The organism is Kitasatospora sp. NPDC058048 (genome assembly GCF_042885555.1).
Taxonomy (GTDB): Bacteria; Actinomycetota; Actinomycetes; order Streptomycetales; family Streptomycetaceae; genus Kitasatospora; species Kitasatospora lactacystinica.
The window spans coordinates 227,867-285,537 of the sequence record NZ_JBHVRT010000002.1; the positions used below are offsets into that span (position 1 = coordinate 227,867).

The 57,671-nt window shown below is 75.0% G+C and carries 46 protein-coding genes (2 of these 46 running past the window's edge); 24 read left to right on the plus strand and 22 right to left on the minus strand.

Annotated elements, in window-relative coordinates:
- Positions 1–131, minus strand: the 5' portion of a protein-coding gene (locus ACFVVA_RS03070; protein ID WP_387685112.1) for a lysoplasmalogenase. 625 nt of this gene lie to the left of the window's left edge; the window shows 131 of its 756 coding nt (coding positions 1–131); the start codon lies at positions 129–131; its stop codon lies off the left edge, out of view.
- Positions 132–614: 483 nt separating this feature from the next.
- On the opposite strand from ACFVVA_RS03070, the gene ACFVVA_RS03075 reads away from it, so the two are divergent.
- Positions 615–2,174 (plus strand): DUF2398 family protein, encoded by a 1,560-nt coding sequence (locus ACFVVA_RS03075; protein ID WP_387685114.1) that lies wholly within the window; start codon positions 615–617, stop codon positions 2,172–2,174.
- 165 nt (positions 2,175–2,339) lie between these two features.
- On the opposite strand, the gene ACFVVA_RS03080 is transcribed toward ACFVVA_RS03075, so the two are convergent.
- The 3 genes from ACFVVA_RS03080 to ACFVVA_RS03090 all read right to left on the minus strand — a co-directional run bounded on the left by ACFVVA_RS03080 (position 2,340) and on the right by ACFVVA_RS03090 (position 4,803).
- Positions 2,340–2,519, minus strand: coding sequence for a hypothetical protein (locus ACFVVA_RS03080; RefSeq protein ID WP_387685116.1), 180 nt, complete (start codon positions 2,517–2,519; stop codon positions 2,340–2,342).
- Positions 2,520–2,639: 120 nt separating this feature from the next.
- Positions 2,640–4,271: a BCCT family transporter gene (locus tag ACFVVA_RS03085; protein WP_387685118.1), complete on the minus strand. Its 1,632-nt coding sequence runs from the start codon at positions 4,269–4,271 to the stop codon at positions 2,640–2,642.
- 142 nt (positions 4,272–4,413) lie between these two features.
- Positions 4,414–4,803 (minus strand): MerR family transcriptional regulator, encoded by a 390-nt coding sequence (locus tag ACFVVA_RS03090; protein WP_387685120.1) that lies wholly within the window; start codon positions 4,801–4,803, stop codon positions 4,414–4,416.
- A gap of 488 nt (positions 4,804–5,291) precedes the next feature.
- Between ACFVVA_RS03090 and ACFVVA_RS03095 the strand changes: the two genes are divergently transcribed.
- Positions 5,292–6,527, plus strand: a complete 1,236-nt coding sequence (locus tag ACFVVA_RS03095; RefSeq protein ID WP_387685355.1) for a sulfite oxidase — start codon at positions 5,292–5,294, stop codon at positions 6,525–6,527.
- Positions 6,528–6,644: 117 nt separating this feature from the next.
- On the opposite strand, the gene ACFVVA_RS03100 is transcribed toward ACFVVA_RS03095, so the two are convergent.
- Positions 6,645–7,295, minus strand: coding sequence for a TetR/AcrR family transcriptional regulator (locus ACFVVA_RS03100; protein WP_359913286.1), 651 nt, complete (start codon positions 7,293–7,295; stop codon positions 6,645–6,647).
- A gap of 98 nt (positions 7,296–7,393) precedes the next feature.
- Positions 7,394–8,302, minus strand: coding sequence for an acyl-CoA thioesterase (locus tag ACFVVA_RS03105; protein WP_387685122.1), 909 nt, complete (start codon positions 8,300–8,302; stop codon positions 7,394–7,396).
- A gap of 137 nt (positions 8,303–8,439) precedes the next feature.
- On the opposite strand from ACFVVA_RS03105, the gene ACFVVA_RS03110 reads away from it, so the two are divergent.
- Both ACFVVA_RS03110 and ACFVVA_RS03115 read left to right on the plus strand, forming a co-directional pair.
- Positions 8,440–9,825, plus strand: a complete 1,386-nt coding sequence (locus ACFVVA_RS03110) for an SWIM zinc finger family protein (RefSeq protein WP_387685124.1) — start codon at positions 8,440–8,442, stop codon at positions 9,823–9,825.
- Entirely contained in the window at positions 9,822–12,542 is a 2,721-nt protein-coding gene (locus ACFVVA_RS03115) for a DUF6493 family protein (RefSeq protein ID WP_387685126.1), read from the plus strand. The genes ACFVVA_RS03110 and ACFVVA_RS03115 overlap by 4 nt, the downstream gene beginning before the upstream one ends.
- Before the next feature lie 88 nt (positions 12,543–12,630).
- Here the strand turns inward: ACFVVA_RS03115 and ACFVVA_RS03120 are convergent, their stop codons facing one another.
- The 3 genes from ACFVVA_RS03120 to ACFVVA_RS03130 form a co-directional block, all read right to left on the minus strand.
- A complete protein-coding gene (locus ACFVVA_RS03120; protein WP_387685357.1) occupies positions 12,631–13,833 on the minus strand; it encodes an MBL fold metallo-hydrolase in 1,203 nt (400 codons plus the stop codon).
- A 402-nt stretch (positions 13,834–14,235) separates the two neighbouring features.
- Positions 14,236–14,688 carry a MaoC family dehydratase gene (locus tag ACFVVA_RS03125; RefSeq protein WP_359913279.1) on the minus strand — a complete coding sequence of 151 codons (453 nt, stop codon included), beginning with the start codon at positions 14,686–14,688 and terminating at the stop codon, positions 14,236–14,238.
- A 74-nt stretch (positions 14,689–14,762) separates the two neighbouring features.
- Positions 14,763–15,263: a pyridoxamine 5'-phosphate oxidase family protein gene (locus ACFVVA_RS03130; protein WP_387685128.1), complete on the minus strand. Its 501-nt coding sequence runs from the start codon at positions 15,261–15,263 to the stop codon at positions 14,763–14,765.
- A 117-nt stretch (positions 15,264–15,380) separates the two neighbouring features.
- On the opposite strand from ACFVVA_RS03130, the gene ACFVVA_RS03135 reads away from it, so the two are divergent.
- The 13 genes from ACFVVA_RS03135 (at position 15,381) to ACFVVA_RS03195 (ending at position 29,867) form a co-directional block, all read left to right on the plus strand.
- The gene (locus ACFVVA_RS03135) at positions 15,381–16,271 is read left to right on the plus strand and encodes a hypothetical protein (RefSeq protein ID WP_387685130.1); all 891 of its coding nucleotides are present in this window, start codon (positions 15,381–15,383) and stop codon (positions 16,269–16,271) included.
- 137 nt (positions 16,272–16,408) lie between these two features.
- Entirely contained in the window at positions 16,409–17,032 is a 624-nt protein-coding gene (locus ACFVVA_RS03140; protein ID WP_387685132.1) for a hypothetical protein, read from the plus strand.
- Positions 17,026–17,973 (plus strand): hypothetical protein, encoded by a 948-nt coding sequence (locus ACFVVA_RS03145; protein ID WP_387685134.1) that lies wholly within the window; start codon positions 17,026–17,028, stop codon positions 17,971–17,973. The genes ACFVVA_RS03140 and ACFVVA_RS03145 overlap by 7 nt, the downstream gene beginning before the upstream one ends.
- Positions 17,974–18,130: 157 nt before the next feature.
- Positions 18,131–19,003 (plus strand): SAF domain-containing protein, encoded by an 873-nt coding sequence (locus ACFVVA_RS03150; protein ID WP_387685136.1) that lies wholly within the window; start codon positions 18,131–18,133, stop codon positions 19,001–19,003.
- The gene (locus tag ACFVVA_RS03155; protein WP_387685138.1) at positions 19,003–20,499 is read left to right on the plus strand and encodes a hypothetical protein; all 1,497 of its coding nucleotides are present in this window, start codon (positions 19,003–19,005) and stop codon (positions 20,497–20,499) included. The genes ACFVVA_RS03150 and ACFVVA_RS03155 overlap by 1 nt, the downstream gene beginning before the upstream one ends.
- A complete protein-coding gene (locus ACFVVA_RS03160) occupies positions 20,489–22,108 on the plus strand; it encodes a CpaF family protein (protein ID WP_387685140.1) in 1,620 nt (539 codons plus the stop codon). Before ACFVVA_RS03155 ends, ACFVVA_RS03160 begins: the two co-directional genes overlap by 11 nt.
- Positions 22,108–23,073, plus strand: coding sequence for a type II secretion system F family protein (locus ACFVVA_RS03165; RefSeq protein ID WP_387685142.1), 966 nt, complete (start codon positions 22,108–22,110; stop codon positions 23,071–23,073). The genes ACFVVA_RS03160 and ACFVVA_RS03165 overlap by 1 nt, the downstream gene beginning before the upstream one ends.
- Positions 23,070–23,948: a hypothetical protein gene (locus ACFVVA_RS03170; RefSeq protein WP_359913793.1), complete on the plus strand. Its 879-nt coding sequence runs from the start codon at positions 23,070–23,072 to the stop codon at positions 23,946–23,948. Before ACFVVA_RS03165 ends, ACFVVA_RS03170 begins: the two co-directional genes overlap by 4 nt.
- Positions 23,949–24,058: 110 nt before the next feature.
- Positions 24,059–24,349, plus strand: coding sequence for a hypothetical protein (locus ACFVVA_RS03175; RefSeq protein WP_359913790.1), 291 nt, complete (start codon positions 24,059–24,061; stop codon positions 24,347–24,349).
- Between the two features lie 38 nt (positions 24,350–24,387).
- A complete protein-coding gene (locus ACFVVA_RS03180) occupies positions 24,388–24,762 on the plus strand; it encodes a TadE/TadG family type IV pilus assembly protein (protein ID WP_387685144.1) in 375 nt (124 codons plus the stop codon).
- Between the two features lie 119 nt (positions 24,763–24,881).
- Positions 24,882–25,259 carry a pilus assembly protein gene (locus ACFVVA_RS03185; RefSeq protein WP_387685146.1) on the plus strand — a complete coding sequence of 126 codons (378 nt, stop codon included), beginning with the start codon at positions 24,882–24,884 and terminating at the stop codon, positions 25,257–25,259.
- 160 nt (positions 25,260–25,419) lie between these two features.
- Complete coding sequence (locus tag ACFVVA_RS03190) at positions 25,420–25,869, plus strand: hypothetical protein (protein ID WP_387685149.1); 450 nt, start codon at positions 25,420–25,422, stop codon at positions 25,867–25,869.
- Positions 25,869–29,867: a LysM peptidoglycan-binding domain-containing protein gene (locus tag ACFVVA_RS03195; protein WP_387685150.1), complete on the plus strand. Its 3,999-nt coding sequence runs from the start codon at positions 25,869–25,871 to the stop codon at positions 29,865–29,867. Before ACFVVA_RS03190 ends, ACFVVA_RS03195 begins: the two co-directional genes overlap by 1 nt.
- Positions 29,868–30,031: 164 nt before the next feature.
- Here ACFVVA_RS03195 and ACFVVA_RS03200 read toward each other — a convergent pair whose 3' ends face one another.
- Complete coding sequence (locus ACFVVA_RS03200) at positions 30,032–30,625, minus strand: hypothetical protein (RefSeq protein WP_387685152.1); 594 nt, start codon at positions 30,623–30,625, stop codon at positions 30,032–30,034.
- 406 nt (positions 30,626–31,031) lie between these two features.
- Here ACFVVA_RS03200 and ACFVVA_RS03205 point away from each other — a divergent pair, with 406 nt between their 5' ends.
- Entirely contained in the window at positions 31,032–33,335 is a 2,304-nt protein-coding gene (locus ACFVVA_RS03205) for a hypothetical protein (protein ID WP_387685155.1), read from the plus strand.
- 189 nt (positions 33,336–33,524) lie between these two features.
- Here the strand turns inward: ACFVVA_RS03205 and ACFVVA_RS03210 are convergent, their stop codons facing one another.
- The 4 genes from ACFVVA_RS03210 to ACFVVA_RS03225 all read right to left on the minus strand — a co-directional run bounded on the left by ACFVVA_RS03210 (position 33,525) and on the right by ACFVVA_RS03225 (position 38,346).
- Positions 33,525–34,895 (minus strand): S8 family serine peptidase, encoded by a 1,371-nt coding sequence (locus ACFVVA_RS03210; protein ID WP_387685157.1) that lies wholly within the window; start codon positions 34,893–34,895, stop codon positions 33,525–33,527.
- A gap of 209 nt (positions 34,896–35,104) precedes the next feature.
- Positions 35,105–35,863 carry a 3-oxoacyl-ACP reductase FabG gene (fabG, locus tag ACFVVA_RS03215; protein ID WP_387685159.1) on the minus strand — a complete coding sequence of 253 codons (759 nt, stop codon included), beginning with the start codon at positions 35,861–35,863 and terminating at the stop codon, positions 35,105–35,107.
- 69 nt (positions 35,864–35,932) lie between these two features.
- Positions 35,933–37,132 (minus strand): thiolase family protein, encoded by a 1,200-nt coding sequence (locus ACFVVA_RS03220; RefSeq protein ID WP_387685161.1) that lies wholly within the window; start codon positions 37,130–37,132, stop codon positions 35,933–35,935.
- A 50-nt stretch (positions 37,133–37,182) separates the two neighbouring features.
- Positions 37,183–38,346 (minus strand): acyl-CoA dehydrogenase family protein, encoded by a 1,164-nt coding sequence (locus ACFVVA_RS03225; protein ID WP_387685162.1) that lies wholly within the window; start codon positions 38,344–38,346, stop codon positions 37,183–37,185.
- Between the two features lie 173 nt (positions 38,347–38,519).
- Between ACFVVA_RS03225 and ACFVVA_RS03230 the strand changes: the two genes are divergently transcribed.
- Positions 38,520–39,212 (plus strand): TetR/AcrR family transcriptional regulator, encoded by a 693-nt coding sequence (locus ACFVVA_RS03230; RefSeq protein ID WP_387685164.1) that lies wholly within the window; start codon positions 38,520–38,522, stop codon positions 39,210–39,212.
- A gap of 165 nt (positions 39,213–39,377) precedes the next feature.
- Here ACFVVA_RS03230 and ACFVVA_RS03235 read toward each other — a convergent pair whose 3' ends face one another.
- The 7 genes from ACFVVA_RS03235 to ACFVVA_RS03265 all read right to left on the minus strand — a co-directional run bounded on the left by ACFVVA_RS03235 (position 39,378) and on the right by ACFVVA_RS03265 (position 47,486).
- Positions 39,378–40,802 carry a sugar porter family MFS transporter gene (locus ACFVVA_RS03235; RefSeq protein WP_387685166.1) on the minus strand — a complete coding sequence of 475 codons (1,425 nt, stop codon included), beginning with the start codon at positions 40,800–40,802 and terminating at the stop codon, positions 39,378–39,380.
- A 143-nt stretch (positions 40,803–40,945) separates the two neighbouring features.
- Entirely contained in the window at positions 40,946–41,917 is a 972-nt protein-coding gene (egtD, locus tag ACFVVA_RS03240) for an L-histidine N(alpha)-methyltransferase (RefSeq protein WP_387685167.1), read from the minus strand.
- Positions 41,918–41,961: 44 nt separating this feature from the next.
- Positions 41,962–42,711 carry an ergothioneine biosynthesis protein EgtC gene (egtC, locus tag ACFVVA_RS03245; protein WP_387685170.1) on the minus strand — a complete coding sequence of 250 codons (750 nt, stop codon included), beginning with the start codon at positions 42,709–42,711 and terminating at the stop codon, positions 41,962–41,964.
- Positions 42,711–44,153: an ergothioneine biosynthesis protein EgtB gene (gene egtB, locus ACFVVA_RS03250; RefSeq protein WP_387685172.1), complete on the minus strand. Its 1,443-nt coding sequence runs from the start codon at positions 44,151–44,153 to the stop codon at positions 42,711–42,713. The genes egtC and egtB overlap by 1 nt, the downstream gene beginning before the upstream one ends.
- The gene (gene egtA / locus ACFVVA_RS03255; protein ID WP_380348743.1) at positions 44,150–45,532 is read right to left on the minus strand and encodes an ergothioneine biosynthesis glutamate--cysteine ligase EgtA; all 1,383 of its coding nucleotides are present in this window, start codon (positions 45,530–45,532) and stop codon (positions 44,150–44,152) included. Before egtA ends, egtB begins: the two co-directional genes overlap by 4 nt.
- Positions 45,533–45,720: 188 nt before the next feature.
- Complete coding sequence (locus ACFVVA_RS03260) at positions 45,721–46,761, minus strand: aminotransferase class I/II-fold pyridoxal phosphate-dependent enzyme (protein ID WP_387685175.1); 1,041 nt, start codon at positions 46,759–46,761, stop codon at positions 45,721–45,723.
- Positions 46,762–46,964: 203 nt separating this feature from the next.
- Positions 46,965–47,486, minus strand: coding sequence for an SRPBCC family protein (locus tag ACFVVA_RS03265; protein ID WP_387685177.1), 522 nt, complete (start codon positions 47,484–47,486; stop codon positions 46,965–46,967).
- A gap of 249 nt (positions 47,487–47,735) precedes the next feature.
- On the opposite strand from ACFVVA_RS03265, the gene ACFVVA_RS03270 reads away from it, so the two are divergent.
- From ACFVVA_RS03270 to ACFVVA_RS03280, 3 genes are all read left to right on the plus strand, one after another.
- Positions 47,736–48,542, plus strand: coding sequence for an SAM-dependent methyltransferase (locus ACFVVA_RS03270; protein ID WP_387685179.1), 807 nt, complete (start codon positions 47,736–47,738; stop codon positions 48,540–48,542).
- Between the two features lie 169 nt (positions 48,543–48,711).
- The gene (locus tag ACFVVA_RS03275) at positions 48,712–50,829 is read left to right on the plus strand and encodes a putative bifunctional diguanylate cyclase/phosphodiesterase (protein ID WP_387685181.1); all 2,118 of its coding nucleotides are present in this window, start codon (positions 48,712–48,714) and stop codon (positions 50,827–50,829) included.
- A gap of 425 nt (positions 50,830–51,254) precedes the next feature.
- Positions 51,255–54,635 (plus strand): hypothetical protein, encoded by a 3,381-nt coding sequence (locus tag ACFVVA_RS03280; RefSeq protein ID WP_387685183.1) that lies wholly within the window; start codon positions 51,255–51,257, stop codon positions 54,633–54,635.
- 142 nt (positions 54,636–54,777) lie between these two features.
- On the opposite strand, the gene ribA is transcribed toward ACFVVA_RS03280, so the two are convergent.
- Positions 54,778–55,407, minus strand: a complete 630-nt coding sequence (ribA, locus tag ACFVVA_RS03285) for a GTP cyclohydrolase II (RefSeq protein WP_387685185.1) — start codon at positions 55,405–55,407, stop codon at positions 54,778–54,780.
- Positions 55,408–55,750: 343 nt separating this feature from the next.
- On the opposite strand from ribA, the gene gdhA reads away from it, so the two are divergent.
- Both gdhA and ACFVVA_RS03295 read left to right on the plus strand, forming a co-directional pair.
- Entirely contained in the window at positions 55,751–57,145 is a 1,395-nt protein-coding gene (gene gdhA / locus ACFVVA_RS03290; RefSeq protein WP_380635281.1) for an NADP-specific glutamate dehydrogenase, read from the plus strand.
- Between the two features lie 201 nt (positions 57,146–57,346).
- Positions 57,347–57,671, plus strand: partial view of a GyrI-like domain-containing protein gene (locus tag ACFVVA_RS03295; protein WP_387685188.1) — the 5' portion only. 551 nt of this gene lie beyond the right edge of the window; only the first 325 of its 876 coding nucleotides appear in the window; the start codon lies at positions 57,347–57,349; its stop codon lies beyond the right edge, outside the window.

Genomic DNA, 57,671 nt, shown 5'->3' on the forward strand with positions numbered 1-57,671 from the left:
TGGAGCACCGAGGCACCGGAGACGATCGCGCCCAGGTGCGCCGCCGAGGTGGCCGCGAAGCCGCCCAGCAGGCCGGTGGCCGAGCGCAGGCGTGCCCCGAGGCCGGCGCGGTCGGTGGTACGGACAGTCATGCGTGCGCCTCTCGGTGATCCGCTGCTTCGGACCGACCCTAGAGGAGCCGGACCGGCGGCGGAAGGGCGGGTTACCGGCGCGTAACCCCGGTGGGCGGAGCCGGATGACGGGGCGGCCGGCAGGCGGAGCGCGGGCGACCGCTTCGAGGGCTCCTGCGGAGAGTTCCTCAGGAGGGCGGTTGCTGCCGACGGGTGGCCCGGGCACCGTCTAGTCTGGACCCCGACATGGATCAGCAGGACTACGCGGTCGGCGCCACCCGGGTGGCCGGCAGGCCGGACGGACGCGCGGGCGGGGCAGGACGGGGAACCGCCCACGCCGTCCTCGCCGTACGCGAAGCCGGTCCTGACGGCGGTCCCGCTGCCGGCTCCGCCACCGGTGCCGCCGGCGGCCCTGGAACCGGCCCCACTGACAGGGGAGCTGGAACCGGCCCCACTGGCAGGGGACCTGGGACGGGCGCGGCGAGCGGTACCGACGACGTGCGGGTGACCGACCCCCCGGCCGCCGACGTGACGCTCTCGCCCGATCCGGGGCTGCTGCGCCTGGCCCACTGGTTCGCCGCCGCCGCCCCCGGCACCGCCGACGACCTCTGCGCGGCCTCCTTCGGCCTCTACCCCGCCCGCCACCTCGGCGCCGCCGCCGAGCCCGCCGCCGATCCCGGCGTCAGCTGGTGGCACGGCCCCACCGCGCACTCCGCCACGCCGGCGCGCCTCCGGGAGGACCGCACCGAGGGCGGCCTGCGCCGCGCCCGGCGCGACGACGCCGCGCTGCCCGTCGTCCGGTCAGGTGCCAAGCCGGGCAGGCCGGGCCGGCACCGCAGGCCCGAGCCCACGCGGGTGACGCCGCCCACCGTCGTGGCCCAGGACCGCTCCGGCGAGGAGCTCCCCTCGGCCGAACGCCGGATCGCCGCCCGGCTGTTGCTCGCCCATCCGCTGGTCACCGCCTCCGGCCCGCACGCCGACGGCTTCCCGCTGATCCGCCGTCACCGGGACTGGCTGGCCGAGCGCTTCGACACCCTGCTCGGCTACCGCCTCGTCGTCGGCCCCTGGCACGCCCGGCTCTGCAAGGCCGGCCTCGGCCCCGACGCCGCCCGCCGCCTCGAACACCCCGTCACCGGGGCGCCGTTCACCCCGGCCGGGTACGCCCAACTCGCCCTCGCGCTGGCCCTGTTGGTCGACGCCCCGGAGGAGCTGGACTACCGGCGGCTGCTCGACGCGATGGGCGCCGCCGCCCCCGAACTCACCGCCGAACCGACCGACCTCGCCATGGCGCTGGCCGCGCTGGCCGGCTGGCAGGTGCTCGGCGAGCTGCCGCCCGACCCGGCCGACGGCTCCTTCGTGCTGACCGTGGACCGCGAACTCGCCCGTGCCGTCCCGGCCGGCCCGCCCGCCCTCGCCGACGACGCCGCCGACCTGATCCGCCGCGCCGCCGACGCCGAGCCCGCCACCGCCGTCCGCCGGCTGCTCGCCGAGACACCCGCCGTCCTGGCCGCCGACCTCCCGGAGGACCACCGGGCCTGGCTGCAGGACCACCGGCTCAGCGGCCCGGCGGCGCTCGCCGAGTTCCTCGGCCTGGAGGCCGAGCTGCGGGCCGAGGGCGTGGCCCTGCTCGACCCGGCCGCCGAACTCACCGATCTCGCCCTCCCGGGTGCCGACACCGTCGCCCAGGCCGCCCTGCTGCTGGTCGAGCGCCTGGTCGAGGAGGTCCGCCCGCTGCCCGGCGAGGCGGTGGCCGGAGACGTCCCGATCCCGGACGCGCTGATAGACGGCGTCCTCGGCGACATCGCCGACGAGTACGGGCTGCCCGCCCGGTACCTCGCCGACCGCACCGCCCTGCGGCGTGACGCCCTCGACCTGCTCCACCGCCTCGCCCTGATGGCCCCCACCCCCCACCCGACCCGGCCCCCGGCCTGGCGCCTGCGCCCCCCGGCCGCCCGCTACGCCCCGGCGCCCGACCTCCACCCCACCCCCGGCACCGGCCGCCACTCGCGCCCCGGCCCGCTGGTCCCGCCCCCGGCCGGCCCCCGCGCCGAGCAGCGGGCGTAGCGGGGGCGCCGCTCTCCGGCGGCGGGGCCCGGCTCGGGCGGACGACGCGACGGGCTCGGGCCGGGAAGCATGGCGGCTCCGGGCCGGGGAACGTGGTGGTTCCGGACCGGGAGAGCAAGAAGCACCGGGTCCGGGGCGGGACCGCGGTGCCGGGCGGGGCGGTTGCTACTTGCTGGCGGAGGCGCTGGCCAAGGGGCCGTGTTCGACGGTTTCCACGGTGGCGCCGACGCCCAGGGTGCCGAGGGCGATGGAGACGAGGACGGCGGTGGCGGCGAGCAGCCGGCGGTGCCGTTGGGGCAGGGGGAAGCGCGGTTCCTGTTGGGGCGCCTGAGGGTTGGCGTTCATGACAGGGAGGTTTCCAGGGCGGCGTGAACGGTCGGTACGCGCGGGTGAAGTCCCGACGGGGGTTGGGCGTCGGTTGGCCGCACACGCCCCAACCGTCGCCGGCCGGGACGTATGCACAGGTCAGCGGCGTGTGCCGGACTCGCCGACGGCCTCCCGGACGGCGTCCCGCAGGCCGTGCGGCGGGCGGAAGCGGGAGGGTGCGGCGGCCGGGTCCTCGCGGAGCTCCTTCACCAGCGAGACGCACAGCAGCAGCATCACCACCACGAACGGCAGCGCGACCAGGATCGTCGCGTTCTGCAGCGCGGTCAGCCCGCCGGCCAGCAGCAGGGCCGCCGCGACCCCGCCCATCAGCACGCCCCAGACCACCACCAGCCAGGTCCGCGGATGCAGCGAGCCCCGGCTGGAGAGCGAGCCGAGCACCAGCGAGGCCGAGTCGGCGCTGGTGATGAAGAAGGTCATCACCAGCAGTACCGCGACCACGCTGGTCACCGAGCCGAGCGGCAGCGAGCGCAGCATCTCGAACAGGGAGGCCTCCGGGCCCTGCGGGATGGTCGCGACCAGGTCGGCCGCACCGGTGGTGACCAGCCGGATCGCGGTGCCGCCCATCACGCAGAACCAGATGACCGTCGCCCCGCTGGGCACCAGCAGCACGCCGAGCAGGAACTGCCGGACGGTGCGGCCGCGCGAGATCCGGGCGATGAAGGTGCCGACGAAGGGCGCCCAGGAGAGCCACCAGGCCCAGTAGAAGATCGTCCAGGAGCCGAGCCAGCCCTCGTCGGTGAAGGCGCCGGTCTGGGTGGACATGGCGAGCAGGTCGGAGAGGTAGCCGCCGACCGAGGACGGAATCGCGTCCAGCACGAACACGGTCGGACCGACCACGAAGACGAAGACCATGATCAGCGAGGCGAGCACGACGTTCGCGGTGGAGAGCCACTTCACGCCCTTGTGCACCCCGGAGAACGCGGAGACCACGAACGCGGCGCTCAGCGAGGCGATGATGATCAGCTGGGCGTTCTGGGTGTTGCGGACGGACGAGATGTAGCCGAGCCCGTCGGCGACCTGGAGCGCGCCGAGACCGAGGCTGGTCGCGGAGCCGAAGACGGTGGCGAACACGGCCAGCAGGTCGATCGTCCGCCCGGCCCAGCCGTCCGCGCCGCGCTGTCCGATCAGCGGGACGAAGGCCGCGGAGATCCGGTTGCCCCGACCCTTGCGGAAGGTGGTGTAGGCGAGGGCCAGGCCGCCGACCGCGTAGATCGCCCACGGGTGCAGGGTCCAGTGGAAGAGCGAGAACTCCAGGGCCTGCTGGGCGGCGGCCGAGCTCTGCGGCTCCAGGCCGGAGCCGGGCTGCGGGGTGGCGAAGAGCTGGAGCGGCTCGCCGACGCCGTAGAACATCAGGCCGATGCCCATGCCGGCGCTGAACATCATGGCGATCCAGGCGACGGTGGAGAACTCGGGCTCGTCGTCGTCGCGGCCGAGCCGGATCCGGCCGAAGCGGCTGAACGCGAGCAGCAGGGCGACGACGAGGAAGACGTCGGCGGCCACCACGAACAGCCAGCCGAAGTTGTGCAGCACCCAGTCGAGCGCCGTGCCGGAGGTGCGGCCGAGCGAGTCCTCGGCGAAGACGCCCCACGCGACCACCGCCAGGACCAGGACGGCGCCGATGCCGAACACCGCCCGGTCGACCGGAAGGGTCGCGGCGGGTTCGTCGGGCTCCTCCACGGGCTGGTCGGGCTGGGGCGGCTGGCTGCTCATCGGATGGACCTCTCGACATACTCGGCGCGCCCGGAACGCTCGGAACGCTCGGGATCAAGCTGTATGTCGCACTATGTCCAGTTCGCTCCGCCGGTGGCGGGACGCCGCGCCGGGGGAGCGCCGGGTCGGGACCTACGTCCCGTCAGGCCGCCCGCCCCTCGCCGTAGTCGTGCCCGTGCCCGGAGTCGCGCGCGGTGGCGAGGTAGTGGGAGAGCGCCCGGCGGCTGCGGGAGAGGTCCTCGATCCGCGCGTCCAGGCCGGCGAGCTCGTCGCGCAGGGTGGCCAGCAGCTCCGGGCAGGCCTCCAGGACCGGGACGGGACCGGTGGCGCAGGGCAGCAGCTCGGCGATGATCCGGGTGCTCAGACCGGCCGCGAGCAGACTGCGGATCTGCCACACCCGGACGGTGTCCTGCTCGCCGTACTCGCGATGGCCGGCCGCCGTCCGGTCCGGCTTGAGCAGGCCCTGCTCCTCGTAGTAGCGGAGCAGGCGGGTGGACACCCCGGTCAGGCGGGCGAGTTCTCCGATGCGCATGACCCGGCGAACGACGCCGCTCGCCGGGGTGTTCCCCGGGGGGCGGCCAGCCCATGAGGAACTCCAGTGCCACGTCGCGCAGTTCGCCCGTCGGCGTGGGCGGCCGGCCAGGGGATCCGGGTGAGCGGGGTGGCTGACATCGGGTGCTCCTTCGCGGGCCGGGGTTTCGCCGACAGCGGGAACGGTAGGTGTTCACACCAGTGAGAAGGTCAAGCCGGAGAGCGGGAGCCCGCCCGGGACAGCCTTCGGGTCCCGGCTCTGGTCGCGCGCACCGGCGAACCGTCCACGCCGACACGGAAGGAACGCCGTTCATGGACGACGAGGTCCGTACCCCGGACGAAGCAGCCCCGACGCAGGACGCCGGGACCGCGGCCACCCCGACGCGGGACGCCCCGGAGCAGGACGCCCCGGAGCAGGCCGGCCCGGAGCCGGTCGGCCCGGCGCAGCCCGTCCGCGACGACGGGGTGGACCGCCGGACGGTGCTGCGGATGGTCTCCGCCGCCGGGGCGCTCGTCGCGCCCGTCCCGGCCGTCCCGCTGCTCGCCGCGGGCCGGGCGGCCGCCGAGGAGGTGCCCGCGTCCGGTCCCCTGCCCGGTCCCCTGCCCGGGCCCGTGCCCGGGATCGTCAAACCGCTGCCCGCCGAGTGGTTCGTGCCGCGCGGCACCAACGCCGAGACGCGCTGGGACGCCTTCCGCGACGCCGACGGCCGTGCCGTCGTCCACCGGCACGTGCCGGTGGAGCGGTTCTTCGTCCGCAACCACACCAGCACCCCGCTGATCGACCCCGGCACCTGGCGCCTCAGGCTCTTCGGCAGCGGCCTGCGCGGTGCCCCGACGTCCGGGCGCCCGGTCGAGTTCGGCCTGGACGACCTGCGGGAGCTGCCGTCCACCCGGATCAGCGCGCTGATCGAGTGCGCCGGCAACGCCCGCAGCTACTACTCCGGCCAGCAGAACCAGCCAGTCCCGGGTACGCCGTGGACCCTCGGCGGCGTCGGCTCGGCGAGCTGGCGCGGCGTCCGGCTGGCCGAGGTGCTGCGGGCCGCGGGGCTGACCGGGGCGGCGGTGGACGTGCTGCCCACCGGCCTGGACCCGGACTTCGTCGTCGGCGGCACCAACTACGGACCGGTGCGCCGCCCGCTGCCGATCGCCAAGGCGCTGGACGACGTGCTGCTCGCGTACGAGATGAACGGCGAGCCGCTGGCCCCGGACCACGGCGCCCCGGTCCGGCTGGTGGTGCCCGGCTGGGTGGGCATCGCCTCGATCAAGTGGGTGGGCAGCGTGGAGGTCGCCGACCACCGGCTGTACTCGCCGTGGAACACCGACTTCTACCGGATGTTCGGCCCGGAGTACCCGCCGGGCGGCGGCGACCCGCTCACCGAGCAGGTGGTCAAGAGCGCCTTCGAGCTGGCCGCCGGTGCGCGGCTGGCGGCGGGGCGCGAGCACCGGCTGCACGGGCGTTCGTGGTCCGGGGCGGCGGCGGTGCGCCGGGTCGAGGTGAGCGCCGACGGCGGCCGGACCTGGCGGCGCGCCGAACTGCGCGACGAGCCACGGGCCGACGGCTGGACGCGCTGGAGCGTCGACTGGCGCCCCGAGCGGCCCGGTCCGTACGAGCTGCGCGCCCGTGCGACGGACCGCCGGGGCAACACCCAGCCCGAGCGGGCGGTGTTCAACCGGGAGGGCTACCTGTTCGGTGCGGTGGTGGCCCACCCGGTGACGGTGGTCTGAGCCGCGGCAGTGGTCCGCGCCGCGGCGGCGGTCCGAGCCGCGGCAGTGGTCCGCGCCGTGCCGGTGGTCCGCGTCCGTCGGCCCACCGGTCGGCGGGCGCGGACCACCGGCGGGCGCTCAGCCGGTGGACTGGACCTCGTACGGGGCCGGGTACCGCGTCTCGTACGGGGTCAGCACCAGCCGCACCACGTCCTCCAGGCGCCGCCGGGCGTCCCCGAGGGTGGTGCGGCCGGTCACCCAGGCGGTCAGCTCGCCCTGCCAGGCGTGGGCGACGATGTGCCGCACCAGATCGCTCGCGGCGGCCGGCACCTCGGTCGTCACGGCTTGCAGGGCGGTGCTGTCGGCCCGGGCCATGCCCTGCAGGGCCTCGCTGGCGAACGGATCGGTGGAGGCGGCCACGGCCACCCTCAGCCGGGCGAGTTCGGGCTGCCGCTGGTAGGCCCGCATCCCGCCCCGGACGAACCGGACCGCCCGGTCGGTGGCCCCCGGCCCGGCTCTCGGCCCGCGCAGCTCGGCCACCAGGTCGGCCAGCAGGAGGCGATGCCACTCGGCGATCGCCGCCGCCAGGAGGTGGTCCTTGGAGGAGAAGTAGCGGTACGCCGTCCCCAGGGCGACTCCGGACCGCTCGCAGACCTGCTTCATCTGCATCCGCTCGACGCCGATCTCGTTCACCAGGGCGAGCGCGGCCGCGATCAGGCTTTCGCGGCGTTCGAGCTGACGCGGAGACATCGCCTCCACCGGCCGTGGTGACAGGTCAACCTTGGTCACCCGCACCATGATACGGGCCGGGGCCGCTCAGGAGTATGACGCCGTCCGGCCGCCTTCCGTTCGTCCTGGGGTCACCGGGGTACCGGGAGTGCCGGGTGTCACGAGGGGTCGCGGATCAGCGCCTCCTGGACGGCGGAGGCGACCAGTCGGCCGTCCAGGTCGTAGAACTCGCCGAGCGCCAGGCCCCGGCCGTCCGAGGAGGACGGGCTGCGCTGGGCGAACAGCAGCCACTGGTCGGCCCGGAACGGGCGGTGGAACCACATCGCGTGGTCCAGCGAGGCCATCAGCAGCCGGGGCGGTTCGGTGCGCTGGAAGAAGTTCGGCTGCATGTTCAGCCCGGCGGTGGAGGCCAGGGTGAGGTCGGACAGGTAGGTCAGCGCGCCGGCGTGCAGCAGCGGGTCCCCGTCCGGCAGCGGTGAGGCGGTGCGCATCCAGACGAACTGCTGCAGCAGTCCGGGGACGGCCGCCGGCAGCCCCGGGGCGTCCGCCGGGACGAAGCGCACGTCGAGGTCGCGGAAGCCGCCGTCCGCGGCGAGCGCCCGGCGGACCTGCTCGGACAGCCCGGCGACGGAGTTCGGCAGCGACTCCGGGTGGGGCAGCGTCGGGATCTCGCGCTGGCGGTCGGCGGCCGGCTCAGGGTGCTTGAAGGAGACCGAGAGGGTGAAGAGCTCGTGCTCCTGCTGGAGCGCCGTCACCCGGCGGGTGGTGTAGGACGTGCCCTCGCGGACCCGCTCGACCAGGTAGTCGATCGGCCGGGCGGGGGAGCCCGGCCGCAGGAAGTAGCCGTGCAGCGAGTGCACCGGGCGCCGGTCCGCGCAGGTGCGGCCGGCGGCGACGAGCGCCTGCGCGGCGACGTGGCCGCCGAAGGCGCGCATCGGGGCGCCGGCGTGGCAGCGGCCCCGGAACGTGTTCTCGTTCAGCTGCTCGATCTCCAGCAGCCCGGCGAACGAGGTGGCCGGGTTGGGCCCCTGTTCGGCCGGGATGCGCTGTTCAGTCAGGTCTGTCACGGGCCAATAGTGGCAGAAGCCAACCGTGCGGCGATGTGACCCGGGTAACGTCCGGGTGCTCGGAAATCGGATAGAACACGTTTCACTTCAGCCAGTGGCCCACAGATCTGTCAGTGCCCTCACCTAGCGTGCTCGGCATGACGCAATCCGCACACGCGTACGCCTATCTGCGTCCTTCGGCCGTCCTGGACGGTGCCGGTGGACGCAGCCTCGACCTGGCCACCTCCGGCGGCGCCACCCCGCTCGGATCCGCCGCCAACCCGCGCTTCTTCGCGGGCTTCCTGGCCGATCCGGCGCCGGCCGCCGCCGCGCTGCTCGCGGTCGCGGACGTCGCCGCCGCGCGCTACTACCAGCCGCAGCTGCGCGCCTCGCTCGACCCGGTGGTCACCGCCAACGGGGACCGGCTGCGCTTCGAGTCCTTCTCGGGCTGCTGCGGCGTCTACGCCCGGCTCGACGTGCTCCGGGCCGGGCTCGACGGGGACGAGATCGGCCACGGCACCACCAACGTGGACGTCAACAACCCGCTGCGGGAGGCGCTGACCAGGATCGGCCCCGCCGACCCGCTGCACCTCGCGGTCGGGCCGGACGCGCTGGAGGTCACCAGCTTCGACGGGCCGCTGGTCGAGAAGAAGGTCCCGCTGCCGGAGCGCTGGCTGCGCGGCTTCGCCGAGACCCAGGTCGTCGCCGCCGGCTTCGAGCCGCGCGCCGAGCTGCCCGCCGCCGAGGCGGTCCGGTTCCTGCGCTCGCTGCCGCGCGCCGGTCGCGGCGGACGGGCCGGCGCCGGCTGGGTCGTCCCGGCCGGAACGACGCTGCGGCCGACCACCCGGCCGGTGCCCGGCGCGGTCTGCCTGCCCGGGCCCGAGCGGCTGGTGGCGCTCCAGCGGGTGCTGCGGCACGCGCTCGCCCTGCGGGTGTACGGGCCGGTCGCGGCCGGGGAGCCGACCGCCTCCGCCTGGGAGGCGGTGCTGCCCGGCATGCGGCTGACCCTGACGCTCTCGCCCGACGCCTCCCGGGGCTTCTCCGGCGAGGGCGGGGTGCTCGACTCGCTCGCCACCGGGACGGCCGAGCGGGACGCCGAACTGATCGCGGTGCTGCTCGCCTGGGAGCCCCGGATCGAGGTCGGGGACCTCGCGGCCCAGTCCGGGCTGAGCCCCGAGCGGGTCCGCGCCGCGCTCACCCGGCTGGGCACCGCCGGGCAGATCGGCTACGACACCGCCGAGGCCGCCTACTTCCACCGGCAGCTCCCGTACGCCGCCGGGCGGGCCGAGGCGGCCAACCCCCGGCTGCGGGCCGCCCGGGCCCTGGTCGAGGCGGGCGCCGTCCGGCTGGAGGAGGGCGGGGCGACGGCCGTCGTCACGGTGGACGACCACATCCAGCGGGTGCGGACGGACCCGTCGGGGCGGCTCAGTTGCACCTGCCTGTGGTGGGGCAAGTACCGGGGCGGACGCGGGCCGTGCAAGCACGCACTGGCGGTCGGGATGGTGCGGGAGTCGGCCGCGGGGGCGAAGGGGGCCGGAGCGTGAGCACGACGGCGGATGCCGGCCGGCAGGGGCCGGTCGACGAACTGCTGACGGCCGTCCGGTCCGGACGGCTCGCGCGGATACCGGAGCTGCTGGCCGCCCTGGATCCGGCCCAGCGGCGGTCCGGCCTGGCCGCCCTCAAGGAACTGCGCAAGGAGCTGCGGCAGGACTGGTCGCGGGAGGCGGCCGAGGCCAGGGGACGACTGCTGGTGGCCGGGGTCGGCTGCCACGCCGGCCCGGCCGGCGCCGCCGTCTGGCTGGCCGGCAGCGACTTCGCCGACCGCCCGTGGGCCCGCAACTCCGTGCTGCACCAGGTCATCGAGGCGCAGCCTGTGGAGTGGCAGGTCGAGGTGGTCACCCGGCTCGCCGCCCGGCCGGCGCGCAACCAGGGCTGGTCGATGTACCCGGTGATGGAGGCCGTGGTCCGGCGCACCGGCTGCGAGGTGCCGCGCGGCGAGACCTTCGTCCGGGGCTGGATGGACCGCACCGGCGACCTGGGCGGCGCGCGTCCGACGCTGGCCGAGAAGCTGCGCGAGGACGCCTTCACCCCGGTGCTGCTGCCCGAGCTGTTCGAACTCGCGGACGTCGGTTGGCCGCTGACGCTCCGGCTCGGCCCGCGCCCCGGCGACGTCTGGACGGAGGCGATCGGCGAACTGGCCGCGGCCGGCGTGGTGGACCGGGCCGAGGTGCTCGACCGCTGCCTGGCCCGGCTGCTGCGCGGCGGCAGGACGACCGACCAGCGGGCCTTCCTGGAGGTGCTGCGGGAGCTCGAACCGACGCCGGGGGAGTACGCGGCCCGGGTGCGCGACCTGGTGGCGCTGCTGGACGGCCCGTCGGTGCTCGCCGGGCACGCCCAGGAGGTGCTCGCCGGGCTGGACGAGGCCGGGCTGATCGAGCCCGAGGTGCTCACCGAGGCCTCGGCGGTGGTGCTCTTCCGGACCGAGAAGAAGCTGGTCCGAGCCCAGCTGGCCTGGCTGGACAAGGCGGCCCGGCGCGCGCCCGACCGCTCCGGCCCGGTGGTGCTGGCCGCGGCCGAGGCCTTCGGGCACCCCGACGTGGCCCTCCAGGAACGGGCGCTGAACGTGGTGGCCCGGCACCTGAAGGCGGCGGGGGAGGCGGTGGTGGCGGAGCTGCGGACCGCCGCCGAGGCCCTGAACCCGGCCCACCACCGGCGCGCGGGCGACCTGCTCGGCGCACCGGTCGGCGACGGCGACGGTGACGGCGACCCGGAAACCGGGTGGAACGACGTCCTCCCGCCGGTCCCCGAGCCGCGCCGGCTCGGCGCTCCGATCGGTTCGGTGGGCGAACTCGCGGAGGAGCTGTCCGCCCTGCTCGCCGGGCGCGAGCCCGGTGTGGCGGACTTCGAGCGGGTGCTGGACGGGCTGGTCCGGCTGAGCCGCCTGGACCGCAAGGCGCTGGCCGAGGCGGTGGAGCCGGTCCGCCGGGTGCACCGGTGGAACGGCACCGGCAGCTGGGGGGACTGCACGCCCGGGGAGATCCTCCACGTGGTGGCCGCGGTGGCCGGCGAGACGGCGCCGCGAACGTTCTGGGACCACTTCCGCGGCAAGGGCCGCTCCCCGCTGCGCGGCGCGCGCACCACCGTGCACGGCGCCGTCCTGGCCTCCCGGCTGGAGGAGGCCGCCTGGCAGGTCGTCCAGGCCCGGGTGCCGTACCTGCTCGCCACCCCGACCGACGCCACCGGCGCCCTGGACGCGGCCGTGCTGGTCGAGCGGATCGCCGGTTACGAGGCGGCGGGCGTCACGCCGGGAAAGGCCGACCTGTCCCAGGCCCTGCTGCGGGTCGACGTGCGGGTGGAGGAGGCGGTGCTGAAGGCCGCCGAGGCGCTCGGCTCCCCGGCCGGGCGGTGGCTGGCGCACTGGCTGCGCACCGGCGGCCTGCCCGGGCAGTCCTCCGAGCGGGTGCTGTTCGCGCCCGGCAAGGGGGTGCGGCGCGCCAACGCGTACGGGGACCGCTGGTGGGAGGAGATCGAGCGGATCGCCGTCGCCCAGCCGGGCATCGGCGCCGGGCCGAAGGGGCCGGGCGGCGAGCGGCTCACGGCCGAGCTGCGGGCGCTGCTGGACGGCACCGAGCCCAGCGTGGCCCGGGCCCGCAAGGTGTACGACTGGAGCTGGCGGGCCATCGACCACTGGTTCGCGATGCTCCCCCGGCACCGGGAGGAGCTGGCCGCGCGCTGGCTCGACCCCTTCGCCGAGTGCGCCGACCGGGACGAGCGCGGTGCCGCCCGCTACCTCCCGCTGCTCGCGGAGGCCGGCGGTCCGGCCGGGCTCGCGCTGCACCTGGCGCTGGCGTACGGCCTGGGCGCCCGGCACGCCGAGGACCGGACGGCGGCGGTGGACGCCCTGCTGGTGCTCGCCGCGCGTGGCGACCTGGACGGCACGCTGCTGGGCCGCGAGCTGGGTGCCCTGGTGGCCTGCGGCACGGTGCTGGCCGGCCGGCTGGGGGCGGCGCTCGCGCTGGCGGCGGAGACCGGGGCCCGGGCGACGGTCTGGTCGGTGCTCGGGGCGGCGCTGCCGGGCCTGCTGGGGGAGGCCGACCCGTCGACGCGCGGGCTGGGCGACCTGATCGCGCTGGCCGCCGACTGCGCCCGGCGCACCGGGGCCCGCGGGCCGGTCGCCGAGGTGACGGCGGCGGCCGAGCGCGGGGGGTCGGGCCGGGTGGTCAAGGAGGCCCGGGCGCTGCGGGACGTGCTCGCGGGCTGAGGGGGTGGATTCCGGCCGGCGGCGGACGGGTGTCGGTCGGCGGCGGACAGATGCCGGGTGATGGTGGACAGATGTCGACTGACAACTTTCAGCGAACAGATTTTGAAATTTGTTCGCTGAAAGTTGTCGTCTGTTCGCGCGCCTCGGCCGCCCCCGTGGCCGCCTCGTCCTGCGGCCGCTCGCCGGCCAGGGGCGGGATGGCGCGCGGGGCGGCGACGGCCCGCCACCACAGGCGCAGGGCGGGCGGGGCGGCGGGCTCGAAGGGCTTGCCGGGACGGGGCACCGCGAGCCGGGCGCCGAGCGTCTGGGCCGCGGTGACCACCCGCTCGGCCGGCTCGTCCCAGGGGTGCAGCGCGAGGTTGAAGGTGCACCAGTGGATCGGCAGCAGCAGTTCGCCGCCCACGTCCAGGTGCGCCCGCACGCCCTCCTCGGGGGTCATGTGCACCTCGGGCCAGAACTCGCTGTACGCGCCGACCTGCATCATCGTCGCGTCGAACGGGCCGAGCCGGCGGCCGATCTCGGCGAAGCCGGGGAAGTAGCCGGTGTCCCCGCTGTGGAAGATCCGCCGCCCGCCACCGGCGACCACCCAGGACGCCCACAGGAACAGCGTGCTGGTGCGCGGTCCCCGGCTGCAGTAGTGCCGGGCCGGCGTGGCGGTCAGCGTCAGCCCGGCGACCTCGGCCGACTCCCACCAGTCCAGTTCGACGATCCGCGCGGCCGGTACGCCCCAGTGCTCCAGGTGGGCCCCGACCCCGAGCGGGACGGCGAACACCGCGCCCGTCCCGATCAGCGCCCGGACGGTGCCCATGTCGAGGTGGTCGTAGTGGTCGTGGGAGACCACCACCACGTCCACCGGCCCGAGTTCGGACAGCGGCAGCGGAACCGGGTGCAGCCGCTTGGGGCCGGTCCAGGAGAAGGGGGAGCAGCGCTCGCCCCAGACCGGGTCGAGCAGGACCCGCCGTCCGCCGATCTCGGCCAGGACCGTGGCGTGCCCCAGCCAGGTCAGCCGCAGCCCGGACTCCGGCGGCGCGGCGAGGTCGCCCGGGAGCAGCCGGTGCACCGGCACGGCGGCGGTCGGCGCGCGGCGGGTCTTGTCCCCGGCCAGCTGGGCGCGGGTGATCTCCAGCGGGCTGCGCTCGTACACCAGGCGGCGGGTGGGCACCGGGTTGCGGAAGGCGCCGTCGGCGAACTGCGGGGAGCGGCGGATGCGGGCCAGCCGCTCGCCCCGGGGCTCGGCGCCGAAGGCGTCGGTCCGGATCCGGTGCCAGGCGGCCCGGGGCAGTCCGGCCAGCCCGGGTACGGCGCGCTCGGCGGTGGGATCGGCGGAGGGCGGGGCGAACAGCGCGGACAGACCGGCGAGGCGGGAGAACCACGGGGCGGGGCGGGGCACGGCTCCTCCAGGGACGGTCACGGCTACCGGGCGTGCCCGGGGCGCGCAGCGCAGTGGCGAAATGGGGCTGCTGCGATACGACAACCATCTCGTCGGAGATTACTCGCCATGGGCCGTCCGGACCTGGTGGAGAGCCCGGCGCGGTCCAATCGGCGTACCCGGGAAGGCGACGCCGGCCGGTGCCCGGGCGCCGCCCCGCTCTGTCCCCCCGGGGGGACTTCCCCGGCCCCGGCCCCGGCCCCGGCCCCGGCCCCGGCCCCGGCCCCGGCCCCGGCCCCGGCTCGGGCCCTGGACCCGGCCCGGTCAGGCGTAGAAGCGGGTGATCGTCTCCGCGACGCAGTGCGGCTTGGCGCTCCGCTCGCTGGTCACGGTGAACCGCACCACCGCCTGGATCCCGCCCGGCACCTCGGTGGCCGAGAGCAGCTCGGCGGTGGCCCGGATCGCCGTGCCCACCGGCACCGGCGCCGGGAACCGCACCTTGTCGGAGCCGTAGTTCAGCGCCATCCGCACGCCCTCGACGGCGTAGCACTCCTTCGCCAGCACCGGGATCATCGACTGGGTCAGGTAGCCGTGCGCGATGGTCGAGCCGAACTGGCTCTCCTTGGCCCGCTCCGGGTCCACGTGGATCCACTGGTGGTCACCGGTCGCCTCGGCGAACAGGTCGATCCGCCGCTGCTCGATGGTGTGCCACTGACTGGTGCCCAGCTCGGTGCCGACGGCGGCGGTCAGCTCGGCGAGGGAGGCGAAGGTCGTCACGGTGCGCTCCTGGTGGGGACGGGCCCGGGGAGGGGTCAGGACGCCGGAAGCGTATGCCTACCCACCGGTATCTGTCAGGAGCCGAACGGAAAACCGGTGTTCACGGGCCCGGCGCTCACCGGCCCGGTGCTCGGCTGCCGGCGCGTCCGGCGGCCCGGGACGCCCGGCCCGGTCGGGAACAGCCGGCGGCCGCTGACCAGCTCCGGGACCAGCGCGACGAACAGCGGCTCCGGATCGCCCACCCACGGCCGCAGACCGGACCGCAGCACCCGTCTGACCTGCTCAGGATCGCTCACCACGTCGGCCCGCCCGTGCACCAGGACGCTCCACCCGGTGCGGGTGACCGGGTCCAGCAGATCCGCCTGGAAGGCCACCACCGTGCCGTCAAGCCCGCGCGCGGTGGCACTTCCCCGGCGTACGGCGAGCACCAGCCGCCCGTCCAGGACCTCGAAGGAGACCGGCAGGACGGCCGGCAGCGCGTGCTCGGTGTACACCACGCGCCCGACGGGCACGGTGCTGAGCAGCCGCAGGCACTCGGCCTCGCTCAGGGTCTCCACACGGTCCTCACGCTCCATGCGTCCGATCGTCCTCGGTCGGTGCGCGCACCGATAGGGCCCATGGTCCCTGAGCGGACGGGCCGGGAGCCCCGTCGGCGACCGTTCGGGGCGGTAGCCTGCCCGGCGGGTGGAGAAATGGTGCAGGAGGGGGACGGCCGGATGGCGGGCGGGGTCGATCTGGTGGTGATCGGGGCGGACGGCGGGCCCGACCGGGCCTTCGGGGGTGCGGCGCTCGCGGCGGACGGCGCCCGGCTGCTCGCCGACGTGCTGCCCGGGATGTGCTTCGACACCGGCGCGGCCGGCTGCCGGGTCACCACGGTGGCGCCGGACGCGGACGCCAACGCGATGCTCACCGCCGTCCGGGACGCCGCCCAGCACCCCGGCCGCTGGCTGCTGGTCTGCCTGGTCGGCCAGCTGGTGGTCGATCCGCGCGGGCGCCGGCTGGCCCTGGTCACCGCCGGCAGCACCGCCGACAACGCCTACCGCCGGGGCCTGGCCTGGGACTGGGTGGTCAGTGCGATGGTGCACGGGGACCAGGAGGAGGCGCTGCTGCTGGTCGACGCGGTGGTCGACCGCGACGCCTGGGCGGCGCTGGAGCGCGGCGAGGACGGCGCGGGCGAACTGCTGAGCTACTCAAGGGTTCCGCTGTGGGGCCGGATCGGTCGCCACTCCCCGGGCAGCCGCTACGCCCCGGGCAGACGCGGCCGGGACGCCGTCCTGCCGGGCGGGGAGGGCTCGTTCAGCCGGGCCCTGACCACCGTCCTGCGCCAGGGCGTCCCGGGTGCCCCCGCGGCCGTCGCCCCGCTCGATCTCCAGCCGGCCGTGGCCGCGCTGACGGACGGTGGGGAAGCGTCCGGTAGTTCGGGTGCGCCTGGCGCGCGCCTGCTCGTTCCGCCGCACGCCGGGCGGCTCCTGATGCGCAATCGGGCCGCGGTTCGGGGCGCATTGGCCGGATTGTCGCTTTCCGAGGAACTGTTGGCCGTTCTGTGGCGGGAAAGCGCCCCGACAGAACCTCCTTCCGCGTAAGGTCAGGGGGCCTGAGGTGTTGCCGTGATGGGGTGGGTTGGCGAAGAATCGATCCCCAGCGGAAACACCGGCGGGACGGCGGAATTCTCCTGGCGGCCGTGGATCACGGATCAGGTCGGTCGCAACGAGGTGGGGCCATGCGGCAGCGCGGAAATGTGTTGCGCCCTGGGGCGGTTGGAGTCGGTGGGGCGGTTCTGGTGTTGCTGCTCGGTGCTTGTGCGAGCAGTGGTGCGGGCGGTTCCGTCGATCGCATCGGGTCGGCCGCGCCCACTGTCGCGGGAGTGGACCCGCTAACTCCTTCGGGTGGTTCGGTAAACGGCTCGATCGCGCCGACCAGCGGTCCGGAAGGGGCCATGGGACGGCTGGCCCTGAAGGCCTATCAGGACTGGTGGCAGGTCCAGGCCCAGGTCTTCGGACGTTCGGATTCGGACGGTTACGCACTTGAGCAGTACTCTTCCGGGCGCGCCCTGTCCGACAGCCTGGTCGGCCTCCGGCAACTGCGCGACGCCAAAGTGGTGATGACCGGGACGCCGCGCAATTCCGCGGTGGTCAAGGCCATTGATCTGAAAGCCGATCCGCAGACCGCCGTGATCGAGGACTGCGTCGACCTGTCCGGCTGGCACCGCGTCGACGCCGTCACCGGGGCCGCCAAGGATCCCGGAGCACGTCTGAACCGGTACGTCGGAACCGCTTCCCTGCGCTGGTTCCAGGCACATTGGTTGATCTACGACTTCAAACGGGAGGTGGACCGGACATGCTGAACGCGCGGAAACCGGCCCGGCGAATCGCGATCGCCGCGTCGATGTCGGCCGGGTTGCTGCTGACCTCGGCGGTCAACGCGACCGCGGACGAACCGCCGAGCGGCGGCGCCGAGCAGTGCTACCCGAACGTCATCTGCATAGACGTCAATTCCGGCGGATCGACCACGTCGCCCGGCGGACCGAAGCCCGGGGGTGGCGGCGGTTCGGACACCGGCCCGCAGCTGTGCAGCTACCACGAGGTCGCGTGGGCCTGCCACGACCCCCAGCTGGGCTGGTTCAACAGCGACAAGGGGTGCTACTTCCGCGCCCTGGACAACCCGCCGCCCGCGGGCGATCCGGCCTGGGACGGCCACGACCCGAAGGACGGCTCGCTCTACACCAAGGTCTGTCCGCAGACCGACGGCGGGCAGGGCGGCGCCGAGATCGTCTTCGAGGCCACCGCGCCGGGCGGGCAGAACGTCAACGCGGAGGCCATGGCCATCCAGCGGGCCTACGACCAGGTCCGCTTCCGGCCGCCGGTGGGCCGCGCCGCTCCGCAGACCACGGCGGTGGTCAACGCCCCGGTCTGGCTCTGGGCGGACGACGCCGCGCTGCCCGCACCGGGCAGCGCGGCGGTCGGGGGCATCTCGGTCACCGTCACGCCCCGGCTGCTGAAGGCGGACTGGAGCTTCGGTGCGCACCTCCAGACCTCCTGCACCACGACCGGAACGCCGTACGACCCCAAGTACGGCGACGCGAAGTCCCCGGACTGCGGCTACGAGTTCAGGACCAGCTCGGCCGGTGAGAAGAACAGCGTCTTCAGCGCCACGGTGACGATGCACTGGGAGGCCGCCGTGGTGGTCACCGGAGGGCCGAACCCGCGGAAGTTCACGATCCCGGGCATCAACCAGAGCAGCAAGCCCTTCGAGCTCAGGGTCGCCGAGATGCAGGTGCTCAACTGAGCGCGGTCCGGTGACCGAGCTCCGGTGATCACCCACAGGTGATCGCCCGCAAGTGATCGCCGGCAAGTGACCGCACACAAGTGACCGTGCCGGTACGGCGATTCGCACACCGACCAGCCGTACGAGCCAGAGACGAACGAGGGAAGGGCGGAACCCGGTGGAGAACCGTACGTTCGCGACGCCGGGATCCGGCACCTCCGCGGGCGCGGCGGCGTCCGTGGCGCTCCCGGAGCAGCCGGAGCAGGCAGGTTCGGGCAAGGGCCGGGGCCGGGCGGCGCCGCACGCGCCCGGGCGGACCATGGGGGCGCGCCGGCGGCGCCCGGCGGTGCTGGCGATGGCGGTCGCGCTGATCGCGGCCGGCGGGCTGGGCGGGGCCGTGCTCTACAACAGCACCGGCCAGCGGGTCGCGGTGCTGGCGCTGGCCCGGGACGTGCCGTGGGGGCAGGTGATCACCGAGGACGACCTGGTGGTCGCCCGGATCGCGGGGGACCCGGCGCTGCGCCCGGTGTCGGCCCAGGACCGCGCGAAGGCAGTCGGCATGCGGGCCGCGACCGACCTCAAGCGCGGTGCGATGCTCACCGGTTCCGACCTCGCGCAGGGCCTGTCGGTGCAGCCCGGGCAGATCGTGGTCGGGGTGTCGGCCAAGCGCACCCAGCTGCCCGCCAGCCGGCTCCAGCCCGGTGTGCAGTTGGTTGTCGTCTTCACTCCCGACAACGGCCGGGCCGACTCGCTGCCGGCCACGGTGATCACCGTCGGCCGGGTGGACACCGACGGCAGCCAGGTGATCGACGTGGCGGTCGGTACCGCGGACGGGCCCCGGCTGGCGCAGTGGGTGGCGAGCGGGCGGATCCAGGTGCTGCTCGCGCCGCGGGGTGCGGCGGGCGCCCCCGGCGGCGGCACCGCGCCGGTCCCGGCACCGAGCGGTGCGCCCTCGGCCGCCGCCACCGCACCCGGGGGCGCGGCGCCCGGGGCCACCACGCCGGGCCCCGGCGCCGCCTCCGGGGCCCCGGCCGCGACGGGCGGCGCCTGATGGCCGTGATCGCGGTGGTCGGCGGCCCGGGCGCACCGGGAGCGACCACCACCGCCCTGGCACTGCTGCTGTCGTGGCCGCTGTCGCCCGGCCGGCGGATCCTGCTGGTCGAGGCCGACCCGGACGGCGGCGCGGTGCTCGCCGGCGCCCTGGAGGGCCGGGTCGAGGCGGTGTACGGGCTGCGCAACCTGGCCGTCGCCGACCGGCGCGGACTGCTCACGCAGACCATCTGGGAGCAGCTGATCGACCTCTCGCCCGAGGGCAACGCCGAACGGCTGCTGCTGCCCGGGCTGACCGACCCCACCCAGGCGCCCGGCCTCGCCTACACCTGGGAACCGCTCGCCGAACTGCTGCACGGCGTGGAACGGCAGGGCTACGACGTCATCGTGGACCTCGGCCGCTCCGGGGCCACCGGCCACAGCGCGGTGCTCGCCCGCCGAGCCGACGCGGTGGTGGCGACGGTGCGCACCACGCTGCGCGGGCTGAGCTCGGTCCGGCCCCGGCTCGCCGCCCTGACCGAGGACCTGGCCACCGCCGGTACCGGGGCGGACGCGCTCGGGCTGCTGCTGGTCGCCGAGGGGCCGTACACGAGGGCGGAGGTGACCCGCGAGCTCGGGCTTCCGGTGCTCGGGGTGCTGCCGCACGCCACCCGGACGGCGAAGGTGCTCTCCGACGGCGGGGACACCGGCGACCGGCGGTTCATCCGCTCGGAGCTGATGCGCACGGCGCGGTCGGCGGCGGACGAGGTGCAGCTGCTGATCCGCCGTCGGCGCCAGCGGCTCGCGCCGGGCGCGGCGCAGGACGCGGCGCCGGCCCGGCTGACGGCGGGCGGCCCGGCGGCGGCCCCGGTCGCGGCGGCGGTGCCGATGCCGCCGGTCCCGGCGGCTCCGGTGCCGGCCCCGCCGATACCGACCCCGCCCGTGCCGATGGCGCCGCAGCCGTCGATGCCCGCGCCCGTTCCCGGGGCCGGGCCCGTGCCGTCGTCCGGGACGGGGCCGGTTCCTCCGCCCGCGTCCGCGCCGGGCCCGTACGGGCAGTCGGCGTACGGGCAGCCGGCGTACGGGACGGGCGGCCAGTCCGACCACGGGCAGCCGGGGTACGCCCAGCCGGGGTACGCCCAGCCGGGATACGCCCAGCCGGGATACGGGACGGGCGGCCACGGCCCGTCGCCGTACCCGCCGGGAGGGTACGGCACCGCGGCCCACGGCCGGTCCGTGCACGGCCGGTCCGGCTACGGGACGGCGGAGGGCGAGCAGCCCTCGTACGCCCCGCCGCAGCCCGTCCCGCCGGTGATCACCACCGGCCCGGTGGCGCCGCTGGCCGGGCTGGCCCCGCAGCCGGCCGCGCCGGCACCGTTCCCGGCGCACGTCCAGTCCGCCCCTTACGGCGACCCGGAAGACCAGTACCCGCTCCAGCAGCCTGCGGTGACGAACCGTCAGGACGACACGGGCGGGCCGTACCCGAACAACCCCGGGGAGGTGCTCCGTGCGCGGTAGCCCCCTGCACCAGCGTCCCGCCTCCGATCCGGCCGCGCTGCCCTGGGCCGCGCCGCCGCCCGGACCGGTCGTCCCGCCGCACGGGTACCGGCCGGGGCCGGTCGCGCCCCAGCCCGCCCCGGCGCAGCCCGTCGTGCCCCAGCCCGTTCCGCCCGGCGCGGCCGGGCCCGCCGCCGTGCCCTCCCAGCTGCCCTCGCTGGACCTGCGCGGCTCCGCCACCCGGCCCGCCGTCGACCCGCAGGTCGCCCGGGAGCTCAAGCGCCAGGTCGCGGCCGAACTGCACCAGCAGATCACCCGGTTGACCGCCGCCTCCGGTTCCGATCCGGACCGCGCCACCCGCCGCCAGCGCGGCCGGGCGCTGATCGAGGAGGCCGTCGCCCGGTGGTCCGACGCCTATGCGCAGACCCACGGCATCCCGCCCACCCGCGAGCAGGACCGCGCCCTCGCCGAGGCCGTCTTCGACCTGCTGTTCCGGGCCGGCCGGCTCCAGCCGTACCTGGACGACCCGGAGATCGAGAACATCCTGATCAACGGCTGCGACGACGTCTGGATCTCCAAGGTGCACCAACCCCTGCGCCAGGTACCGCCGGTGGCCGAGAACGACGCCGAACTCATCGAACTGCTCCAGGACCTGGCCCGCCAGCACGGCGGCGGCGAGCGCAGCCTCTCCACCGCCAGCCCGACCCTCGCGCTGCGCCTGGAGGGCGGCATGCGCCTCCAGGCGCTCACCGAGGTGACGCCCCGCCCGTACATCGCGATCCGGCGCCACCGGGTGGCCTCGGCGACGCTGCCCGAGATGGTCGAACTCGGCACCCTGGACGCCACCCTGGCCGCCTTCCTGGCCTCCGCGATCCGGGCCCGGAAGAACGTGATGATCACCGGTACCCAGGGCGTCGGCAAGACCAGCCTGCTGCGCGCGATGGCCGCCGAGATCCCGCCGGACGAGCGGATCGGCACCCTGGAGTCGGAGTTCGAACTCTGGCTGCACACCCTCGGCCACCTGCGCCAGGTCGTCCCGATGGAGGCCCGCGAGGGCAACGGCGAGCGCGTCGAGGGGCGCCTGGCCGGGGAGTTGACCATCGGCGACCTCATTCCGGCCGCGCTGCGCATGACGCTCTCCCGGATCATCGTCGGGGAGGTCCGCTCCGGCGAGGTCGTCCCGATGCTGCGGGTGATGACCAACGGCGAGGGCGGTTCGATGTGCACCCTGCACGCCCGCGGCCCGCACATGGTCGTCGACCGCATCGCCGAACTCTGCCTGGAGTACGGCTCGCACATGACCGACTCGCTCGCCTACCGGCTCACCGCCAACGCCCTGGACCTCATCGTGCACGTCACCATGGTCGACGAGACCGCCGTCGGCGGCCGCCGGCACCGCTTCGTCTCCCACGTCCTGGAGGTCACCGGCCTCGGGGAGAGCGGCCGGCCCGCACTGAACACCGTCTTCGGCCCCCGGCCGGACCTCGGCGAGCCGCGGGCCGTCCCGCACACCCCGCCGCAGTGCCTGGACGACCTGCGCCGGGCCGGCTTCGACGCCTCGCTGCTCGGCTCCCGGTACGGGAGCTGGGCCACCCCGCTCCAGCTGCGGATCGGCGGTGGCGCGCGGTGATGCTGCTCTTCGCCCTCTGCGGGCTGGCGGTCGCGGGCGGCCTGGTCGCCCTGGTGGCCTGGGCCCGCGGCAGCGAGCCCGGCGCCGAGGACGGGGCCGAGCGGGAGCCCAACCCGCTGGCCGGCCGGATCCACGTGTTCTGGTACGGCGCCCCCGGGACGGCCGCGCACCGGATGGTGCGGCTGCGCCGCGTCCAGTTGCCGCTCGCGCTCGCCGGCGCGCCGCTGGCCTGGCTGTTCACCGGCATCCCGCTGACCGCGCTGCTGGTGCCGCTGGCCGTCTTCGGCCTGCCCTGGCTGTTCGACACCACCCGCCCGGACACCCACCGGATCGAGCGGCTGGAGGCGCTCTCCGAGTGGACCCAGCGGATCGCCGACGTGCTGCTGCTCGGCGTCGGCCTCAACCAGGCCATCGTCACCAGCCGCCGCACCGCCCCGGCCGCCCTGGAGGACGAGATCGGCGAGCTGGCCGCCCGGCTGCAGGCCCGCTGGCGGCCCGAGGAGGCGCTGCGCGCCTTCGCCGACAGCCTCGCCGACGCCACCGCCGACAAGGTGCTCGCCGCGCTCGTGCTGCGGGCCGGGGACAGCGGCCCCGGCCTGGCCCGCACGCTCTCCGACATGGCCGACTCGGTGCGCGAGGAGGTCCGCCAGCGCCGCGCCATCGAGGCGGACCGGGCCAAGCACCGGACCACCATCCGCTGGCTGGTCGGCATCATCGTGCTGGTCGTCACCGTCGGCTCCTTCAACACCGAGTACACCCGGCCGTACGGGAGCTTCCTCGGTCAGGTGGTGCTCGCCGTGGTCGCCGCCCTGTTCGTGGCGATCATCGCCTGGATGCGGGCGCTGGCCTCCCACCCGCCGGTGCCCCGGCTGCTGACGCCGGACCGGCGCAGCAGGAGCGGGCGCCGGTCCGCCGCACCGGCGGTCGCGCCGGAGCCGGCCGAGCAGCTCGGGGAGGTCCGGTGATCTCGCCCTGGTCCGTGCTGGCCGGCGCCTTCGCGGCCGGCGGCCTCGCCCTGCTGGTCGCCGAACTGCGGCCGGCGCCGCCGGACCTGCGCCAGGCGCTGGACCGGCTGCACGCCACCCCCGCCGACCGCGAGCAGGACCCGGACGAGCGGCCCCGCTGGTACGACCGGATCGGCGAGCGATCCGTCCACCTGCGCGGGGTCTCCGTACCGCGCCGTGAACTCGCCCTGATCGGCCGCACCCCGGCCCGGTTCATGGTGCACAAGCTGCTGTTCGCCGCGCTCGGCCTGCTGCTGCCCGCCTACCTGGGGGCGATGGCCGTGCTGATGGACACCGGCCTGCCGTTCGCGCTGCCGCTGGTCGCCGGGCCGCTGCTGGCCGGGCTGCTCTGGTTCGTCCCGGACGCCGTGGTGCGTGGCGAGGCCAAGGAGGCGCGCACCGAGTACCTGCACGGCATCGCCGCCTACCTGGAACTCGTCGCGATGGAGCGGGCCGCCGACTGCGGCCCCGCCGAGGCGCTGCGCCGGGCCGCCGCGGTCGGGCAGGGCACGGTGTTCCGGCGGATCCGCGACGCCCTGGAGCGCGCGGCCACCGACCGGCTCCCGCCGTGGGCCGGACTCGACGCGCTGGCCGAGGAACTGGGACTCAGCCCGCTCCAGGACGTGGCCGACATCATGCGGCTGTCCGGCACCGACGGCGCCGCCGTCTACGACACCCTGCGGGCCCGCGCCAAGGGCCTGCGCGGGGAACTGCTCGCCGAGGACCTCGCCCGGGCGAACGCCGACAGCGAACGGATGGTCGCGCCCGGGGCCGCGCTGACCCTGCTGATGACCGTCCTGATCGTCTTCCCCGCCCTGCACCAGATGCTCAACTGACCCTGCTCCAGGGCCGCGTACCGTCCCCGACCAGACCTCGCCAGCCCCACCCGCCAGTTCAGAGCAGCCGGCACCACCACACCACACCGCCACATCCCCGGGAGAACCCGATGACCGCACGACTCGCCCACCTGGCAGACCGGGTGCTGCGACCCGCCCTGCTACCGGTCCAGTTCGCACTGATGCTGTTCACCCTGCGGCTCGGCCGGCTGCGGGCCGCCCGGGCGCGCGGCGACCGCGGTGCGATCAGCATCGAACTCGCCCTCGCCATCATCGCGTTGGTCTTCGTCGCCGGTGCCGTGGCGACGGCGCTCTACCTGCTGAAGGACAAGGTCGTCAAGAAGGTCGAGCAGGACCCGAACATGCCGGGCGGCGCGGGCGCGGGCGGCGCCACCCAGTGATGCGTCCTGCTCTCCGCCGCAGGGGCGACCGGGGGTCGATGAGCGTGAGCCTCGCCATCGTCTTCCCGGTCGTCCTGCTGCTCCTGCTGCTCGTCGTCCAGGCCGCGCTGCTCTGGTACGACCGGCAGGTCGCGCTCACCGCGGCCCGCGAGGGTGTGGACGCCGGACGGGTGCAGAGCAGCGCGACGGACGGCGAGAAGAACGAGGCGGCCCAGCGGCAGGCCCGCGACTTCCTCGACCGGCAGGGCGTGCGCGGGTACGTGGTGCGGACCGACGGCAGCACGGCCCAGACCGTCCGGGTCACCGTGGAGCTGACCCCGCCGCTGCTGATACCCGGGCTCAGGGCGCCCACCGTCACCCAGTTCGCCGAGGCGCCGCGCGAGCGATTCGTGGCGCCGGTGGTGAAGCCGTGAGGAGTGGACTGCGGGCACCTGGCGGGTGGCGGCGGCCGTCGCGGCCGCCGCGGCGGCGGTTCTGGTCGCGGCCGCGCAGGCGGGACCGCGGCGGGATCGCGATCGAGGCGGCGATCGTCGTGCCGGGGGTCGTCGGACTGGTCCTGGTGGCCATCGCCGCCGGTCGGGTGCAGACCACGGCCGGCACCGTGGAGGCCGCCGCCCGGGCCGGGGCCCGGACCGCCTCCCTGCAGCGCAGCGTGGACGGGATGGACCAGCCGGCCAGGGAGTCCGCCCTCGCGACCCTGCGCCAGCAGGGCGTGTCCTGCCGCAACGGGGACGTGCGGGTCGGCAAGGGGGAGTTGAACCTGCCGGGCGGACCGGCCACGACCGTCACCGTCACGGTGATCTGCGACGTGGAACTGGCCGACCTGCTCGGCGGACCGCCCGGGGTACCCGTGACGAAGCACCTCGTCGGCGAGTTCACCTCGGTGGTGGACCGTTACCGGGGCACATGACGGCGCGCGGCGCCGCCTCCGGGAAGACGGGGGATTGGAGACGGCCCGTGCGGGGGAGACGCAAGCGGAGAGCGCCCGGGGGATGACACAGCGGTACCGAGTGGCGCCCGGTGGGGGCCGGTGGGGAGAGCAGCGTGCGAAGTGGGGGGAGGGGACGGGAGTGGTGAGCCGTCTGCGGCGACGGCTGTCGGCGCGCCGGTCCGACCGGGGCGCGGTGGCCCTCTTCGTGGCGATCTGCGCGGCCTACGTCGTGCTCGTCATCGCCCTGGTGATCGACGCCGGCGGCCGGCTGCGGGTCGCCGAGCGGACCGACGCCTACGCCCTGGAGGCCGCGCGGGTCGGCGGCCAGCAGCTCGACCGGGCGGCCGTCCTGCAGGGCAAGGGCTTCAAGGTGCAGGAGAATTACGTCCGGGACGCCGCCGACGCCTATCTGCGCCTGTACGGCCTGCACGCGGGCGACATCGAGTTCTCCGGTGACGGCAAGGTCGTCACCGTCACCGTGCAGGCCGACTACCACCCGGTCCTGCTGGGCGCCCTCGGGCAACGGAAGGTAACGGGCAAGGGCAGTGCGACCCTCGTCCACGGAGTCGAGAAAGCGGAGACCGACTGATGGCCGCGCCACGTGCCAAGGACCAGGCCCGTACCGCCCAGGCCCGCAACGGCCGGGCCGGGACGTCCCATCGCGCCGGCGGCGCCCGAAGGCCCGCCGCCCCGGCGCCCCGACCACCCCGCGGGCGCGGCCGTGCCGTGATCACCGCGCTCGGCGCGCTGGTCACCCTGCTCGCCCTGCTGCTGGGCGTTCCCGCACTGCTGCTGTACGGCACCCAGGCGGTCGCCGGGATGGGAGAGGTCGCCTCGGGCGGGGTGGGCGAGGCGCTCACCAGCCCGGACGACGGAAGCCTGTTCCTGTGGGCGCTGGTGGTGGTCGGCTGGCTCGGCTGGGCGTGCTTCGCGCTCTCCGTCCTGCTGGAGATCCCCGCCCAGCTGCGCGGCCGGATCGCCCGCCGCATCCCGGCCTTCGGCTGGAGCCAGCGGATCGCGGCCGGACTGGTCGGCTCGGTGCTCGCCCTGCTGCCGGTGGCCGGCTCGGCCTTCGCGGCCGTCCCCGACGCCGCCCACGGCCCGGTCGTCCAGGCGCAGTTGACGCCGGGCGTGCAGCGCGCCGCACTGCCCGCCGCGCAGGCCGCACCGGCCCCGACCCCGGCCGCCGAACAGCAGAGCACCTACACGGTGCGCGACGCCCGGCCGGCCGACAGCCTGTGGTCCATCGCCGAGCGCCAACTGGGCTCGGGCGAGCGGTGGATGGAGATCGCCAAGCTCAACGAGGGCCGGGTGATGGGCGATTCGGGCGTCCGCTTCGACGCCGAACGGCCGATCCAGCCCGGCTGGGAACTGCTGATGCCGGCGGACGCCAAGCCGGACGAGGCGAGGACACCGGCTCCGGCCCCCGCGCCGGCTCCCGTCGACCAGGCCCCGGCGCAGGGTGCCCCGCAGAACGTTCCGCAGTCCGGGACGGAGACCGGGGGGCCCGGTGGCGCCGGTGGCGCGGGCGGATCCGGCGGGCAGCGGACCGTCACCGTCCAGGCCGGGGACAGCCTGTCGGCCATCGCCCAGCGGGAGCTGGGGGACGGGGAGCAGTGGCCGAAGCTGTTCGAGGCGAACAAGGGGGCGCAGGCCCCGGACGGGGCGCAGCTGACGGACCCGGACGTGGTCGTGCCGGGAATGGTGCTCACGGTGCCGGGGGCGGGCGGAGCCGCACCGGTGCCGGCGCCCGCACCGGCTCCTGCCGACCAGGCCCCGGCACCCGCTCCGGCACAGGGCGCTCCCTCGCAGGGTGCTCCGGCGCAGGGCACGCCGCAGTCGGCCCCCGCGCCCGCGCCCACGCACGCACCGGCCCACGCGCCCGCCCCCGCCGCGCACGCCGACCCGGCCCCCAGCGACGACTACACCGTCGCGCTCTCGGCCTCCACCGTCGGCGTCCTGCTCGCCGCCATCATGGTCGGCGCTGTCGCCCACAAGCGCGGCGGCCAGCAGCGCGCCCGCCGCCCCCGGCACCGCATCGCGATGCCCGACGCCGAGGCCGCCGCCTTCGAGAACGAGCTGATGGCCCGGCAGGACCAGGCCGGACTGGAACTGCTGGACCGCGCCCTGCGCACCATGGCCCGCAACACCGTGCGCGGCGGCAAGCGGCTGCCCGCCATCGTCGCCGCCCGGATCACCCAGGGCCAGACCATCGAGCTGCACCTGTCCGGCCCGGCCACCCCGATCGCGCCGTTCCGCGCCGCGCACGCCGCCAACGTGTGGTGGTGCAGCGCCGACTCGGGCGACCTGCTCAGCCCCGGCCAGGCCCGGCGGACCGCCGCGCCGTACCCCGCGCTGGTCACCCTCGGCACCTCGCCGGACGGCTCGGTGGTCCTCGCCGACCTGGAGGCCGTCCGGCTGCTCCACCTGTCCGGCCACCCGGACGACGCCCGGGACGTGCTGCGCACCCTCGCCGTCGAACTGGCCCACAGCCCGCTGGCCGACCGGCTCCACCTGCACCTGGTGGACCTCGCCGAGGAGCTGCCGATCAGCGGACCGGCCGCCGAACGGGTGCACCGCCACCCCACCCTGGAGGCCGCGCTCGCCGCCCTCGGCCCGCGCACCGCCAAGGCCCGGGCCACCCTGGTCGCCGCCGAGGCCACCAGCCCGCGCGAGGCCCGCAGCCGGGGCCAGGCCGACGAGTCCTGGACGCCCGAGATCGTGCTCTGCGCCCACCAGCCCGGCGGGGACGTCCCGGCCGAGCTCGGACGCCTGCTCGACGCCCGCCCGCGCACCTGCGTCGCTGTCATCACCCGCGCCCCCGAGCGCGGCACCGGCCCGGTCGCCCGCTGGACCCTGCCGACCTCCGGGCAGGCCGCGATCCCGGGCCTGCACCTCACGGTCGAGCTCCAGCGGCTCAGCGGCCACCAGTACGACCAGGTCGCCGAGCTGCTCCGGGCCGCCGACGACACCACCCAGCACCCGGCCCCGGCCTGGACCCTGGACGGGCCGGAGGAGGACCCCGACACCGCCGAACTGCCGGCCGCCGTACCGGTGCTGGCCGCCGTCGGGGCCTCGGCCGGCGGGGCTTCGGCCGGTGGGTTGCCGGCCGTCGGGGCCTCGGTCGGTGGGGCTTCGGCCGGCGGGGCGGAGGAGGGCGCGGACGCGGCCGCCGGTCCGCGGCTGCTCGCCCGGGTCATCGGCACCGGGGCCAGCCCGTTCGCGGGCACCGATCCGGTGACGCCCGCTCCGGGGCCCGCCGCCCTGCCGCCCGCGGCTTCGGCCGCGGTCCCGGCTCCGGCCCCAGCGCCGGTTCCGGCCGGTCCGGCGCGGTTCGTCGTCAACGGGCAGGGGAGGCAGGCGGCCACCGACGAGACCACCCGGGACCTGCGGCGCCCGGGCCTGCCGGAGGGCGAGGGGGCGGACGAGCCGGGGGACACCTCCTCGGAGTCCACGGCGACGGTCGTGCTCGCCGTCCAGCCGGTCGTCCCGAAGCCCGTCGTTCCGCAGTCCGTCGTTCCGCAGTCCGTGGTGTCGCCTCCCGTGGTGGCGGAGCCGGGGACGGCGGAGCCGACCGCGCCGAAGGGGGCCGAGGAGTCGGCGCCGTCGGCCGCGTCCGCCGCGGTGCCCGCCGTCGGCGCCGGGACCGGTCCGGCCGGGACCGCCGAGACGGTCGGGACCGCGGACCCCGCCGGTACGGGGGAGTTCGAGCCCGCCGTCGAACCGGGCCCCGCCGCCGTCGCCCCGGTCGCCCGGACCACCCCCGGGCGCAGCGACAGCGACGACCTGCTCGCCATCCTCCGCTCCCCGGAGGCGCACGCCGCCCGCAACGCCCCCAGGATCCGGCTGCTCGGCCCGGTGGACGTCGCGGGGGTCCTCGGCACCGCCGTCCCCGGCGCGCTGCCCCGGCTCACCGAGCTGGCCGTCTACCTGGCGCTGCGTCCGGGGTCGGACCGCCACGCGCTCGACCACGATCTGCACCCCGGCGCGGAGCACCTCGACCCGCACCCCACCGCGGGCGACGCCAAGAGCCCGGTGGTGGCCAAACTCGGCGACCTGGCCGCCTGGTTCGGCACCTCGCCGGAGGGCCGCGCCTTCCTGCCCACCGAGGGCACCGAGGGGTACTCCTTCGCCCCGGCGGTCACCTGCGACTGGGACGAGTTCCGCGGTCTCTACCGGCGCGGCATGCGCAGCACCAGCGCCACCGCCGACGCGGCCCTCGCCCACGCCCTGGCCCTGGTCCGCGGGGCGCCGTTCGCCGAGGCCCCGCCGGCCTCGTACGGCTGGGCCGAGGCCGAGCGGCAGGACATGATCGCGGCGATCGTCGACACGGCCCACGAACTGGCCGCCCGGCGTCTGCAGTACGGCGACCACCGCAGCGCCGAGGCCGCCGTCTTCCGCGGCCTCGCCGTCGCCCCGGACGTCGAACTGCTGCACCGGGACCTCTTCTACGCCTACGCCTCGGCCGGCGCCCGCGACCAACTCCTGCGCGCCGTCAACCGGTTGGACGCGCTCAGCCGCCGGACCGGCCGGGACCTGGACGCCGACACCGTCGCCCTGCTGCGGGACCTGCTCGCGGGTTCCTGAGGTGGATCGCCGACTGCCCGGCCACTCCCACGGGGGTGGCCGGGCAGTCGTGTTGACGGGCCGACGGCGGATGTGGCGGTCGTGTGGACATTCGGTACGGGTGCGGTCGGCGGATCAATCGGCGGGCCGATCGGTGGAGCGGCGGCCCGGCGGGCCGTGGCCGGTCAGACCGCCCGCAGCCAGGCGTCCAGGGCGGTGAAGTCCGCCTCGGTGAGCCCGCGTCGGGGATCCACCCGGTGGAGCAGGGCGCGGGCGGGGGAGTGGGCGGCGACCCAGCGGCGGTCGGGTTCGGTGATCTCGTCGTCCACCCAGGCGAACGGCCGCCCGTCCGCCCATGCGACCAGCGCACGGGTCTTCCAGTGCAGGCCGTCCGGCCCGTCCGGCCAGTTCGTGATGTCCGGCCGGTCCGTCGTCGCAGGGGCGTCCAAGGCGTCCGGGGCGCCCGGGGCGTCCATGCCACCCGTGTCGTCCACCGGCCAGTCCACGACGGGGAGTCGGGGCAGGCCGAGCCAGGGCGCGAGGCACTCGTTGGCGTCCTCCAGCCAGGTGGTGGCCCACACCGGCTCGCCCGGCAGACTCAGCAGCCGCGGCCCCAACTCCGGGTTCACGCGGGCGATCAGCGGATTCCCGCCCATCGCCGTGCCGGGCGGGGCGTACGGGCTGCGGTAGGTGGGGTAGCCGCCGGGGGGAGGGTCGCCGAAGGGGATCAGCGGGCCGTCCACGTCGAGGAAGAGCAAGGGGCGATCGGCATCGACCATGACGGCACCTTAGCGGGGCGGCGCGGGTGGTGCGGTGCGCCGATCGGCCACCCGGCCTGGAACGGGTGAGCCGGGATCTCGTAGGGTGGCGCGCACGGAGTGTGGTGGCAGGCACCACACAGGCGAGGGCATCAGCGCCGCGGGAGCGGCGGGGCGGGGCGGTGACCAGGAGATGGCGGAGACGACAGCGGTTTCCGGAGGTCCCGACCCGGCCGGCGGCTCGGGGCCCTGGGACGCCGTACCGCCGCCCCCGCGCCTCCCGGCCGAGGAGCATCCGCCCGGCCCCGCAGCGCTGTACGAGCCGCCGCCGCCCCCGGTCGCCCCTGCCCCCGTTCCGGCCGCCGCTTCCGTACCGGGTGTTCCTCCGGGGGCCGTACCTGCTTCCGGGGCGGGCGCACAGGGGGGCGTGCAGCCGGTCGGACAGGCGCCGATGCCGCCGCCCGCGCCCCCGGCCGCACCGCCCGTTCCGCCCACCGGGTGGACCCTCACCGGCCTGCCCACCGCCGGGTTCGCCTCCTCGGCGACCCCGCCGCCGTTCCCGGTCCAGAGCGCGACGCCGGCCACCGTCGGCGGTGCGGGCGGGCTCGGCGCCGGCGGCATCGGTGCGGGTGGCCTCGGTGCCGCCCCGCGCGGGCGGATCCTGGTGATCGAGGGCGGGTACGGCAACTCCGGTCGCCGCACCTGGGGCCGTGGCGGACCGGCCCAGGCCCCGGTGCTCTCGGCGATGCTCGCCGCCGTCTCGCCGCAGGTGCTGCTCGCGGCGGACGCGGTGGACGCCGTCCACCTCCCCGGCGCCGGTGACCCGCACACCGTCCTCGCCCACCTGCGCGCCGCCTCCCGTCACCCGGGACCGCTGCTGGTCCACCTGGGCGGCCACATCGTCGCCGACAAGCGCGGCGGGCAGCTCCAGCTGACCCTGCGCGACGCCAAGCAGGACGGCCTCCCCTGGCAGTCCGTCGCCGCCGAGCTGAGCCACCGTCCGGCGGAGTGGCAGACCCTCGTCATCGCCGACCTGAGTGCCGACCAGAACGCCTGGCCGTACCTCCAGGGCACCGTCTCCCCGCTCAGCGAGGGCATCCCGCTGTGGGCGGTGGTCAGCCCGGACCCGGAGCAGATCGGCACCTTCACCCGCGCGCTGATCGAGGCGCTGCACGGCGGACGGCCCGGTGCGGGCGAGGTGCTCGCGCCCGAGCAACTGCGGCAGCAGGTGTACTCGGTGCTGCGGCCGGACGTGATCGTCCTGGCCACCCACGCCCCCGACCGGCCGTTCTTCCGCAACACCGCCCGTCGCGGCGAGGGCCTGCCGGCCGACGTGCCGCCGGTGCCGGCCGCCGGAGTGGCGCTCTCCGACTTGCCGCCGCCCCCGGCACCGCCGCTGCCGCGTCCGACGGAACCGCGGGACGCCGTCCCGGGGTGGCCGTCGCCGGTACCGGCCGCGATGCCCGAGCCGTCGACCGCGGCCGTCGGCTCCCCGGCGACCGCGGGTGGTCCGGTCAGCCTGGTCAAGCCGGGCGTCCCGCCCACTCCGCCGCGGCCGGCCCGCCCGGTGAGCCTGCTGAAGGAGGGCGGAACGGCCGAGGCGCCGGGCGTGACCCTGCGCAAGCCCGCCCCGGCCGACGCCGTGCCCGAGGACGGCACGCCCCCGGCGGGCGTCACGCTCCTCAAGCCCCGGCCGGAGCCCGCGGACGTCGCGGTCGCCGAGCCCGAACTCCCGCAGGAGGAAGCCGTGGTGGCCTTCGAGGCCGCGGCGGAGGCGGTCGAGGGGACGGCTGCGGGGGCGACGGCGGAGACAACAGGGGAGACGGCCGGAGTGGCGGGCGGGGATCCGACCGGCGAGGCCGTCGCGGAGGAGTCCGAGGCTGCGGAGGGGCCCGGGGCCGAAGAGGCCCCCGCGGTCACGGAGCAGCCCGGGGACGCCGTCCCGGAGGCGCCCGCGGGGGCGGAGGAGGCGCCCGCCGAGGAGACTCCCGCCGACGCCGTTCCGGCCGATGAGGCGCCGACGGAGGAGGAGCCTGCTGACGCCGTTCCGGCCGACGAGCAGCCCGCTGACGAGGCACCGGTCGACGCCGTGCCGCAGGGCGATGGACCGAGCGTCGAGGGACCGGCAGACGAGGGACCAGGCGTCGAGGGACCGGCCGGCGAAGCTCCCGCCGACGCGCCGCCCGTCCAGGCCGACGCCCCGACCGACAGCCCGGCCGACAGCCCGGCCGACAGCCCGGCCGGTACCGCTGCCGAAGCGTCGGCCGACGAGGCCGCTGCGGCCAGGCCGCCCCGGGCGGACTACCGCGAGGTCATCGGACGGATCGTCCGCAGTGCCGACACCGGGGACCACGCCGCCGCCACCGACCTGGCCTTCGCCCTCGAACTGGAGGCGATCGCCGAGCACGGTGCCGTCTCCGAGCCGGTGCTGCAGGTCCGGCAGGTCCGGGCGCACGTCTGCCGGCTCGCGGGTCGGTCGGCCGAGGCCGCGGAGATCTACCGCGAGGTGGCCCTGACGCTGCTCCGTTCCCAGGGGCCGGACCATCCGGAGACCCAGCGGGCGGCCACCAACGCCGAGGCCTGCTGGCGTGCGATCACGGACCGCGCGGAGGCCATCCGGATCGCCCCGGAGATCATCGAACTGCGCGCCCACCTCCCGGGCCCCGACGGCCGCAAGCTCCGTGCCGCCGAGCGCTACCTCGCCCAACTGGCCGCTGCCGCCACCGGCTGACAGCCGGCGTCCGCCGGGACCACCGTCCGCTGTCCGCCGTCCGCGGCCCGGGGAACGGCGGACGGACGACAGCAGACAGAAAACAGCGAACAGCTGACAGATTTCGAAATCTGTCAGCTGTTCGCTGTCATCTGTTACCGGTCGCCTGTTACCGGTCACCTGTCACTCGCGACCCGGCGACCGGGCGGCTCACCGACCGGCGATCGCGTGCACGAACTTCGCGCCGTCGATGGTGCCCAGGCCGCTGGCGAGGTCGTAGCCCTCGGTGGCGTTGTAACCGGTGACGCCGTTCCAGCCGTTGTCGCCCTGCTTGACGTCCACGATGCCGCTCCACTTGCTCGGCAGCAGGTTCATGCCGTAGAGGCGCCAGTTGAGCTGGCCGAGGCGGTGGCCGGCGAGCTGGTCGGCGAGCGCGACGACGCCCGAGAACAGCGGGGTGGCCTCGCTGGTGCCGCCGGTGAGGTGCCAGCCGACCGAGGTCGGGTCGTAGGACTCGTAGGTCCAGGCGGCGCCGTCCACGGCCGCGCTCATGCTGATGTCCGGGGTGCCGCGGTGGTTGCCGGTGACGCCGGCGACGCCGGCCTGGTACCACGGGCGCTCGAAGATGCCCGAGACGCCACCGCCGCCGGCGCCGGACTTGTCGTGCCACACCTTGTCGGGCGCGGTGCGGTTGCCGGAGTCGTCCAGGGTGAGCTGGGTGCCGCCGATGGAGGTGACCAGCGGGTCCGAGGACGGCCAGGAGTTGACCTTGTACGGGTACAGGTCGCTGCCGTTCTCCTGGGCGTCGGTGGCGCCGTTGTCGCCGGAGGCGGCGAGCACGGTCACGTTGTGGTCGGCGGCGGCCTGGAAGGCGTACCGCAGATCGGTGAGCGACTTGAAGTCGCCCTTGTCGTAGCCCGGGAAGGTGTTCTCGGTGGCGCCGAAGCTCTGCGAGATGACGTCGGCGCGGCCGGCCTTGATGAGGGCCTTCTCGGCGTCCATCATCTCGGGCAGGCCGGTGGTGCCCTCGGTCTCGGCGACGCCGGTCTCGACCAGGATGATGTGGGCGTCGGGGGCGATCGCGTGGGCGTACTCGACGTCCAGGGTGGTCTCGCCGGCCCAGCCGGTGTGGTCGGGGTTCTTCGGGTCCCAGGTGGGGACGTTGCCCCACTTGACCACCTCGACGTTGGTGTCCGGGATGCCCCACTGCTTGTCGAAGACCTCCAGGTCGTGCTGGATGGTCGGCGAGCCGAAGGAGTCGACGATGACGATCGTGCGGCCCTTGCCGGTGATGCCCTCCTGGTACAGCGGGTTCAGGTTGTAGGCGGCCCGGTACTGGAGCGGCGAGTAGCAGTGGATGCCGACCTGGCTGACGCACTGGGTGGTGCTCAGCGGGGCGGGGCGGCCCTGGGCGCTGTGCTGCCCGAAGGAGGCGGGGCGGACGTGGACGCCCGTGAGGTCGTGGGCGGGGGAGGCGATCGCGGTACCGGCGGCCGGTACGGCGACGGTGCCGGCCGTGAGGGCGGTGGCCCCCACGGCGAGAAGGGCCAGGGCGCGGCGGAGGGTGGCGGGGCTGCCCATGGGGCTCCTTGGGGCGCAGGGCCTGACCTGGTTCGGTCGGGTCGGTCCGGCCATCCCATCGAGAGCCGCATGATCATGCCATAGTCAATTGGTGGGGTCGTATGATCAAGGGCATGGTCATGCTCGGCCACGCGAAAAGGTAAAGGCCGCCCCAGGGGAAAGTAACTCCCCACCTGGGACGACCTGGTGACGACACGTCAGGACATCGGCTAGCGCGCCCCGCCGTTGACGTACAGCGTCTGCCCGCTGACGTAGGAGGCCTCCTCGCTGGCCAGGAAGGCGACGACCGAGGCGATCTCCTCCGGCTGCCCGACCCGGCGCAGCGGCGTCCGGGCGGCGACCTCGCCCTGGTGGTCCTCGGCGCTGCTGCCGACCCGTTCGGCGGTGGCCGCGGTCATCGCGGTGGCGATGTACCCGGGCGCGACGGCGTTGACGTTGATGTTGAACGGGCCCAGCTCGATCGCCAGGGTCGCGGTGAGGCCCTGGATGCCGGCCTTGGCGGCCGCGTAGTTGGCCTGGCCCCGGTTGCCGAGGGCGGAGCGCGAGCTGAGCGAGACGATCTTCCCGTACTTCTGCGCCACCATGTACTTCTGGGCCACGTGGCTGCAGTTGTACGCGCTGGTCAGGTTGACCGTCAGCACCGCGTCCCAGTCGGCCTTGGGCATCCGGAAGAACAGGTTGTCCCGGGTGATCCCGGCGTTGTTGACCAGGATGTGCAGTCCGCCGAGGTCCGCCGCGACCTGGGCGAACACCGCCTCCACGGCGTCGTAGTCGGCCACGTCGCAGCCGTACGCCCGTGCGGTGCCGCCCTTGGCGGTGATCTCGGCGACCGTCCCGGCCGCCCGCTCGGCGGTGAGGTCGACGACGGCGACTGCCGCGCCCTCCTCCGCCAGCCGGCGGGCGGTGGCCGCCCCGATGCCCTGCGCCGCGCCGGTCACCACGGCGACCTTGCCCGCGAACCGCGTCATGTGAACTCCTCGGTGGTTAGGATCGACAGTCGACAAGTTGACGGTCGACAAGCGGTGGACCACGGATGGTCAGACGTTTTCGACCAGCACGGCCGTTCCCTGCCCCACACCCACGCACATGGTGGCCAGGCCGCGCCGGGCACCGGTGCGGCGCATCCGGTGCAGCAGGGTGGTGAGGATGCGGGCGCCGGAGCCGCCCAGGGGGTGGCCGAGCGCGATCGCCCCGCCGCTGGGGTTGACCACCTCCTCGGCCTGCTCCGGGCCGAAACCGATGCCGTCGGCGGAGGCCAGCGCCTGGGCGGCGAAGGCCTCGTTCAGTTCGGCGGTGTCCAGATCGGTGAGCGACCAGCCGGCCCGCGCGAGCACCTTCGCCGTGGCCGGCACCGGACCGATGCCCATGACGTCCGGGTGCACCCCGGCCGAGGCGCCGGCCACGTACCGGCCGAGCGGCTGGAGCCCGAGGTCGCGCAGCGCCTCCTCGCCGACCAGGACGAGCCCGGCCGCGCCGTCGTTCATCGGCGAGGCGTTCCCGGCGGTGACCGTGCCCCCGGCGCGGAACACCGGCTTGAGACCGGCGAGCTTCGCCAGGCTGGTGTCCTCGCGGATGCCCTCGTCCCGGCTCACCGTCACCCCGTCCGGCCGCTCGACCGGGACCAGTTCGGCGTCGAAGTGCCCGTCCTTGCGGGCGGCGCCGGCCCGCTGGTGGCTGCGCAGCGCGAAGGCGTCCTGGCGCTCCCGGCCGATGCCGTACCGGGCGGCCACCTCCTCGGCGGTCTCGCCCATGCTGAGCACGCCGTGCAGTTCGGCCATCCGCGGGTTGGTGAGCCGCCAGCCGAGCCGGGTGTCGAAGGTCTCCATCCGGTGCGGCAGCGCCTCGTCCGGGCGGGGCAGGACGAAGGGCGCGCGGGTCATCGACTCGCAGCCTCCGGCCAGCACCACGTCCGCCTCGCCGGAGCCGATGGCCCGGGCGGCGAGGGTGACGGCCTCCAGGCCGGAGGCGCAGAGCCGGTTGACGGTGGCTCCGGGGACGGTCTCCGGCAGGCCGGCCAGCAGGACGGCCATCCGGGCGGCGTTGCGGTTGTCCTCGCCGGCCTGGTTGGCGGCGCCCCAGTAGACGTCGTCGATCCGGGCGGGGTCGAGCGCGGGGACGTCGGCGAGCAGGGCGCGCAGCACGGTGGCCGAGAGGTCGTCCGGGCGGACCGTGGCGAGCGCGCCGCGCAGCCGGCCGATGGGTGTGCGGCGGGCGGCGGCGAAGTAGACGGGACGCACGTCGTCGGGCTCCTTGTCGGGTGGCGGGGCGGTGGTGTCCGTGGGCGGGTTCAGAAGGCGTTGACGCCGGTCAGGGCGCGTCCGATGAGCAACTGGTGGATCTGGCTGGTGCCCTCGTAGAGCGTCATCACCCGCGCGTCGCGCAGGTACTTGCCGACCGGGTACTCGTCGATGAAGCCGTAGCCGCCGAAGACCTGGAGCGCGTTGTTGGCGGCCCGCACGGCGGCCTCGCTGGCGTACAGCTTGGCGACGGAGGACTCGGTGGCGAAGGGCAGGCCGCGCTCGATGTGGTCGGCGACCTTCCAGGTGAGCAGCCGGGCCGCCTCGACGTCCACGGCGATGCCGGCCAGCAGTTCCTGGACGAGCTGGTGCGCGGCGATCGGCTTGCCGAACTGCTCGCGCTCGCCCGCGTAGCGGACGGCGGCCTCCAGGCAGGCCCGGGCGATGCCGACGCAGCCGGCCGCCACCGACATCCGGCCCTTGGCCAGCGCGGCCATCGCCACCGTGAAGCCCTTGCCGACCTCGCCGAGCCGGGCGGTGTCCGGCACCCGGACGTCCTCGAAGGAGAGCCCGGCGGTGGCCTGGCCGCGCAGGCCGAGCTTGCCGTGGATCTCGGTGCGGGTGAAGCCGGGCAGGTCGGTGGGGACCAGGAAGGCGGTGATGCCCCGGTGGCCGCGCTCCTGCGGTCCGTCGCCGCCGGTGCGGGCGAAGACCAGCGCGACGTCGGCCCAGGTGCCGTTGGTGATGAAGGTCTTGGCGCCGCTGATCAGCCAGTGGTCGCCGTCCCGGACGGCCCGGGTGGTGAGGTTGGCGGCGTCCGATCCGGTGCCCGGCTCGGTGAGCGCGAAGCAGGCGAGGGACTCGCCGGAGGTGAGCCGGGGCAGCCAGTGCCGCTTCTGCTCCTCGGTGCCGAAGGCGTTGACGGACTTGCCGACCAGGCCGAGCGAGACCGAGACGATCCCGCGCACGGCCGAGTCGCCGCGCCCGAGCTCCTCCAGCACGAGGCAGTACGCGAGGTGGTCGCCGCCGCTGCCGCCGTACTCCTCCGGGATGGTCAGCCCGAGGAAGCCGACCTTCGCCAGCTTGCCGACGATCGCCCGGTCGACGGACTCGGCGCGGTCCCACTCGGCGGCGTACGGGACGATCTCGCGGTCGGTGAAGGAGGCGGCGAGGTCACGGACGGCGCTCTGCTCCTCGGACAGCTCCAGGTTCACGGCGGCTCCCGAATCCGGTGTCCTGGGCCCGGTACGGGGTCCGGGCCGATTAAACTAGCGCTGCAAGTTTTATGAGGGCGACTGTAGCCCCGCCCGGCCCGCGCTGGGAAGGGGCACCTGCCAGAATCGGTCCCCGACACACCCGACCGGAGGAACCGGAGGAACCCGCCGCGATGGCCCGTCCACGCACCCCGCTGCTCAGCCGCGAGCGCATCGTCGCCGCCGCACTGCGGCTGATCGACGACGAGGGGCTGGACGCCCTCTCCACCCGCCGACTCGCCACCGAGCTGTCCGTCAGCGGGCCCTCGCTCTACAACCACTTCGCCACCAAGGACGACCTGCTGGACGCGGTGGTGGACAGTGTCATCGGCGAGGTCGACCTGTCGATGTTCGGGGCCGCCGCGGGGGATGCGGGGGCCGCAGGAACGGCGGGAGGCGCTGGGGGCACCGGGATCGCCTGGCCGCAGGCGCTGCGCGACTGGGCGCGCTCCTACCGCGCCGCGCTGGCCGCCCACCCCAACATCGTCCCGGTCCTGGCCCAGGGCCCCGGGCGCCGGCCGAACGCGCTGCGGCTGGCCGACGCGGTCTTCGGCCACCTGGTCGAGTCCGGGTGGCCCCGCGGACAGGCCACCAGGATCGGCGCGCTGATGCGCTACTTCGTCACGGGCTCGGCGCTCGCCTCCTTCGCGGCCGGCTTCCCGGCGGACGCCGAGGTCTACGACGCGGCCGACTACCCGCACCTCGGTGAGGCGCACCGACTGGCCGGGCACCGGGGGACGGTGGACGAGGGCGCCTTCGAGACCGGGCTGGAGGCGCTGCTCGACGGGCTCGCCCTGCGCTACGCCCGGCTCGCCGAGCGGCCCTGACCCGTCGAGACGCCCCGCGCCGCGCGACACCTCGCCGGACTTCCCCCTTCGCGGGGCCGGGCTCGTTTCGCCGTGCGGGCCCGGCTCCGCGGAAACGACGCGGCCCCCGCGCCTCCGCGCCGATCGCGCGGGGATGCGGGGGCCGGGAGGCCGAGGGACGGCGGATCAGCCCATGTCCTCCAGCCGGACACCCTTGGTCTCCTTCATGAACTTCGCCACGAAGAGGACGGACAGCGCCGCGAAGGCGGCGTAGACCAGATAGGTCGCCGACAGGTTCCAGCGCGACATGGACGGGAACGAGACGGTGATCACCCAGTTCGCGATCCACTGCGCGGAGGCGGCGACGGAGAGGGCGGCGGCGCGGATCCGGTTCGGGAACATCTCGCCGAGCATCACCCAGACGACCACGCCCCAGGACATCGCGAAGAACAGCACGAAGGCGTTGGCGGCGACCAGCGCGACGGTGCCCTGGAGGTCGGGCAGGGTGAGGTTGTCCCCGCTGCCGGTGGCCGAGGAGAAGGCCCAGCCGGCGGTGCCGAGCGCGACCGCCATGCCGACCGAGCCGATCAGGGCGAGCGGCTTGCGGCCGATCCGGTCGACCAGCACGATCGCGATCACGGTGCCGAGGATGTTGATCACCGAGCCGACGAAGCTGATCAGCAGCGAGTTGCTCTGGTCGATGCCGACCGACTGCCACAGGATCGACGAGTAGTAGAAGATCACGTTGATGCCGACCAGCTGCTGGAAGACCGACAGGCCGATGCCGACCCAGACGACGGGGAGCAGACCGAACCGGCCGCCGAGCAGGTCGCGGAAGCGCGGGCGGTGGTCGGAGGCGATCAGCGACTGGATCTCGGCGATCCGGGCGTCGGTGTCCGTTCGCTCGCCCTCGACCTCGGCGAGCACCTTGCGGGCGTCGTCCAGGCGCTCGGCCTGGATCAGGTAGCGCGGGGACTCGGGGATGACCGAGGAGAGCACGAAGTAGACCGCGGCCGGGACGACGCAGATGCCGAGCATCCACTGCCAGGCCTCCAGCCCGAGCAGCTGGCCGCGGGTGTCGCCGCCGGCCGCCTGCGCCAGCACCCAGTTGACCAGCTGGGATATCGCGATGCCGAGCACGATGGCGGCCTGCTGGAAGGAGGCCAGCCGGCCCCGGTACTTGGTCGGCGCGACCTCGGCGATGTAGGTCGGGGCGATCACCGAGGCGATGCCGATCGCCGCGCCGCCGAGGACGCGCCAGAGGGCGAGGTCCCAGGCGGAGAACGGCAGCATAGAGCCGACCGCGCTGATCGCGAAGAGCAGCGCGCCCGCCTTCATGACCTTGATGCGGCCGTACCGGTCGGCGAACCGTCCGGCGAACGCGGCGCCGACCGCCGAGCCCAGCAGCGCGGAGGAGACGATCAGGCCGGTCACTCCGCTGCCGACGCCGAACTTCTCCTGGATCCCGGAGACGGCGCCGTTGATCACGGAGCTGTCGTAGCCGAAGAGGAAGCCGCCGAGGGCCGCTGCCGCGGTGATGAAGACGACGAAGCCGAGGCGGCCGGGCGCGGGGGCCTCGACCGCCCCGGAGGGCTTCTGGGTGACGCTCACGATCTGACTCCTGGTACTCAACGCTGAGCTCGGTAGCCGAGATCGTAACCCCTATTCGTTTAAGTCTTGTACACCTGGACCCTCAAGTTTCGCTCTGAGAATTCGTAAGGTGAACAAGCAAATTGGGCCGCCGGGCGCGTCGGTCAGGCCGGCGAGGCGAGGGAGAGTCCGAACCGGCCCCGGGGGTCGGTCCACCAGTGGCTCAGTCGCAGCCCGGCCGCCGACAGCTCCCGGGTCACCCGTTCCCGGCGGAACTTGGCCGAGACCTCGGTGCGCAGCTCCTCGCCCCGGGCGAAGTGCACCGGCAGGTCCAGGGTCGGGATCTTCACGGTCTGCGAGCGCAGCGAGCGCAGCCGCATCTCGATCCACTCCTGCTCGGCGTCCCAGAGCGCGACGTGCTCGAAGGCCTCCGGGTCGAAGTCGGCGCCCAGCTCGCGGTTGAGCACGTTCAGCACGTTCCGGTTGAACTCGGCGGTCACCCCGGCGGCGTCGTCGTAGGCGGCGACCAGCACCGCCGGGTCCTTGACCAGGTCGGTGCCGAGCAGCAGGAAGTCGCCCGGGTCGAGGGCGGCGCGCAGGCCGCGCAGGAAGGCGGCGCGCTCCTGGGGCAGCAGGTTGCCGAGGGTGCCGCCGAGGAAGGCGACCAGGCGCGGGCCGCCCTCCGGCGGCAGCCCGAGCCGGGTGGTGAAGTCGGCGAGCACGCCGTGCACCGCCAGTCCGGGGTACTCGGCGGCGAGCGCGGCGCCGGCCGCGGTCAGGGCGCTCTCGCTGACGTCCACCGGGACGTACGTCTCCAGGGTGCCGAGCGCGCGCAGGGCGTCCAGCAGCAGCCGGGTCTTCTCGGAGGAGCCGGAGCCCAGTTCGACCAGGGTGCGGGCCCCGGTGGCGGCCGCGATCTCGCCGGCCCGGGCGGTCAGGATGGCCCGCTCCGCACGGGTCGGGTAGTACTCGGGCAGTCGGGTGATCTCCTCGAACAGCTCGCTGCCCCGCGCGTCGTAGAACCACTTCGGCGGCAGCCACTTGGGCTGCGAGGTCAGCCCGTGCCGCACGTCATGGCGCAGCGCGGTGCTGAAGTGGTCGGAGGGCAGCAGTCGGACGAGATCGAAGGTGTCCATGACAGGGTGGTTCCTCTGTTCAGAAGATGAAGGGAGAGTGGGGGTCAGTCGCGGCCGGGGAGGCGGTTCACGGCGATGCCGCGCGCGTCCACCAGCAGCAGCGAACCGTCCGGAACGGGCGTCCAGCCGGGCGCGTCGTCGTACGGCTCGGAGGCCACCACCGTGCCGAGGCCCGGCAGCGTGCGGTGGTACAGGGTGTCGCCCCAGGTGGTCGCGGCGATCGCGGTGCCGTCGGTGAGCAGCAGGTTGAGCCGGCCGGTGGTGTGCGCGGCGACGTCCGCCACGGTGCCCGCCAGCGCCTCGCCGAGCCCCGCGCCGGCCCGCAGCCGGTGCAGGGCGAGTGCCCACAGCAGCGCCGAGTCGGTGCGCGCCTGCAGGTCCAGCAGCTCGGCCGGGGGCAGCAGGGCGGCCAGGGCGTCCAGCTTGCCGGGCCAGCCGGCCACCGCGCCGTTGTGGCTGAACAGCCAGCGCTCGGCGGCGAACGGCGCGGCCGCGCCCTCGCCCGGCGCGCAGCCCTCGGTGGCGGAGCGGACGGCGGCCAGCAGCGCCCGGGTGCGGACCACCCGGGCGAGGTCGACGAAGGTCTCGTCCGCCCAGATCGGACCGGTCCGGCGGTAGCGGGCGGGTACTTCGTCGCCGTCCGCGTACCAGCCGAGGCCGAAGCCGTCCGCGTTGACCGTGCCGTACTGCTGGACCCGGGGGGCCCAGGACTGCCGGTACAGGCCGTACGGCGGGTGCACCAGCAGTTCCCTGGGGGTCAACGGCTCGCCCAGATAGGCGATGTGACGGCACATCAGGCCGACTCCAGGTCGCGCGCGGTGCGGAACCCGGCGAAGATCTGCCGCCGGATCGGGTAGTCCCAGTTGCGGAAGGTGCCCCGGCAGGCCACCGGCGCCACCGCGAAGCAGCCGCCGCGCAGCACCTTGTACTCGGGGCCGAAGAACACCTCCGAGTACTCCTGGTACGGCCAGGCCCGGAACCCCGGGTAGGAGCGGAAGTCGCTGGCCGTCCACTCCCACACGTCGCCGATCAACTGGCGCACCCCGTACGGGGACTGCCCCTTCGGGTAGCTGCCCGCACCGGCCGGGCGCAGATGGCGCTGGCCGAGGTTGGCGTGCTCGGGGCCGGGCGGCCCGTCGCCCCAGGGGTAGCGGCGGGAGCGGCCGGTGGCCGGATCGTGCCGGGCCGCCTTCTCCCACTCGGCCTCGGTCGGCAGCCGCCGTCCGGCCCACCGGGCGTACGCGTCAGCCTCGTACCAGCTGACGTGCAGGACCGGCTCGTCCGGCTCGACCGGCGCGACCGTGCCGAAGCGCCGGCGCAGCCACTGGCCGTCCAGGTGGCGCCAGAAGAGCGGGGCGGTCAGGTCGGCGCGCCGACGGTGCTCCCAGCCCTCCGGCGTCCACCAGCGCGGGTCGTCGTAGCCGCCGTCCGCGATGAACCGCTGGTAGGCCGCGTTGGTGACCGGGGCAGTGTCCAGCAGGAAGGCCGGCAGGTCGACGGTGTGCGCCGGGCGCTCGTTGTCCAGCGCCCACGGCTCGGTGTCCGTTCCCATGGTGAACGGCCCTGCGGGGATGAGCACTTCGGCGGGCAGGGTGGCCGCGTCGGCGGGCGCGGGCGGCGGCGGGGGAGCGGCCAGGGCCGGCTCGCCGGTGCGCAGCTGGTGGGTGATCAGCATGGTCTCGTCGTGCTGCTGCTCGTGCTGGGCGATCATCCCGAACGCGAACCCGGCCTCCAGCAGCGGCGCGCCCTCCAGCGGGCTGGCGGCCAGCAGGTCCAGCACCCGGCCGCGCACCTCGTGGGCGTAGGCGCGGGCCTCGGCCGGCGGCAGCAGCGGCAGGGCGGGGCGCTCGGCGCGGGGGTGCTGGAAGGCGTCGTAGAGCGGATCGATCTCCGGGTGCATCGGATCGCGGCCGCCGACGTTGCGCAGCAGCCAGAGCTCCTCCTGGTTGCCGATGTGCGCGAGGTCCCAGACCAGCGGGGACATCAGCGGGGAGTGCTGGGCGGTGAGATCGCCGTCCTCGACGCAGTCGGTCAGGGCGGCGGTGCGGGCGCGGGCGGCCAGCAGCTCGGTGGCGATGCTCTCGCGCAGTGCCTCGGTACCGGCGGTGCCGGCGGTGCCGAGGCCGTCGAGGCCGCCGGTGCTGCCGGTGGGGCCGGTGGAGCCGGTTCCACCCGTGGCGTCGGTGCGGTCCGTGCTGCCTGCCCCGGCATCCCCGCGGGGTCGGACGTCGGTCATGATGCGGCCTCCTCCGGGGGAGTGCGTCGGGTGCCGGAGCGCAGGGCGTCCAGCTGGTCGTCGGCCGGGCAGCGGCCGCGCGCGGGGTAGCGCTCGGCGAACTCGGCGACGGTGGTGCGCAGCCGCCCGGCACCGGGCAGGCGGCCCAGTGCGGCGTCGGCGGCGGCGAAGCAGGCGAGGGCGGCGCGGCGCAGCTCGGGGTCGGCCGTCGCCAGGGTGGCGGCGCGGCGCCAGACCCCGCTGCGCGGCGGTCGCGGACCGTCCGCCCCCTCCCGCCGGTCGATGGCGTCCAGCGGCTCCAGCGCGGCCAGCGCGGCATCGGCGGCCAGCGCGTCCTCCAGCAGTGCGGTGACCAGCGCGGTGACCACCACCCAGCCGTCCCCGGGCTGGGCGTCGATCATCCGCAGCTCCAGGTGGCCGCGCGGGCGCACCGGCGGGAAGAGGGTGGTGCGGTGGTAGTCCAAGTCGTCGAGGGTGGGCGGGCGTTCGCCCGCGCCGCGGATCCAGTCGCGGAACGTCAGACCGGCCGGGGCCGTCCACGGCAGGCCCTCGGGCCGTCGCACGCACAGCACACGGGCGTCCAGCACGTACTGCGCCCACGCCTCGCGCGGATCGCCGTGGTCCGGCTCGGGGGCCAGCGTGCGGGTCGGGTCCATCCTGGACCAGACGGTCTGCCGGGTGGACCGGTGACCGGTCGGACTGCCGTCCAGGATCGGCGAGTTGGCGAAGGCGGCGACCAGCACCGGGCCCAGCAGATGGGCCAGTCGCCAGCGGCGCTCCACCGCGTGCGGGCCGTCCGTGTCGCCGGCGTCCAGGCACACCTGCACCGACGCGGTACCGGTCATCATGATCCGGCCCCAGGGCCCCGCGGAGTCGAAGAAGCGCTCCATCGCGAGGTAGCGGGGGTGGTCCAGCACCATCGGTCGGGGACGGGCCAGCGGGTCCGTTCCGGTGCCGGTGAGTCGAAGGCCCTGCGCCGCGAAGGCGGCCCGCAGGGCGGTCAGATCACGTCGGGTGTCCTCGACGCAGGCCAGGAGGCCGGTGGCGGGCGGGGAGCTGAGCTCGACCTGTCCGCCGGGTTCGAGCGTGAGGCGCGAACCGGAGGGGAGGGAGTCGCCGTCCGGGCCGCCGAGGGGCAGCGAATCCAGTGCGGCGTGGAGCAGTTCCGGCCGTACGGGCCGGGTGGGACATTGATCGTCATGGACGAACCACTCGACCTCCACCCCTACCAGGCGGGGCGGTCCGATCTTGAAGCAGACGCCCGACACGTGGCTGCGCGCCCCCGATTCGGTCAACGGGGTCACCCCCGACGGGGGTAGTGGCGTGCTCTGCCGTTCGGGCGGAGTGGTGCGGGATACCGGTATCACCGGACTCACCATCCTCGGGATCACGATTGCGGCCCGGTCTACCCTGCCCAGTCTCCTACGGAGCATGCGGGGGCGCCCCGCAAAATTCGCGTGAACGTTCGTTTCTGCAGGTCAGAGGTGTGGCGAACGGGTGAGGGCGGGATTTCCGGCTGACCGGAGGCCGGGGCCCGGGCCCGATCCGGCCGGGGCATGTGCCGGGGTCACAGGCGCTCCAGCCGCTCCAGGACGGTCGTCAGGACCGGCCCCGGCAGGGCGTAGTTCAGCCGCAGCGAACCCCGGCCGCCGGAGCCGAACTCGGCGCCGTCGGAGGCCTCCAGGCCGCAGCGCTCCAGCAGGGCCCGGCGGGCGTCGGCGGGCGGCAGGCCGAGCGCGGCGGCGTCCAGCCAGAGCAGGTAGGAGGCGTGCGGGGCGGAGCGGACGGCGGGCCCGAGCCGGTCGGTCAGCCGGGTGCGGGCGGCGGCCAGGTGGCAGAGCAGCGCGTCCAGCCAGGGGCCGCCCTCGCGCAGTGCCGCCTGCTGCACGGTCTGCTCCAGCAGGCCGCCTTCCCAGAGGCCGTAGCCGGCCAGCGCCTCGGCGAACCGGGTGCGCAGCCCGGCATCGGGGACGAGGGCGAAACCGCTGGGGATGCCGGAGCAGTTGAAGGTCTTGCCGACGGAGTTGAGGGTGACGACGTGGCGCAGGTGCGCCGGGTCGGCGGTGGCGACGGCGACGGGGTGGGCGTGGCCGGGGTGGGTGAGGTCGCCGTGCACCTCGTCCGAGACCAGCAGCGCGCCGCTCTCGGCCGCCCACGCGGCGAGACCGCGCACCGCGCCGAGGGGCCACACGGTGCCGGAGGGGTTGTGCGGGTTGCTCAGCAGTACGGCGCCGGCGGGGCGGGGGAGCGGGCCGTGCGGGAGCCGGTAGCCGTCCGGGCCCAGGTGCAGCGGCAGCGCGTGGTGGGGGAGGCCGGCCGCGCGGCAGAGCTGGGCGAAACCGCCCCACTCGGGGGTGGGGAAGAGGACGGGGGCCTGCGGCCGTACGGTCTCCAGCAGGATGCGCAGCGCGGTGCGCGGGCCGCAGGGCAGCAGCAGGACCCAGTCCGGGTCCACCGCGGCGCCGTGCCGGGTGCGGTACCAGTCGGCCACCAGGGTGCGGCCGGCCGGGTCGCACACCGTGTAGCCGTACGCGCGGTGGCGGGCGCGCCGTTCCAGCGCCTCGGCGACGGCGGGCGGGCCGGGCAGGTCCATGTCGGCGAGGCTCATCGGGATCACTCCGGGGGCGTCCGCGCGGGCCCACTTGCTGCTGCCGGTGCCGGTCCGGTCGAAGGGGGCGTCGAACCCGAAGTCGAACCCGAACCCGAAGTCGGGGGCGGGGTCTGGGGCGGAGCCGGGGTCGGGGGCGGGAGCGCCGCGAACAGATGACAGATTTCGAAATCTGTCATCTGTTCGCTGAAAGCTGTCGCCCGTCATCTGTTCGCCGTCACCCGCCGCTCGTCGTCCGTCGTCCCGCCGCCCGCCAGATGGGCGGCGAGCCCCCGCCGCCCCCGGCGCATCATCACCGCGTGGTTGGCCCGGAACAGCGGGTGCAGCGGCAGGGCGAGCCGGCGCAGCAAGGGCTTGCCGGGCCGGGTGTCCTCCTCGAACAGCACCCGGCTGCCCGCGCTGCCCGCACTGCCCGCGCTGCCCGCGCCGCCGGTGGCGTCCGGCGTCACCGTGAACCGCGTCCACCCGGTCAGGTCGCCCCGCATGATCACCTCCAGCACCCCGGCGTCCGGGTCGCGGCGGGTCGCCACCAGGCCGATCACCAGCCGGTACGGCAGCAGCGCGCGCACCACCACGTCCCCGCTGTCCTCGCCGGTCGGCCGGACCTCGCGGATCTCCGGCCACCACAGCGGGTAGCTCCGGACGTCCTCCAGTGCCGCGTACACGGCGGGCGCCGGAGCCGCGAGCCGCCAGACGCCCCGGAATCGGTAGTGGTTGGGGTCCACCACCCCACCCTAGTGCGGCCCGGCCGGCCCGAGGGGCGAACGCCGGTGGACCGTTGTCGAGTTGGTCCCCGGTGCGGACCCGCGCCGGAGGGCGGGCGTTCCGGAGGTGTCCGTCCTTCGGGAAGGATGCATTCCGCTTGCACCCGTTCGGGGTGCGGGGGAGGATCTTGTGTGCTTGTAGTCTCAACAGTCACAGCGGCATCCCCAGGGTGCTGCCACCCCAGAAACCGGAGTGAAGGAGTCACAGGCATGCGGCGACCGAGCTGGGTACCGGAGGGTACGGACCTGGACAAACCGAACGCCGCGCGGGTCTACGACTACTACCTGGGGGGCTCCCACAACTTCGAGGTCGACCGGGAGATGGCCCGCAAGGCGATGGCCCTGTGGCCGGAGCTGCCGCAGATCATGCGCTCCAACCGCGCCTTCCTGCGCCGCGCCGTGACCTTCCTCGCCGAGCAGGGCGTCAGCCGCTTCCTGGACATCGGCTCCGGCATCCCGACCTTCAGCGCGGTGCACGAGATCGCCCGCGAGATCCGCCCCGGGGCGAAGGTCGTCTACGTGGACCGCGACCCGGTCGCCGTCGCGCACAGCCGTCTGCTGCTGGAGGACGACCGGGACAGCGCCGTCGTCCAGGCCGACCTGCGCGACGTGGCCGACCTGCTGGCCCGCCCCGAGGTCGCCGAGCTGCTGGCGGCCGGCGAGCCGGTGGCCGTGCTGCTGGTCGCCGTCGCCCACTTCGTCAGCGACGAGGAGGACCCGTGGAAGCTGATCGGCGTGATCCGCGACGCCCTCCCGCCCGGCAGCGCGCTGGTGCTCTCGCACGCCTCCCTGGAGGGCCGCCCGGACCAGGCGGAGGACCACCAGAAGCTGTACCGGATGACGCCGACCCCGCTGACCATGCGCACCCACGAGCAGATCACCGCGATGTTCTCCGGCTTCGACCTGGTCGAGCCGGGCGTGGTCTACCTGCCGCAGTGGCGCCCGGACCAGCCCGGTACGGTCGGTGAGCACCCCGAGCGGATGACCGGGGTGGCGGGCGTGGGGTTCCGCCCTTGATCGGACGCGACGGACGAGGCACCGACGGCCGTGCGCCCCGCGCGGCGGCCGCCGGAAGCGCGGTGCCGGGCCCGGGCGGCAGCACGACCCGGGGCAACGGGAGCGGCCGAGCGGCCGTCGCCGGGCCCGCCGCGACCGGCGCGCACAGCAGAGGAACCAGGTTCAGCAGATGAGTACCACCCCGGTGCGCGGCAACGCGGAGCGGTTCCACGAGGACTGGGCCCGGCTGCTCTCCGCCGACCACGGCATCGCCGTCCACCCCGGCCTGCTCGGCCGGCTGGTCGCGCGCACCGCCGCGCTGCTGCACCGCGCCCAGGAGGACGACCCGTTCGAGCCGCGGCTGGCCGCGCAGGCCGGCGCCGAACTGGTCGACGCGCACTTCACCGACCCGGTGCTGCTGGCCCGGGCGGTCGAGCTGCTCCAGGCGCAGCCCGTCCACGACGACCGCGGCCCGGCCCTGACCGGCGCTTTCGCGGCCGGCTGGGCGGGCGCCCTGCGCGAGCGCACGCTGATCGAGCAGGAGGCGATCCGCACCGCCGCCGACGCCGCCCGCAAGGAGGCCGAGCGGGCGCTGCGCGCGTCCGAGGCCCGGTTCCGGGCGCTGTTCGAGAGCGCCGCGATCGGCATCGGCATCGGCGACACCGACGGCAACATCATGGCGGTCAACAAGGCCCTCCAGGAGCTGTTCGGCGCGGGCCCGGAGGACATGATCGGGCGCCGGGTCGGCGACCTCGTGCACCCCGAGGACACTCCGGGCGTGTGGGAGGCGTACGAGGAGCTGATCAGCGGCAAGCGGGACTACTTCCAGTTCGACAAGCCGTACTACCGCCAGGACGGCGAGGTGATCTGGACCCACCTGACCGTCTCGCTGATCCGCGACGACGACGGCATCCCGCAGTACCAGGTCGCGATGCTGGAGGACGTCACCGACCGCTACCGGCTCCAGGAGCGGCTGCGCCACCAGGCCACCCACGACCCGCTGACCGGCCTGCCCAACCGTGCGGCCTTCTTCGAGCGGCTGGAGAAGCTGTTCGAGGAGCCCGAGCCGGGTGCCCGCTTCGGCCTCTGCTACGTCGACCTCGACGGTTTCAAGGTGGTCAACGACAGTCTCGGCCACGACATGGGCGACCAGTTGCTGGCCGCCGTCGGCGCCCGGCTGAAGGCCGCCCTCAGCCCGCTGGGCCACCTGGTCGCCCGGCTCGGCGGCGACGAGTTCGTCGTCCTGCTGGAGCGCTGCCGGGGCGAGCAGGAGGCGGTGGCCGCCGCGAAGACCGTGCTCAAGGCGCTCGCAGGGCCGGTGCTGATCGGCGACCACAAGCTCGCCGTCGGTGCCAGCGTCGGCGTGCTGGAGCGGCGGGTGTCCACCACCACCCCGGGCGCGGCCGTCCGCGCCGCCGACCTCACGCTGTACCGCGCCAAGGAGGCCGGCCGCGGCCGCTGGACGCTGTTCGACCCCAAGGAGAACGCCCGCGCGGTCAGCCGCTACGCGGTGTCGGTGCGGATGCCCGCGGCCCTCGACCGCGGCGAGTTCTTCATCGACTACCAGCCGCTCTACCGCCTCGCGGACGGCCGGCTGGCCGCCGTGGAGGCGCTGGTGCGCTGGCGCCACCCGCAGCTCGGCGTGCTCGGCCCGGACGAGTTCGTCACCACCGCCGAGGAGACCGGGCTGATCATGCCGCTCGGCCGCTGGGTGCTGGAGCAGGCCTGCGGTCAGGCCGCGGACTGGATCAAGCAGTACGGCGACGCCGCCCCGCAGCTGAACGTCAACCTGGCGGTCCGGCAGGCCCGCAGCGCCGCCCTGGTCACCGACCTCGGCCGGATCCTCGACGGCACCGGACTGGACCCGGCCCGGCTGCAGCTGGAGATCACCGAATCGACCGTGGTCGGGCCCGAGGACGAGGCGCTGCGCACCCTGCACGGGCTGGTCGACCTCGGGGTGTCGCTGGCCGTGGACGACTTCGGCACCGGCTGGTCCAACCTCGCCTACCTGCGCGACCTGCCGGTCTCCGGGCTGAAGATCGCCGGTTCCTTCGTCGGCGACCTGCACGAACCGGGGAAGGACGAGTCCACCGGGTGGCGGATCGTCAGCGGACTGGTGTCGATGGCGCATGCGCTCGGGCTGAACGTCACCGCCGAGGGCGTGGAGACCCACCGGGACGCGGAGCGGCTGCGGACCATGGGCTGCGACTGGGCGCAGGGGTGGCACTTCGGGCGCCCGGTGCGGCCCGACGAGATCGCCCGGCGGATCGTGGAGGAGCCGACGGGGCGCCCGGTCGGGGAGCGCTGAGGGCCGACGGCGCCCGGTTGCGCGTCGCGGGAGGCGCTTGCGTACCGGTCCTGCGACGGGTCGGTCCTGATCCGGAAAAGCGCCCGACACCCGCACCCGCCGTGCGGGATGATGACGCGTCACAATCCACCCCGGCACCGGTGCGCCCGCGGTCACGACCCCGCGCCGGTCCGGGCTGCGGGGGAGGGAAACGTCGCATGGGCACGACGGAGGACGCGGATCCGGCCGAGGGCGAACGGCGCGGGCCGAGGCCCCGGTCGGCCGCCGGAGCCGAGCCGGGGAATCCGCCGGGGAGCAGGGTGGAGCGGTGGTCGCGGGGGCGTTGGCGCTCCGAAGCCGCCTCTGACCGGCCCTCCCGGCTCGGGTCGGTCCCGCCCGGGTCGGTGCCTTCAGGGTCGGTGCCTTCAGAGTCGGTGCCGCCCGGGGTGGATCCGCCGACCCGGGTGGACCCGCGCGCCGCGACCCGTCGGGCGCCCGCCGTCCCGCCGCGCTTCGACCCGGAGGCGGCGACGCGTCGGACGTCCCGCGCCGAGCCGCGCTTCGACCCGGAGGCGGCCACCCGCCGCAGGCCGGATCCCGGGCGGGGGTCCGACCCGGACGCCCTGACGGAGGTCCGGCCGGGGAGGCCGGGGAGTCCTGGGAGTCCTGGGAGTCCGGGGCATCCGACGCACCCGGGACGTTCGGTCGGCGCCGACCCGGAGGCGGTCACCGAGGTCGTCCGGCCCAGGTCCGGGACGGGAGGCGGAGGCGGCTCGCCCTCCTGGCAGGACGGCATCGGGCCCGGCGGTCCCGCTCCGGCCGGAGGCCCCGGCGGACGCCCGGGCTCCGACGGCCCGTTCGAGGGCGCCTTCCCGGACGCCCTGCGCGGCCGCTTCATCCCGCTGGGCCGGGCCGGGGCCGGTTCCGAGGGCACCGTCTGGTACGTCCGGCGCACCGACGGAGGCGGTGACGCGGCCGTTAAGGTGGCCGTCGCCGGCCACCCGATGGACCACGACCTGCTCGCCCACCTGCGCAACGACGGATTCCGCCGGCACGTCCCGCACCTGATCGACTTCGGCCGGGTCGGCCACCACGGCGCCCAGGTGGACTGGGTGGCCATGGAGTACCTGCCGGTCACCCTCGCCGCGCACGTCGCCGGGCTGTGGCGGGAGGGCGGTCACGGCGACCGGCGGACCACCGAGCAGATCGTCTACGAGCTCGTCGCCCTGCTCGACTTCTGGCAGCAGCGGATCAAGCGCAACCCGCTGGACTTCAAGCCCGCCAACATCCTGGTGCGCCCCGGCAGCGGGTCCGGGGAGTTCGTGATCGCCGACTTCGGCGGCGTCGACCGGCTCACCGACAGCCGCCGGTTCACCTCCGCGATGATGGTCACCGTCGCCTACATGGCCCCCGAGCAGCTGGCCGGCAAGAACCACCAGGCCGGGCCCTGGTGGGGGCTCGGCAACGTGCTGTACGAGCTGTTCGTCGGCCGCCCGCGCTTCATCGGCGCGGACGGCGAGCGCCCGGCCGACCAGGAGCTGGAACTGGAACTGGTCATGGGCGAGGAGGTGGACCTCGCAGCCGTCCGCGACCCGCGCCAACTGCTGCTCCTCCAGGGGCTGTTCACCAAGAAGCCGGAGGACCGCTGGACCGCGCCGCAGGTCCGCGGCTGGCTGGCCGGCGGCACCCCCGAGGTGATCCGCCGCCGGCCGCAGGCGCAGGCCCGGGCGCACCGGCCGGTCACCTTCCTCGGCAACCCGTTCACCGACCCGGTCCGGCTCACCGAGGCGCTGCTCAAGAACTCCGGCGCGGCGGCCCGCTGGCTCTCCACCGGGGGAGCGGAACGGGTGCGCGACTGGCTGCGGGACGAGGTCGAGGACACCGTCTTCGACCTGCACTACCTCTCCGACGTGGCCCGGGCGCCCGGCTCCCGGCGCGAGTCCGTGGCGGCGGTCGCGGTACTCGCCCTGGGCGCCGCCTTCGCCCCGGGCACCGTCCCGCACTACCGCGACCGCCCGATCGACACCACCGGCCTGGAACGCGTCGTCACCGAACCGGACGGCGCCGAGTTCATCGACGAACTGGTCCGGGGCGGGGCGCCGACCGTGGTCGCCCGCTACGACTGCTTCCACCCCGAGTGCGCGGGCGAGCACTGCTCGCGGCAGCTCGCGCTGGCCGGACTGCCGGAGGTGCTGGCCGAGGTGGACCGGCTGGCGCGCACCGTCGGCGGCGGCCGGCGCGGCGGCCACGGGCTCAGCCCGGAGGAACGCGAGGAGGCGCACCGGCAGGCGGTCTGGCTGAGCATCCGGCCCGAGGAGCGCGCACGGTTGCTCGGCCGGCTCTCGCCGCTGCCCGCCGCCCTGCACCGGCTGCCGCTGCCCGAGCGGGTGTCCGAGCTCGCGGCCGTGGTGGCCGCCACAGTGGTGGACGGCGCGCTGGCGGTGGACGCGGGCGCCCGCACCGCCGTACGGGCGGCGGCCCGCAGGCCGGCGCCGGACCCGGCGGCGGCCACCGCCCGGGACGTGGTGCGGCGCCGCTGGTCCGCGCTGCGGCGCCGGGCGGTGGGCGCCGACCCGGCGCAGCCGGGCGGGCGGGCGGCCCTGATCGCGGCGGAGGCACTGCGGCGGCGCGGCCGGGGACGGTCCGAGCAGTCCGAGCGGCCCGATCGGCCCGAGCCGGAGGCCGGGGTGCGACAGGAAGGGCGGGTGGCCCGGCTGTGGCGCAACCGGCGCCGGCGGCCCCCGGTGGACCGGCGGGCCCGACTGGCGGCCTGGTGGCCCTACGCCCGCACCGCGCTGCCGCGCCGGGCCGGGGCGGTCCTGGTGCTGCTCCTCGCCTTCGGACTGCTGCTGTGGGCGGGAGCGGTGCTCCGCTACCCGGTCGAGGCGGGCGACAAGCTCGACCTCTCGCCCGCCGGCGCCTTCGGCGGTCACCTGCGCGACGCCGGCGACCACGCGGCCCGGCAGGTGGTCGGACAACTCGGTGCGGGGCTCGTGGCGGCCGCCGTGATCGCCTTCTTCCCCGCCCGGGTGGGCATCGGCACGGCGCTGCTGACCGGGGCCGGGGCCCTCGCCATCGGCTACCTGCGGCTCGGGCCGCCGGTGACGGTGCCCGCGACGCCGCAGTCGGTGGCCGACCGGGTGGTCGTGTTCGAGGGCGGGATGGGGAGCTGGGCCGGCATCGCGGCGGTGGTGGCGATCGTGGTCTCGCTCGTCCTGGTGGAACGGGCCTCCAACCGGCTGCTGAAGCCCGCCCAGGAGGCGCGCAGCCGGGTCCGGGCGGCCTGGCGGCGGCTGGACGAGCGGAGCGCTGAGCACTCGCCCGGGGCCGCCGGCGGCGAACGGATGTGGAGCGCGCCGTCCGCGCGGTGGCGGACGGGCGGCGCGGGGACCCGCGACCGGATGCGGTTCGCGCTCGGGACGACGGCGGTGCTGGTACTGCTGCTGTGGGCGGCGGTCGAGGTCAGACTCGCGGCCACCGGGGTGCACCGGACGCCCGGTTCCTGGGGGACGGGACAGAGCGGCGCGGCCTACCAGGCCGGGTTCGTCCTGCTGCTGGCGGTGGTGTCGCTGGTGAGCGCCCTCGGGACTCCGGCCACCGCCCGGGGGCTGTTCGCGCTCTGGATCCCGGCCACCCTGTTCCTGGGGGCCTGGCCCGGGCCGCTGGGACCGGTCGAGGCACTGCGGATACCGGTGTTCGAAGGGCCGTTCAGGTCGATCGCCGGGCTGTGGGGGCACGGGGCCTTCTGGGCCGCCCTGCTGGTGATGCTGCCACTGGCGGCGTACGGGGGGCTGCGGACGGTCCGGGGACGGGCGGGGCGCAGGTGAGGGGCGACGACTGACAGCTGGCAGCGGACAGATGACAGATGACGACTGACGGATGACAGCTGACAGATTTCGAAATCTGTCAGCTGTCATCCGTCATCTGTTCGCTGTTCTCTGTTCGCTGCGGCCCGTTCTCTGTCGGCGCTCAGCCGACCAGTCGGGAGAGCTCGATCGAGTGTCCCGTCCGCTCCACCTTCGCCCGCAGGTAGCGGACGTTGCTCGCCGACAGGTGCACGCCCGTCGGCACCCGGTGCCGCACGACGATCCCCAGCTCGGCCAGCTGCGCCGCCTTGTCCGGGTTGTTGCTCAGCAGGTCGATGCCCGTGGCGCCGAGCGCGGCGAGCATCTGGGCGGCCGCGGTGTAGTCCCGGCCGTCCTCGGGCAGGCCGAGGGCGGTGTTGGCGTCGTACGTGTCCAGGCCGGAGTCCTGGAGGGCGTACGCGTCCAGCTTGTTGTAGAGCCCGATGCCGCGGCCCTCCTGCCGCAGGTAGAGCAGGTACCCGCCGGCCTCGCTGATCCGCTCCACCGACTCGCGCAGCTGCGGCCCGCAGTCGCAGCGGTCGGAGCCGAAGACGTCGCCGGTCAGGCACTCGGAGTGCAGCCGCACCAGCGGCGTCCCGCCCTCGGGGACCGTGCCGAGCGCGAGCGCCAGGTGCTCGGCACCGTCGGCGAGGTCGTGGAAGGTGAAGGTCTCCGCCTCGGCGCGGTAGCCGTCGGGGAAGGTCAGCGGGATGCGCACACGCGAGCGCACCGTGGCGGAGCCGGGCTGCGGCATGGGTGGGCCTCCGTGGATCGGGGGTGGACCGGGACGAATCAGGGGTGGACCGGGACGAACCGGGTGGGTTCGACCGGTCCGGACGGATCGCGGTGGATCGGAGGTCGACCGTACTAGGTAGTTCCAATTTGAACAACTACCGGGCCGATGGGACGGGGCTCGACCGCGGAGGCGCACAACACCCCACCGGTCCCGACTGTTCCCACCAGGCCTTCCAGCATGTGGATGGTGCGGGACCCGCGGTGTGGACACTGCGACACTTGCCGCGTTTCCTGGGCACGTCCCTCAGGCCCGCCGGGACACCGCGCACGCCAATCGACGACCACGGAAGGGTCCTGACCAGATGCCGCTGACCCCCGCCACCCCCCACTCCTCCCTCGACTCCTCCCTCGACGCCGAGCGGCGCGCGATAGAGGCGCTCTACGCGGACGTGGTCCGCCGCAACCGGGGCGAGGACGAGTTCCACCAGGCCGTCCACGAGGTGCTGGAGACCCTCGCGCCGGTGCTCGCCCACCGCCCCGAGCTCCTCGACGCCCGGATCATCGAGCGGATCTGCGAGCCCGAGCGGCAGCTGATGTTCCGGGTGCCGTGGACGGACGACTCCGGTGACATCCACGTCAACCGCGGCTTCCGGGTGGAGTTCAGCAGCGCCCTCGGGCCGTACAAGGGCGGGCTGCGCTTCCACCCCTCGGTGAACCTCGGGATCGTCAAGTTCCTGGGCTTCGAGCAGATCTTCAAGAACGCGCTCACCGGTCTGCCGATCGGCGGGGGCAAGGGCGGCTCCGACTTCGACCCCAAGGGCCGGTCGGATGCCGAGATCATGCGGTTCTGCCAGTCCTTCATGACCGAGCTCTACCGCCACCTCGGCGAGTACACCGACGTACCGGCCGGGGACATCGGCGTCGGCGGCCGGGAGATCGGCTACCTCTTCGGCCAGTACAAGCGGATCACCAACCGGTACGAGAGCGGCGTGCTCACCGGAAAGGGCCTCGGCTGGGGCGGCGCGCAGGTCCGTACCGAAGCCACCGGCTACGGCTGCGTCATGTTCACCTCCGAGATGCTGCACAGCCGCGGCGAGAGCCTGGACGGGCGCCGGGTGGTCGTCTCCGGGGCCGGCAACGTCGCGGTCTACGCGATCGAGAAGGCCCAGCAGCTCGGCGCGACCGTGCTCACCTGCTCCGACTCCTCCGGTTACGTGGTGGACGAGAAGGGCATCGACCTCGACCTGCTCAAGGAGGTCAAGGAGGTCCGGCGCGGCCGGGTCTCCGACTACGCCCGACTGCGCGGTGGCCACGTCCGGTTCGTCGAGGGCCCGGGGGTGTGGAGCGTTCCCTGCGACGTCGCGCTGCCCTGCGCCACCCAGAACGAGCTGGCGGAGGCCGACGCGCTGGCCCTGGTGCGCAACGGGGTGCTGGCCGTCGCCGAGGGCGCGAACATGCCCACCACCCCGGAGGCGGTGCGGGTGTTCCAGGAGGCCGGGGTGGCCTTCGGTCCGGGCAAGGCGGCGAACGCCGGCGGCGTCGCGACCAGCGCCCTGGAGATGCAGCAGAACGCCTCGCGCGACTCCTGGACGTTCGAGCACACCGAGGAGCGGCTGGCCGGGATCATGAAGCACGTCCATGACTCCTGCTTCACCACCGCCGAGCGCTACGGCCACCCGGGCAACTACGTGGTCGGTGCGAACATCGCCGGCTTCGAGCTGGTCGCCGACGCGATGCTGGCCCAGGGCCTGATCTGAGCCGCTGACGCGAGGCCCGCCGGCGCAAGGCCGCCGCCTCGGCGCCGCCGAGGCGGCACCGCCGAATCCGGGCCGCCGACGGCCGTCACCCGGCGATCGGTAGCCGGCGATCGGTACCCGACCGGAGCGGGCACCGATTGTCGGGTGCGGCAGGGTGGGTCCTTCCTACGGTGAGTGTCACAAGGGAAGGACGGGGTTGGCGTGCTGGAGCACCTGAACCGGGCGATGGACCGGATCGAACGAGACCTGGACCGCGAGGTCGACGTGGCCGAGCTGGCGCGGATCGCGATGACGTCGGAGTACCACTTCCGGCGGCTGTTCTCGATGCTCGCCGGGATGCCGTTGTCGGAGTACGTCCGGCGTCGGCGGCTCACCGTCGCCGGGGCCGAAGTCCTCGACGGTGAGCAGACGTTGCTCGACATCGCGGTCCGGTACGGGTACTCCTCGGGAGAGGCGTTCGCCCGGGCGTTCCGGGCCATGCACGGAGTCGGGCCGGGCGAGGTCCGGCGCGACGGTGCGGTGCTCG

Bases quoted from the DNA above. Each gene is read 5' to 3' on its own strand.
- ACFVVA_RS03080 (WP_387685116.1), bottom strand. From the start codon at position 2,519: ATGAACGCCAACCCTCAGGCGCCCCAACAGGAACCGCGCTTCCCCCTG.
- ACFVVA_RS03085 (WP_387685118.1), bottom strand. From the start codon at position 4,271: ATGAGCAGCCAGCCGCCCCAGCCCGACCAGCCCGTGGAGGAGCCCGAC.
- ACFVVA_RS03090 (WP_387685120.1), bottom strand. From the start codon at position 4,803: ATGCGCATCGGAGAACTCGCCCGCCTGACCGGGGTGTCCACCCGCCTG.
- ACFVVA_RS03095 (WP_387685355.1), top strand. From the start codon at position 5,292: ATGGTCTCCGCCGCCGGGGCGCTCGTCGCGCCCGTCCCGGCCGTCCCG.
- ACFVVA_RS03110 (WP_387685124.1), top strand. From the start codon at position 8,440: ATGACGCAATCCGCACACGCGTACGCCTATCTGCGTCCTTCGGCCGTC.
- ACFVVA_RS03130 (WP_387685128.1), bottom strand. From the start codon at position 15,263: ATGGAGCGTGAGGACCGTGTGGAGACCCTGAGCGAGGCCGAGTGCCTG.
- ACFVVA_RS03135 (WP_387685130.1), top strand. From the start codon at position 15,381: ATGGTGCAGGAGGGGGACGGCCGGATGGCGGGCGGGGTCGATCTGGTG.
- ACFVVA_RS03140 (WP_387685132.1), top strand. From the start codon at position 16,409: ATGCGGCAGCGCGGAAATGTGTTGCGCCCTGGGGCGGTTGGAGTCGGT.
- ACFVVA_RS03145 (WP_387685134.1), top strand. From the start codon at position 17,026: ATGCTGAACGCGCGGAAACCGGCCCGGCGAATCGCGATCGCCGCGTCG.
- ACFVVA_RS03155 (WP_387685138.1), top strand. From the start codon at position 19,003: ATGGCCGTGATCGCGGTGGTCGGCGGCCCGGGCGCACCGGGAGCGACC.
- ACFVVA_RS03165 (WP_387685142.1), top strand. From the start codon at position 22,108: ATGCTGCTCTTCGCCCTCTGCGGGCTGGCGGTCGCGGGCGGCCTGGTC.
- ACFVVA_RS03175 (WP_359913790.1), top strand. From the start codon at position 24,059: ATGACCGCACGACTCGCCCACCTGGCAGACCGGGTGCTGCGACCCGCC.
- ACFVVA_RS03180 (WP_387685144.1), top strand. From the start codon at position 24,388: ATGAGCGTGAGCCTCGCCATCGTCTTCCCGGTCGTCCTGCTGCTCCTG.
- ACFVVA_RS03195 (WP_387685150.1), top strand. From the start codon at position 25,869: ATGGCCGCGCCACGTGCCAAGGACCAGGCCCGTACCGCCCAGGCCCGC.
- ACFVVA_RS03200 (WP_387685152.1), bottom strand. From the start codon at position 30,625: ATGGTCGATGCCGATCGCCCCTTGCTCTTCCTCGACGTGGACGGCCCG.
- ACFVVA_RS03210 (WP_387685157.1), bottom strand. From the start codon at position 34,895: ATGGGCAGCCCCGCCACCCTCCGCCGCGCCCTGGCCCTTCTCGCCGTG.
- fabG (WP_387685159.1), bottom strand. From the start codon at position 35,863: ATGACGCGGTTCGCGGGCAAGGTCGCCGTGGTGACCGGCGCGGCGCAG.
- ACFVVA_RS03230 (WP_387685164.1), top strand. From the start codon at position 38,520: ATGGCCCGTCCACGCACCCCGCTGCTCAGCCGCGAGCGCATCGTCGCC.
- egtD (WP_387685167.1), bottom strand. From the start codon at position 41,917: ATGGACACCTTCGATCTCGTCCGACTGCTGCCCTCCGACCACTTCAGC.
- egtC (WP_387685170.1), bottom strand. From the start codon at position 42,711: ATGTGCCGTCACATCGCCTATCTGGGCGAGCCGTTGACCCCCAGGGAA.
- egtB (WP_387685172.1), bottom strand. From the start codon at position 44,153: ATGACCGACGTCCGACCCCGCGGGGATGCCGGGGCAGGCAGCACGGAC.
- egtA (WP_380348743.1), bottom strand. From the start codon at position 45,532: ATGGTGAGTCCGGTGATACCGGTATCCCGCACCACTCCGCCCGAACGG.
- ACFVVA_RS03260 (WP_387685175.1), bottom strand. From the start codon at position 46,761: ATGAGCCTCGCCGACATGGACCTGCCCGGCCCGCCCGCCGTCGCCGAG.
- ACFVVA_RS03270 (WP_387685179.1), top strand. From the start codon at position 47,736: ATGCGGCGACCGAGCTGGGTACCGGAGGGTACGGACCTGGACAAACCG.
- ACFVVA_RS03275 (WP_387685181.1), top strand. From the start codon at position 48,712: ATGAGTACCACCCCGGTGCGCGGCAACGCGGAGCGGTTCCACGAGGAC.
- ribA (WP_387685185.1), bottom strand. From the start codon at position 55,407: ATGCCGCAGCCCGGCTCCGCCACGGTGCGCTCGCGTGTGCGCATCCCG.
- gdhA (WP_380635281.1), top strand. From the start codon at position 55,751: ATGCCGCTGACCCCCGCCACCCCCCACTCCTCCCTCGACTCCTCCCTC.